The sequence below is a fragment of the Corallococcus sp. CA041A genome, assembly GCF_003612075.1.
Classification (GTDB): Bacteria; Myxococcota; Myxococcia; order Myxococcales; family Myxococcaceae; genus Corallococcus; species Corallococcus exiguus.
In genome coordinates this window covers 1-55,718 of sequence record NZ_RAWF01000019.1, presented here as the reverse complement: position 1 = coordinate 55,718, position 55,718 = coordinate 1, and the positions used below count along the sequence as shown (strand labels likewise).

At 70.1% G+C, this 55,718-nt stretch carries 41 protein-coding genes and 1 pseudogene; 20 read left to right on the top strand and 22 right to left on the bottom strand.

The features are described from left to right. Both D7V77_RS06070 and D7V77_RS06065 read right to left on the bottom strand, forming a co-directional pair. Positions 1-580, bottom strand: a pseudogene (locus D7V77_RS06070) (hypothetical protein); the annotation flags it as partial. Positions 581-792: 212 nt separating this feature from the next. After that, positions 793-2,109 carry a hypothetical protein gene (locus tag D7V77_RS06065; RefSeq protein ID WP_233596718.1) on the bottom strand — a complete coding sequence of 439 codons (1,317 nt, stop codon included), beginning with the start codon at positions 2,107-2,109 and terminating at the stop codon, positions 793-795. A 135-nt stretch (positions 2,110-2,244) separates the two neighbouring features. Here D7V77_RS06065 and D7V77_RS06060 point away from each other — a divergent pair, with 135 nt between their 5' ends. Further along, positions 2,245-3,291 (top strand): hypothetical protein, encoded by a 1,047-nt coding sequence (locus D7V77_RS06060; protein ID WP_120575315.1) that lies wholly within the window; start codon positions 2,245-2,247, stop codon positions 3,289-3,291. Positions 3,292-3,336: 45 nt separating this feature from the next. Here D7V77_RS06060 and D7V77_RS06055 read toward each other — a convergent pair whose 3' ends face one another. Continuing rightward, positions 3,337-8,076: a translocation/assembly module TamB gene (locus tag D7V77_RS06055; RefSeq protein ID WP_120575314.1), complete on the bottom strand. Its 4,740-nt coding sequence runs from the start codon at positions 8,074-8,076 to the stop codon at positions 3,337-3,339. Next, positions 8,073-10,244, bottom strand: coding sequence for an outer membrane protein assembly factor (locus D7V77_RS06050; protein WP_233596717.1), 2,172 nt, complete (start codon positions 10,242-10,244; stop codon positions 8,073-8,075). The genes D7V77_RS06055 and D7V77_RS06050 overlap by 4 nt, the downstream gene beginning before the upstream one ends. Positions 10,245-10,410: 166 nt before the next feature. Here D7V77_RS06050 and D7V77_RS06045 point away from each other — a divergent pair, with 166 nt between their 5' ends. Then, positions 10,411-10,725: a hypothetical protein gene (locus D7V77_RS06045; protein WP_120575313.1), complete on the top strand. Its 315-nt coding sequence runs from the start codon at positions 10,411-10,413 to the stop codon at positions 10,723-10,725. Between the two features lie 55 nt (positions 10,726-10,780). Here the strand turns inward: D7V77_RS06045 and D7V77_RS06040 are convergent, their stop codons facing one another. The 3 genes from D7V77_RS06040 to D7V77_RS06030 all read right to left on the bottom strand — a co-directional run bounded on the left by D7V77_RS06040 (position 10,781) and on the right by D7V77_RS06030 (position 15,292). Then, complete coding sequence (locus tag D7V77_RS06040; protein ID WP_120575312.1) at positions 10,781-12,334, bottom strand: 4-alpha-glucanotransferase; 1,554 nt, start codon at positions 12,332-12,334, stop codon at positions 10,781-10,783. A 216-nt stretch (positions 12,335-12,550) separates the two neighbouring features. Beyond that, positions 12,551-13,459, bottom strand: coding sequence for a hypothetical protein (locus tag D7V77_RS06035; protein WP_120575311.1), 909 nt, complete (start codon positions 13,457-13,459; stop codon positions 12,551-12,553). Positions 13,460-13,561: 102 nt separating this feature from the next. Next, positions 13,562-15,292, bottom strand: coding sequence for a hypothetical protein (locus D7V77_RS06030; RefSeq protein WP_120575310.1), 1,731 nt, complete (start codon positions 15,290-15,292; stop codon positions 13,562-13,564). Between the two features lie 313 nt (positions 15,293-15,605). On the opposite strand from D7V77_RS06030, the gene D7V77_RS06025 reads away from it, so the two are divergent. The 6 genes from D7V77_RS06025 (at position 15,606) to D7V77_RS06000 (ending at position 21,249) form a co-directional block, all read left to right on the top strand. Then, positions 15,606-16,190, top strand: a complete 585-nt coding sequence (locus D7V77_RS06025) for a DNA-3-methyladenine glycosylase (protein ID WP_120575319.1) — start codon at positions 15,606-15,608, stop codon at positions 16,188-16,190. 35 nt (positions 16,191-16,225) lie between these two features. Then, positions 16,226-16,855, top strand: coding sequence for an RNA polymerase sigma factor (locus tag D7V77_RS06020; RefSeq protein ID WP_120575309.1), 630 nt, complete (start codon positions 16,226-16,228; stop codon positions 16,853-16,855). 65 nt (positions 16,856-16,920) lie between these two features. After that, entirely contained in the window at positions 16,921-17,160 is a 240-nt protein-coding gene (locus D7V77_RS06015) for an anti-sigma factor (RefSeq protein ID WP_014399836.1), read from the top strand. Beyond that, positions 17,157-18,227, top strand: a complete 1,071-nt coding sequence (locus D7V77_RS06010; RefSeq protein WP_120575308.1) for a radical SAM protein — start codon at positions 17,157-17,159, stop codon at positions 18,225-18,227. Before D7V77_RS06015 ends, D7V77_RS06010 begins: the two co-directional genes overlap by 4 nt. 118 nt (positions 18,228-18,345) lie before the next feature. Continuing rightward, on the top strand, positions 18,346-18,969 hold the full coding sequence (locus tag D7V77_RS06005) for a DedA family protein (RefSeq protein WP_120575307.1): 624 nt from the start codon (positions 18,346-18,348) through the stop codon (positions 18,967-18,969). Positions 18,970-19,062: 93 nt separating this feature from the next. Beyond that, positions 19,063-21,249, top strand: a complete 2,187-nt coding sequence (locus D7V77_RS06000; RefSeq protein ID WP_120575306.1) for a hypothetical protein — start codon at positions 19,063-19,065, stop codon at positions 21,247-21,249. Here the strand turns inward: D7V77_RS06000 and D7V77_RS05995 are convergent. After that, positions 21,246-24,395 (bottom strand): ABC transporter substrate-binding protein, encoded by a 3,150-nt coding sequence (locus D7V77_RS05995; protein WP_120575305.1) that lies wholly within the window; start codon positions 24,393-24,395, stop codon positions 21,246-21,248. The two genes, D7V77_RS06000 and D7V77_RS05995, sit on opposite strands and share 4 nt — an antisense overlap. A gap of 65 nt (positions 24,396-24,460) precedes the next feature. On the opposite strand from D7V77_RS05995, the gene D7V77_RS05990 reads away from it, so the two are divergent. Continuing rightward, the gene (locus tag D7V77_RS05990) at positions 24,461-25,546 is read left to right on the top strand and encodes a lasso peptide biosynthesis protein (RefSeq protein WP_120575304.1); all 1,086 of its coding nucleotides are present in this window, start codon (positions 24,461-24,463) and stop codon (positions 25,544-25,546) included. Here the strand turns inward: D7V77_RS05990 and D7V77_RS05985 are convergent. Next, positions 25,530-26,555, bottom strand: a complete 1,026-nt coding sequence (locus D7V77_RS05985; RefSeq protein WP_120575303.1) for an arginine N-succinyltransferase — start codon at positions 26,553-26,555, stop codon at positions 25,530-25,532. The two genes, D7V77_RS05990 and D7V77_RS05985, sit on opposite strands and share 17 nt — an antisense overlap. 451 nt (positions 26,556-27,006) lie before the next feature. Between D7V77_RS05985 and D7V77_RS05980 the strand changes: the two genes are divergently transcribed. From D7V77_RS05980 to D7V77_RS05955, 6 genes are all read left to right on the top strand, one after another. After that, positions 27,007-27,918 carry a heparin lyase I family protein gene (locus D7V77_RS05980; protein ID WP_233596715.1) on the top strand — a complete coding sequence of 304 codons (912 nt, stop codon included), beginning with the start codon at positions 27,007-27,009 and terminating at the stop codon, positions 27,916-27,918. A gap of 92 nt (positions 27,919-28,010) precedes the next feature. Beyond that, positions 28,011-28,823, top strand: a complete 813-nt coding sequence (locus tag D7V77_RS05975; RefSeq protein ID WP_120575301.1) for a hypothetical protein — start codon at positions 28,011-28,013, stop codon at positions 28,821-28,823. After that, the gene (locus D7V77_RS05970) at positions 28,820-29,734 is read left to right on the top strand and encodes a type VI immunity family protein (protein ID WP_169847522.1); all 915 of its coding nucleotides are present in this window, start codon (positions 28,820-28,822) and stop codon (positions 29,732-29,734) included. The genes D7V77_RS05975 and D7V77_RS05970 overlap by 4 nt, the downstream gene beginning before the upstream one ends. Positions 29,735-29,762: 28 nt before the next feature. Further along, a complete protein-coding gene (locus tag D7V77_RS05965; protein ID WP_120575300.1) occupies positions 29,763-31,049 on the top strand; it encodes a TIGR04013 family B12-binding domain/radical SAM domain-containing protein in 1,287 nt (428 codons plus the stop codon). Between the two features lie 26 nt (positions 31,050-31,075). After that, positions 31,076-31,411 carry a hypothetical protein gene (locus D7V77_RS05960; RefSeq protein WP_120575299.1) on the top strand — a complete coding sequence of 112 codons (336 nt, stop codon included), beginning with the start codon at positions 31,076-31,078 and terminating at the stop codon, positions 31,409-31,411. 82 nt (positions 31,412-31,493) lie between these two features. Further along, complete coding sequence (locus D7V77_RS05955; RefSeq protein WP_120575298.1) at positions 31,494-31,739, top strand: hypothetical protein; 246 nt, start codon at positions 31,494-31,496, stop codon at positions 31,737-31,739. Positions 31,740-31,799: 60 nt separating this feature from the next. Here D7V77_RS05955 and D7V77_RS05950 read toward each other — a convergent pair whose 3' ends face one another. From D7V77_RS05950 to aceB, 3 genes are all read right to left on the bottom strand, one after another. Next, positions 31,800-32,213: a hypothetical protein gene (locus D7V77_RS05950; protein WP_120575297.1), complete on the bottom strand. Its 414-nt coding sequence runs from the start codon at positions 32,211-32,213 to the stop codon at positions 31,800-31,802. Positions 32,214-32,426: 213 nt separating this feature from the next. After that, positions 32,427-33,713 (bottom strand): isocitrate lyase, encoded by a 1,287-nt coding sequence (gene aceA / locus D7V77_RS05945; RefSeq protein WP_120575296.1) that lies wholly within the window; start codon positions 33,711-33,713, stop codon positions 32,427-32,429. A 63-nt stretch (positions 33,714-33,776) separates the two neighbouring features. Then, positions 33,777-35,399: a malate synthase A gene (gene aceB, locus D7V77_RS05940; protein ID WP_120575295.1), complete on the bottom strand. Its 1,623-nt coding sequence runs from the start codon at positions 35,397-35,399 to the stop codon at positions 33,777-33,779. A 275-nt stretch (positions 35,400-35,674) separates the two neighbouring features. Here aceB and D7V77_RS05935 point away from each other — a divergent pair, with 275 nt between their 5' ends. Then, positions 35,675-36,034 carry a PspC domain-containing protein gene (locus tag D7V77_RS05935; protein WP_120575294.1) on the top strand — a complete coding sequence of 120 codons (360 nt, stop codon included), beginning with the start codon at positions 35,675-35,677 and terminating at the stop codon, positions 36,032-36,034. 31 nt (positions 36,035-36,065) lie between these two features. Here D7V77_RS05935 and D7V77_RS05930 read toward each other — a convergent pair whose 3' ends face one another. Both D7V77_RS05930 and D7V77_RS05925 read right to left on the bottom strand, forming a co-directional pair. Beyond that, the gene (locus D7V77_RS05930; RefSeq protein WP_120575293.1) at positions 36,066-37,973 is read right to left on the bottom strand and encodes a methyl-accepting chemotaxis protein; all 1,908 of its coding nucleotides are present in this window, start codon (positions 37,971-37,973) and stop codon (positions 36,066-36,068) included. Positions 37,974-38,010: 37 nt separating this feature from the next. Further along, the gene (locus D7V77_RS05925; RefSeq protein WP_120575292.1) at positions 38,011-38,562 is read right to left on the bottom strand and encodes a PDC sensor domain-containing protein; all 552 of its coding nucleotides are present in this window, start codon (positions 38,560-38,562) and stop codon (positions 38,011-38,013) included. Positions 38,563-38,819: 257 nt separating this feature from the next. On the opposite strand from D7V77_RS05925, the gene D7V77_RS05920 reads away from it, so the two are divergent. Next, the gene (locus D7V77_RS05920; RefSeq protein WP_233596714.1) at positions 38,820-39,362 is read left to right on the top strand and encodes a Uma2 family endonuclease; all 543 of its coding nucleotides are present in this window, start codon (positions 38,820-38,822) and stop codon (positions 39,360-39,362) included. Positions 39,363-39,366: 4 nt separating this feature from the next. On the opposite strand, the gene D7V77_RS05915 is transcribed toward D7V77_RS05920, so the two are convergent. Beyond that, positions 39,367-39,846 carry an MOSC domain-containing protein gene (locus D7V77_RS05915; protein ID WP_233596713.1) on the bottom strand — a complete coding sequence of 160 codons (480 nt, stop codon included), beginning with the start codon at positions 39,844-39,846 and terminating at the stop codon, positions 39,367-39,369. Positions 39,847-39,944: 98 nt separating this feature from the next. On the opposite strand from D7V77_RS05915, the gene fumC reads away from it, so the two are divergent. Then, positions 39,945-41,342, top strand: coding sequence for a class II fumarate hydratase (gene fumC / locus D7V77_RS05910; RefSeq protein ID WP_120575290.1), 1,398 nt, complete (start codon positions 39,945-39,947; stop codon positions 41,340-41,342). A gap of 10 nt (positions 41,343-41,352) precedes the next feature. On the opposite strand, the gene D7V77_RS05905 is transcribed toward fumC, so the two are convergent. Beyond that, the gene (locus D7V77_RS05905) at positions 41,353-44,088 is read right to left on the bottom strand and encodes a hypothetical protein (protein WP_120575289.1); all 2,736 of its coding nucleotides are present in this window, start codon (positions 44,086-44,088) and stop codon (positions 41,353-41,355) included. A 250-nt stretch (positions 44,089-44,338) separates the two neighbouring features. Continuing rightward, entirely contained in the window at positions 44,339-47,206 is a 2,868-nt protein-coding gene (locus D7V77_RS05900; RefSeq protein ID WP_158624342.1) for an ELWxxDGT repeat protein, read from the bottom strand. A gap of 184 nt (positions 47,207-47,390) precedes the next feature. Here D7V77_RS05900 and clpP point away from each other — a divergent pair, with 184 nt between their 5' ends. Continuing rightward, the gene (gene clpP / locus D7V77_RS05890; protein WP_014399808.1) at positions 47,391-47,990 is read left to right on the top strand and encodes an ATP-dependent Clp endopeptidase proteolytic subunit ClpP; all 600 of its coding nucleotides are present in this window, start codon (positions 47,391-47,393) and stop codon (positions 47,988-47,990) included. Between the two features lie 213 nt (positions 47,991-48,203). After that, positions 48,204-48,524, top strand: a complete 321-nt coding sequence (locus tag D7V77_RS05885) for a hypothetical protein (protein ID WP_233596712.1) — start codon at positions 48,204-48,206, stop codon at positions 48,522-48,524. Positions 48,525-48,527: 3 nt separating this feature from the next. Here the strand turns inward: D7V77_RS05885 and D7V77_RS05880 are convergent, their stop codons facing one another. The 5 genes from D7V77_RS05880 to D7V77_RS05860 all read right to left on the bottom strand — a co-directional run bounded on the left by D7V77_RS05880 (position 48,528) and on the right by D7V77_RS05860 (position 55,628). Then, positions 48,528-50,438 (bottom strand): bifunctional UDP-sugar hydrolase/5'-nucleotidase, encoded by a 1,911-nt coding sequence (locus D7V77_RS05880; RefSeq protein WP_120575285.1) that lies wholly within the window; start codon positions 50,436-50,438, stop codon positions 48,528-48,530. Between the two features lie 144 nt (positions 50,439-50,582). Beyond that, complete coding sequence (locus D7V77_RS05875) at positions 50,583-51,032, bottom strand: DUF3293 domain-containing protein (RefSeq protein ID WP_120575284.1); 450 nt, start codon at positions 51,030-51,032, stop codon at positions 50,583-50,585. Continuing rightward, positions 51,025-52,566: an MBL fold metallo-hydrolase gene (locus D7V77_RS05870; protein ID WP_304485866.1), complete on the bottom strand. Its 1,542-nt coding sequence runs from the start codon at positions 52,564-52,566 to the stop codon at positions 51,025-51,027. The genes D7V77_RS05875 and D7V77_RS05870 overlap by 8 nt, the downstream gene beginning before the upstream one ends. A 135-nt stretch (positions 52,567-52,701) precedes the next feature. Further along, positions 52,702-53,217, bottom strand: coding sequence for an ester cyclase (locus D7V77_RS05865; protein WP_120575283.1), 516 nt, complete (start codon positions 53,215-53,217; stop codon positions 52,702-52,704). Beyond that, on the bottom strand, positions 53,214-55,628 hold the full coding sequence (locus D7V77_RS05860; RefSeq protein WP_120575282.1) for an acyl-CoA dehydrogenase: 2,415 nt from the start codon (positions 55,626-55,628) through the stop codon (positions 53,214-53,216). Before D7V77_RS05860 ends, D7V77_RS05865 begins: the two co-directional genes overlap by 4 nt. Between the last annotated feature and the right edge of the window lie 90 nt (positions 55,629-55,718).

Sequence of the window (55,718 nt, the reverse complement as noted above, 5' to 3'; positions counted from 1 at the left end):
CCCACGGCCCCGCGAGCCCCGCCACGCGCTGGACCACCGGCAGCGCGCGGGCGAGCAGCGGACCCGCGCGGCGCAGCGCCGCGGCCCCCAGCTGGCCCGCCCGTCGCACTCCCCGGGCGATGCCGCGCGCGGCGCTGCGGATGCGCCGGGTGATGCGGCCGAGGAAGGCCTCGGCGTCATCCGCGTCCATGGACTCCAGCACGAAGGGGTTGAGCGTCCGCGCGAGCGTCACCGCGGCGGGGCCGGACACGAGGCGGTTGCTGGTGGCCGGCATGAACAGACCGCTGGCCGGGCTCGCCTCGAACCCGTCGAAGCCGTCCTCCTCCAGGAAGGCGTCCTCCGCTTCGGCCGCGGCGAACAGCTCCTCGAAGCCGTCATCCTCGAAGCCCGAGGGCTCGAAACCTGACGGCTCGAAGCCCGACGGCTCGAAGGGGTCCGCCTCGAAGCCCTCCGCCTCGAAGCCCTCCAGGTCGCTGAACTCGTCCGCCAGGTCCTCCAACTCCTGGAGGGCATCCGGTCCATCCCAGGCGTCCATGGCGTCGAGGGACTCCACATCGGACATGTACTCAGCGCTGGTCATCGCTTCCCCCTCGCAGGTGAGACCTCCACCCTTCACGGGCCGCAAGTTGGAGAAGGGACGCGGAGAGTGACAGTCACTCGTTTGAGCTAGTGCTGTCGGAATCCCGCGCGCGATGACCCTGGGAGAATCTGGACGCCGTCGAAGCCCGGCAGGGCGACGGAGGTCCGGGTGCGCCCGGCATGGAGGCCGGGCGCACGGTTCAACTCACCGGCTCAGTTCTTCACGCACGCGGCCTGGCCACCCGCGTCCTTGTACGTCTTCACGCGCTTCACCAGGTTGCCGCCGTCCGTCTCCGGCGTGGTCTGCTCGTTGTTGCCCGCGCCGAACAACATGCCCACGCCGCCCGCGGCGGCCACTTCGCCCGGGTGGGTGAGGAAGTAGTCCACGCGGTTGTCGCGCCACTGCTTGCCGCTGTTGGGCAGGGACATGTTGCCCACCGGCAGCTGCCACCAGATGTGCGGCTTGCCCAGCCGCGTGGAGACGGCCTTCGCCCAGGTGAAGGCCTGGTGGAAGTGCGGCAGCTTGCGGTTCTCCGGATCCCACCAGGCCGCGCTGCCCGTCGTCTTCTCGTACCAGCCCGCGTCGCGGTCGGACGCCTCCACCGTGACGAAGTCCGTGTCGCCCGCGCCCACGGACAGGAGGAAGTCCGCGACCTTGTTCGCCTCGCCCGCCACGTCGAACGACGCATCCGTATTCTGGGACACGTCCGTCTTCGTCGCCCACGCGCTCGCGTGCAGGCCCACCTTCGCGTTGGGCGCGTACTTGCGCACCATGGCGATCATGCACTTGCCCAGGCCCGCCCCGTTGTTCTCCTGGCTGCCGCAGTCCGTGGGGTTCGCCGCCTTCACCGCGGCCGGCGTGGACTGCGCCTTGCCGTCCTTGGGGAAGAACTGGAGATAGGCCCACATGTCCGGCTCGATTTGCAGCAGCGCCTTCTCCTGGCCCACCTGCTTCAGCAGGAAGCGCCAGTCCGCGAGGTAGCGCCCCAGGAACGCCGAATCGTTGAGCGCCTTCAGCTGCTGCTCGCCCTCCGTGTAGCCGCTGGCCTGGAAGGCCTCGTAGTAGGTGATGAAGGGAATCTGCCCGTTCGTCTGCGCGGCCTTGATGAAGTCGCGCACGTAGGCACCGGGCGGCTCCTGGTCGTACTGCCAGCAGCCCCACCACCCGCAGCCGCCACCGCTGTTGGAGCATGACGCGCCGTCGGACGTGCACCCGGACGCGCACGAGTTGCACGCGTCCTTCGAATCGAACAGGCCCGCCGCGATGTAGAGGTAGCGCACGTCGAAGGGCGCGGCCTTCGCGGTGTCGTCCTCCATCTGCGCGCCCACCAGCACCGTGCTCTTGCCCAGCGTGGTGAGGAACTTCGCGCCCAGGCACTCCGAGCCGTCGCCCGGCGTCACCCCGGGCCCATCCGTGCCCGGCCCGGGCTCACCACCCGGCTCACTCGAATCCGAACAGCCCGCCACGGCCAGCAGGCCCGCGGCGAGGAACGGCCAACACTTCCGACGAAACAGGGCAGGGGTCCGCATGATGTCCAGAACTCTACTCCGCCCCCGTCCTCCCATGCCCCTCACCGCTGGGAGCTTTTCCTAGCCTTGCATGGAAGTCTTGAGTCACGCTCGCCCCACCGGCCCACAGCCGGCCTTCCCCCTGAGGTGTGCGTGATGAAGCTCCGTTTGTGCGTGCTGCTGGTACCCGCGCTGCTGGCGGCCGGCTGCGGTCCCCTGGAGGAAACCCCCGAGCCGGTCATCGACGAGCTGACCGGGCAGGTGCTCCAGGAGGCGACGACGAAGTACGACATGCACCGCCTGCTGGAGGACTCGGACGTCACGGGTGGGGCGGGCATCACGCCGGCGCAGGTGCAGGCGTTCCTCCAGCAGCAGGGCTCGTACCTGGCGGGCTACACGGACCCGGCCTACGGCAAGACGGCGGCGACGCTCATCGTGGAGCGCTCACGCGCGAGCAACATCAGCCCGCTCTACATGCTGGCGCGCATCCAGGGCGAGTCCAGCCTCATCCAGAGCGGCACGTCCACCAACCTGAGCAAGGCCACGGGCTGTGGCTGTCCGGACGGCAGCGGCTGTGACGCGCAATACGTGGGCTTCGGCAAGCAGGTGGAGTGCGGTGCGAAGAAGATGCGCGGCTACCTCACCGACCTGGAGGCGGGCCGGGCCACCATCTCCGGCTGGAAGACGGGCGTGACGAAGTCCACGTCGGACCCGTGCTCGGTGAAGCCGGTGAACCACGCCACCGCGGCGCTCTACACGTACACGCCCTGGGTGGGCGCGTACGCCATCCAGTGCGGCCGCACCACGGTGGGCGGCTCGTCGCTGATGGCGTCCATCTACAACCGCTACAAGACGGCGTACGCGTGGACGCTCACCTCCGCGGAGGGCTGCTTCTCCGGCACGGTGGACGCCACGGTGCCGGAGGGCTCGTGCGTGCAGAGCTCGTCGGACGCGCTGTGGCGTCAGTGCTCGCAGGGCGTCTTCATTGGAGGCACCACCGCGAAGCCGTCCAACTGCAACGTGTCCTTCCCGTACTGCGCCTCCACGCGTCTGGGCCGCGGCGTGCCCCTTCGCACCTGCGTGCAGGTGAGCAGCACCCTCTGGCAGCAGTGCGGAGCGGAGGGGACGTGGCGGGACGCGCCGGGCGCGGGCTCCACGGGCGTGGGGCCCGTGGGCACGTGCTACGCGGCGTACTCGCTGTAGGGCGGTACACCGCCGCCCGGACGGGACGCCCTTGCGTCCGGGCAGTCAGTATTCCTTGGTCCAGATGAGGTCCAGGCCGCCGGAGCGCGCGTCGCCGTACATGCCTTCCAGGCTCCAGCGCGGGCTGAAGAGGTACTGGAAGCGCACGGCGTTGGCGTTCTCGCCCTTCTGGAGGTTGGCGCCCACGCGGCCGGTGTAGCCCACGTAGATTTTGTCCGTCACGTACGTGCCCACCTCCAGCTTGGTGCCGGCGATGCCGCTGTCACCCGCTTCGATGGAGAGCACGTCCAGGGGCAGCTTCGCGGCGATGGCCTTGCGCGCCTCGTTGGCGACGAACGAACCCACCACCGACGCGGCTTGCGCGCTCGCGTTCATGGACGCGCCGGAGCCGCGCTCCAGCGTGCGCCGGCCGGTGGCGAGCAGCGTGTAGATTTCAGACTCCGGCAGGGCCGGGTCGCTCGTCGTCTTCAGCGTCACTTCCTTGCCCTGGCCTCGCACGGTGACGAAGACGGTGACGTTCGCGTTGTCGTTGCGGTGCTCGGCGGTGACGTTGATGTACGGCATCATCACGGGGCCGGTGAAGCGCACCTGGCTGTCGCGCTGCACGTCGAAGCGGCGGCCCAGCACGTCCACGCGGCCCAGCAGCACCATCACCTCGCCGAACATGCGCGCCTCGTTGGCGTATTCGACGCGGAAGCCCTCGGACAGGCCCAACTGGACGTTGAGGTCCGTGCCGCGCACCCACAGGTTGCGAGGCGCGTTGATGTTCACCCAGAACTGACGCTGCGGGGGTCCCTCGTCCTCGCCTTCCTCCGCCAGGGCCTCCGCTTCCGCCTGTGACGTGGGGCCGCCCGCGCCGCCGCTGCCCAGCGTCGACTCCGGGTTGCCGGGCATGCCGGGCGAGTCCGGCGCGTTGCGCGGATTCTCCGCCTTCGGCGACGTGGCCACCTGCGTGGGTGCCTTCTCCTTCTTCTTGCGCTTGTCCACCGGCACGCCGTTGCGGACCATCACCACGTCCACGGGGCGCTCCAGGGGTTGCAGGTCCTTGCGCTTGGCCTCCGGCAGTTCGACGTGCGCCTCCGGGATGGACAGGTCGCTGATGTTCACCAGCCGCTCGGTGAGGCTGCCCTTCATGGACAGGTTCAGCGTCACGAGGGCCATGAGCTGGTCCTCCACCACGATGGGCAGGTTCTTGGTGTGGCCCTTGCCCTCCAGCACGAACTCGCCGCTCTTGCCCTGGCGGTTCGCGGTGGCCGTCAGCTCCAGCGTGCCGTTGCCGGACTTCGCGGTGAGCTTCTTGAGGTCGATGCGCTCCTGCGACGCGTTCAGCGCGAGCTGGATGTCGTGGTACTCGCCGAAGCCCTGCAGCCCCAGCCGGCCGTCCTTCCACTGCAGGTCGCCCTTGAAGGTCGGCGCGCCCACGGTGCCGCCCAGGTTCGCGTCCGCCTGCATGATGCCGCCCAGCGAGCGCACATACGGGGAGATGCCGGAGAGGAACGTCGGGTCGAAGCGGCGCGCGCGCAGCGACACCTCCACCGGCGCCCGCTCCGCCTTCTTCGCCGGCCCCTGCGCGGACTGGAACGCGGGCAGGGACAGGTCCAGGTCCATGGTGCCGCCCAGCAGCAGCGACCCGCCGCCGGGCGCGGTGAGCATCGCGTCGAAGAGGGACTTCGCCTGGGAGTAGGAGTAGTGCAGCCGAGCCTGGCCCAGCGCCGTCTGCGCGACGCCCAGACCCTGCATGCCCGCGTTCAGCTCCAGCTCCGGGGCCTCCGGCGTGCCACGCGCCACCAGCTCCATGGACAGCACGCCCTGCGGCCCGCGGTTGCCCTGCGCCGGCTCCACCGCCATGCCGGGAATCTCATTCAGGGGCACGGGCCCCACGCGTCCCTTCATGCGGAAGGGCACGCGGCTGACCACCTCGCGGTCCTGGAGCGCGGCCAGCGGCGCCATCACGCGCGCCTCCAGCGTGGCCAGCGGCCCATTGGGGCGCTGCACGTCCAGCGTCAGCTTCACGTCTTCGGTGCCCGCCAGCGCCAGCGCGGTGCCGTTGAGGGGCGGCAGGCCGTTGGCGGTGACGCCCTTGGCCTGCATCTCCACGCGGCCCTGCGGCGCGAGCGCGGAGCCACTCACGTCCGCCTTCAGCGTCACCGTGCCGCCCGGCTTGTCCACGCCCTCCGCGCCTTGGAGCAGCGTCAAGGGCAGCTCCGCCACCAGCGCCTCCAGGTGCAGCGGCGCCTCCAGCGCCTGCGCGGGCGTGGGCGGGTTCGCGATGACGCCGCCCAGCGTGAAGGGCGTCTTCACCAGGACGTAGGCCCGCGGCGCCACGCCCTTCACGTCCATCCGCGCGCTCAGCGTGGCGTCGTTCGCGTCGGAGTTCGCGTGCAGCTCGAAGCCCAGCGCCTTCGCGAAGAGGGCCTCCGGCCGGCCGGGGTAGCGCAGGTCCGCGCCCACCACCTTCAGGTCCAGGCGAGGGTCCTTCGCGGAGCCGTCCACCACCAGCGTGCCGGTGACCTGACCGGAAGGGCCGGGTGGCTGGTTCGCCAGCTTCAGCACCTCCGCGACGTCCAGCTTCTCCAGGTTCACCGTCAGGGACAGCGGCTCGTTGCGCCGGCGCAGCACACCCTGCACGGGCACGTCGAACTTCGAGGACACGCGCGCCGCGTTCAGCTCCGCGCCCAGCGTGCCGGTGGCGCGGTCCTTCACGTATCGCGCCTTCACCTGGAGCCCCAGGCCCTCGTAGCCGCGCGCCTTGCCGTCCGTCAGCGTGAGGTCCACGTCCGCGTCCGGCCGCGCCATCCGGCCCTTCGCCGCGACATGTCCGGACAGCGTGCCGCCCAGGCCCAGGTCCTCCGGCACCGCGATGCGCGGCAGCTTCGACAAGTCGAAGGCGCCCAGGTCGATGCGCGCGTCCACGCGCTCGCCGTCCTTCACCGCGGCGATCTTCAAGGTCTGCGGCCCCGACGCGAGAGCCAGCGGCGGTGCCAGCGCGATGCGCCCGCCACCGAAGGCCAGGTGCGTGGGCTGCTGGAGCGTCCACGTGGCCTCTGGCCAGGACAGCGAGAAGGCGCGCATGGCCAGCCCCTCGTTGTCCTCGTCCACCGTGCCCTCCACGCCCAGCGCGAGCTTCGCGTCGCCGTCCACGCGCACGCTGGCCTTCATCTCGCGGTTCTCGCCGGTGGTGAGCGCCAGGGACAGGTCGCGGAACGTCTTGCCCGCGGTCTTCAGCTCGCTCACCAGCACGGTGGCGTCGGTGGTGAGCGGACGGGTGACGTCCGGCACGCTCGCCTTCAGCGACAGGTCCTGGATGGCGATGTCGCCGTAGTTCAGCGCCACGAAGTTGCCGTCCGCCTTCACCCCCGGCGAGCGCGGCGGCCCCTTCACCTGGAGCTCCAGCGAACCGCTGCCGGACATGGGCGGCACGGTGCCGCCGGGCAGCAGCTTGTCGAGAGCCTGAGACAGGAGCTTCAGGTTGCCCGCGGACAGGCTGCCGCGAGCCTCCAGCGCCTTCGAGGTGCCTTCGCCAGACGCGACGAACGCCGCTCCCGGCATCATCACGCGCAGGTTGGCCACGTTGTAGCGGCCGTCCTTGGCGCTGGCCTTCATCTCGATGGGGCCCACCGACTGGCCCCGGAACTCGGACGGGGTCACCGTGAGGGCCACGTCGCCGTCCAGCGTCTCCACGCTGTCGCCACCGCCGTGCGCGATGAGGTCCGCGGCGATGTTGGTGGGGATGCCGTTCTCCATCAGCTCCGCCAGGTTGACCCCGCGCGCCTTCACGGTGGTCTCCGAGGTGCGGAACGTCTTGAGGTTCACGTCGCCCGTGAGGTCCAGCGTGGCCTTGCCCGCGGACGCGCCCAGCTGGGCCTTCGCGAGGTCGCCGTCCATGGACGCGGTGCCCTTCGCTTCAATGGGCACCACCAGCGGATACGCGGGCACGAAGGCCTTCACCGGCTCGGGCGGCACGGCCAGCCGGCGCAGCTCCACGGCCGCGGCTGTCTCACCAGTCTGCTTCGCACCCAGGTCCGCCTCGATGCCCGCGAGCCCCAGCTGCGCGTCCACCTGGCGCACCACGTCCTTGCCCTGTCCCTTCAACACCAGTCGCACCGGGCCCTTGAGCGGAAGGGTGAGGCCGCCGGTGGCTTGCAGGTCCGCCGCGAAGTCCATGTCCGCCAGCGCGTAGTGGCCTTCGCCCTTCGCGCCGAGCTCCTCCAGGCGAACCTGTCGCTCGCCGCCGTCGGGCAGCTCCTGCCGGAAGTCCACGTAGCCGTGGCTCAGCTCGAAGTCCTTGAGGTGGATGCGCAGGGCGCTCTTGCTCTCAGTGGGCGGCTCCTCGGGCTTGGGCTCCCGGGGCTCCAGCGCGCGCATCAGGTTGAGGCCGCGCTCGTCCTGCACCAGGTACAGGCGGGGCGTCTCGATGCGGACCTTGGTCAGGTCCACCTTCTGGCCCAGCAGCGGCGACAGGTTCAGCCGCGCCTCCACGCGGGCGATCTCCGCCGCCAGGTCACCTTCCGGCGTGTAGAGCTTGATGCCGGTGAGGACCGCGCCGTTGAGGTCCAGGTCGAACCCGCCCAGCTCCAGCCGGCCGGCGAACTGCTTGTTCGCCAGGTCCACGCCAAAGCGGGCGATGCGGGCGGAACCCCCGGGACTGGTGGCGTACACGAGCACGCCCGCCACCAGCAGGACGATGAGTCCCAGGAAGCCGAGCAGGCCCCACAGCAGCCGCCGTCCCCAGCGCTTGCGCCGGTGGGGCGGGGCGGTGGAGGCGGGGGTCGTGGGTTCGCTCAAAACGCCTCTCCGATGGAGATATGGACCGCGCAGAGCCCTTCCGGGGCACCCGCGTACGCTGCCTCGGCGGACGTCGAGGTCTTGTCGAACTTGCGTCCGAAGCCCAGGCATCCACCAGAGGACGGATAGATGTATCCGGGATCGCTGACGGGCAATCCCCGCCCGATGTTCAAGCGCCTGGCGATGTCCAGTCGGATGGGGCCCACCACTGTCAGGTAGCGCAGGCCGGCGCCCAGCGCGTGGTAGTGCTCGGGACCGAACAGCTTGGGGGCGTTCTTGCCGAACAGCGCCTCCGTGCCCACGAGGCCGGAGTCATAGAAGATGGCGAGCATCAGGCTGTCCGTGAGCATGTAGCGCAGCTCCACGGCGCTCTCGAAGAGGCTGTTGCCGCCCACGGGCACCGTGTCCCAGGAATCCAGGATGGGGTTGCCGTTCGCGTCCAACAGGACGTTGCCGTCGTCGTCCTTCTTGTAGGTGGGCGCCAGCGGCGTCATGGGGGACAGCCGCTGGCCGTTGAAGCCGCGCATCGCGGTGGCGCCGCCGGAGAAGAAGCGGGTGACGATGGAGCTCTGGCCGCCGCCCGCCGGGTCCAGCGTGCCCGCGCGCAGCTTCACCGCGAGCGTCAGGTCCTTCTTGTCTCCAAGGGAGTGGTAGTAGCGCAGGTCCGGCAACAGCCGGACGTAGTCGTACTGCCCGAAGAAGGGGCCGCCGCCCTTCTGGATGGAGAAGCCCAGGTAGTAGCCGTCGCGCGGCTCGGTGCGGTCGTCGCGCCGGTCCCAGGCGAACGCTACCTCCAGGAAGCTCAGCGCCTGGTCGCACCGCCCCGCCGTGTTCGGGCAGCCCAGGATGATGGGCGGGACGCTCTCGTCCAGGCTCACCTGCCCCGTCAGCCGGTAGAGCTGCAGGTTGTATGAGGGGAAGACGGAGAAGGACGGGTGGGGCGTCCAGATGACGCCCGTCTTGAGGTAGCCGCCGTAGAACGAATAGGCCTGCTGGAGGCCCTTCTCCGCGGTGACGGAGGCCTGCAGGGCCACGTCGCGGAAGAGGAAGCGCGGCTGCTCGAACTCCGTGGTGAAGCTGAAGATGGGGGCCTCAGCGGAGCCTTCGTCGTTGCGCAGGCTCGCCAGCACGTTGGGGATGAACGCGTAGCCCAGGCGTCCGCGCAGGGTGAGCCTTCGCAGGCCGCCGCGGAAGTTGCGGTTGGTCCACTCGCCCAGGACGCGGCCTTCCTGCCGCGCGGCATCCACGCCGATACCGCCGCCCAGCCGCAGCGAGTGGAAGGGCGACTCGCGCACGTCCACCACCACCGGCACCGTGGCGTTCTGCCGGTCCGGCGCGCCCCGGTTCACCTTCACCGCGCCGAAGACGCCCATGCGGAAGACGCGAGCCTGCGCCTCCGCCAGCGCCGCTTCACTGAAGTAGGCGCCCTTGATGACCGCGCCCTGCGCCTGCTCGATGATGCGGCGGGGCGGTACCTGCGGGTTCGCGTCCGTGGCGATGAAGATGTTGCCGAAGCGGTAGCGCAGGCCCGGGGCGATCTGCAGGTCCACCACGGCCTTCTGCGTGGCCACGTCCACGCGCACCTCGCCGCCCACCTCGGCCTCCGCATACCCCAGGTTCTTGAGCCGCTGCAGCACCAGGTCCTTGGTGGCCGCCCACGTCTCCTCGCGGAACACGTCTCCGGTCTTCACCGGCAGCTCCTCCAGGATGCGCTCCCGCTCGCGCAGCGAGGGCTGGTCCTTCCCCTGGAGCAGGGGCTCCAGGCCGTGCGTTTCGATGCGGTCGATGAGGGTGGGCGCGCCCTCGTTGACCACCACCTTGAGGCGCACGGCCTTGTCGCCGTCCGGGATGACCTCGTTGGACTCCACCTGCGCCTGGTAGAAGCCCTCCGCCTGGTAGAAGCGCTCGATGCGGCGCAGGTCCGCCTGCCACGCGTTGGTGTCGAAGTAGTGCACCTTGCCGAAGGGCCAGAACGCGTACCAGGGCGTGGAGGACGTGAGGATGCGGTCCTTGATGTCCCCGTCGTCCACCTTCTTCGTCCCCTCGATGTCCAGGGACTTCACCTTCGGGCCGGTGGGCTGATTGGAGGTGGTGGCGCACGCCGTCAGCAGCACGGTCAGCGCGAGGGGCACGGCGGAGCGGAATCGGAGGAGTCGGACGTCGGCCACGTCACGTTTCTTACTGGAAGGCCAGCCCCTGACGCGTTTCGCAATGTTTCTTTGTGCGGCGAATGTCGCATTCCGCGACCTCGGGGACGGGGTCAGTGTCCGCCAGCCCCCGCGCCCCGCCGTGGCGCGTGCAACCGGGCCCGGGGTGCGTCAGATTCGGGTCCCTATGGTCCGGCGAATCGCACTCTTGCTGTCGGCCACGCTGGTGCTGGTCACCGGCTGCGGCGTGAGCGAAGACGAAGTGGTCCAACTCAAGGAGGGAGAGAACCTCGCCGACACGCCCTACTGTGGCTCGGTCGGATGCGCGGATCCGCTCCGCTTCTGCGCGGAGCTGTTCCTGGAGTTCGGCCGCTCGCCGCCCCTGTGCGTCGTGGACAACATCTGCGACCGGTTGGAGTGCGCGAAGGCGGGCCGCCGCTGCGCCGTGTTCGACGGCTTCCCCGGCCAGGTGAAGTGCATCGAGGACAACGGCCAGCAGTAGGCGGCCGTCGTCCTCGAACCCCGGGGCAGCGGTCCCCGGGGGCGGATGCTTCAGGCTACCGGCGCGACGAGGCGGTGAGCCACGCCAGGCGCTCCGCGGCGTCCTTCGTCTGCGGCTCCGTGAGCAGCGCGTCCGTGTCCTGCGCGATGCGGTAGGCCCAGTTGGCGTCGCCCATGGTGCCGGGCAGGTTGATGCGGTCGCGGGTGCCCAGCACGTCCTGCCACGGCAGCACGCACAGGTCCGAGCCCGCGTTGAGCGCGGCGGCCAGCGTGGCGCGGTGGATGTCCGGGGTGAACTCGCGCGTCACCGCCACGCCCTGGAACTCAGGCCACGCGCGCGCGGCGTTCTGGCGCTCGTCGTCGCGCGCCTGCTCCCACCACTCCGCCTGCGGCTCCGTGTCGTGCGTGCCGGTGGTGACCAGCGACACGACGGGGAACTGGTGCGGGTCGCGGTAGGTGTTGTCGTCGCGCTCCCAGCGCAGCACCCGGTAGCCGGGCAGCTTCAGGTCCGCGAGGATTTGACGCACGAACGGGGGAATCACGCCCAGGTCCTCGGCGACGATGCCCGCGCCCTCCGACAGCAGCCGGAAGTGCTTCTCACCCTGGCGGCGCCAGGTGGGCTCGTCCCCGGGGACGAAGTAGCCGGTGGGGTTCTTCTCGTCGCGGATCCACTGGCGGAAGTAGCCCACCGCGTGGTCCACGCGGCGCAGGTCGTAGTAGCTGGCCGCCTTGGCCGCGCGCTTCTTCAGCCACGCGTAGTCGTCCTTCTCCATCGCGGCGAAGTCGAAGTAGGGCAGGCCCCAGTCCTGGCCCGTGGCGGAGAAGTCGTCCGGAGGCACGCCCAGGCGCGCGTCGCGGCGCAGGATGTCCGGGTGGGCCCAGCAGTCGGAGCTGTCCTGCCCGATGATGAAGGGCTCATCCCCGCACAGCAGCACGTCCTTCGCCTTCGCCTGCGCGCGGACCTGGTTCCACTGCGCCTCCGCCAGCCACTGGAGCCAGGCGTGGTAGCGCACGCGGCGCTCCATGCCTTCCTTCTGGATGGCGAGCAGCGCGTCCGGCTGGCGCGTGCTCAGGCCTTCGGGCCACTGCCACCAGGGACGGCGGTCTTCCTTCTCGCTGATGGCGGTGAAGAGGGCGTAGCTCTCCAGCCACTCGCCCTGCGCCTCGCGCCACTTCTGGAACTCCTGGGCGCGCGGCGTGCGCGGGGCCCACTCGTGCTTCTCGAAGTGGTCGAAGGCGCGCGCGAACGCGGCGTCCTTCAGCGGGAACACCAGGTCGTAGCGCACGCGCGCCGCGGCGCGGGCCTCCGCCAGCTGCTGCTTCTGCGCGTCGCTGAGCGCGCCCTCTGCGCCGGTGGCCTGGAACTCCGGCACCTGGTCCAGGTCGATGAACAGCGGGTTGAGACCGAACGCGGACCGCGTGGCGTACGGGCTGGGGTCGCCGGGCGCGGTGGGGAGCAGCGGCAGCACCATCAGCATGCGCTGACGCGCGGCCTTCATCCAGGAGAAGAGGCCGTCCATGGCACCGAAGTCACCGATGCCGAAGTCCGTTCGCGAACGCAGGGAGAAGAGGGGCAGCAGGAGACCGGAGAGCCGGCCAGGAGTGGACATGGTGCGGCACAATCTGCCCCAGCCCCGGGCCGGTGTGAACTGCCGTCGCCCGGGTGTTCACCCGTGCCTGCTTGTCTGGCTCGCGGAGGTTGTCTGGTGAAAGTTGGACGGGGCGCGGCGCCTTTCGGAAGGGGGGCGAAGTCCAGGCCGACCTCGGCGGCGTCCCCCCCCTGCCGTGAGCCCCGCCCCGGACTCGCTGGGGCGTGACCGGGTGTGTCATGTCCCCACGTCGCGCTGGCTGGCCGTGTCGGCCCCCAACTGGCGCGCAATCATGGAGACGATGCGCGCGGCGTCCTCGAAGCGGGAGCGCGTCACGCCGACGACGGTCTGGGGCCACATGCACTCCACGCGGCCGTGGGTGCACCGCACGACGAACGCCGTTCGTTGGAGCAGCAGCGCGCGGACCTCCGCGGGGAGCTGCGTCCGCACCCATCCCGAGGGGTCCTCGACTTGGAAGAGCGCCTCGAACGTTCGCGGGCCGGGCTCCCAGACCGGGTCCCAGCGAAAGGAGAACGGTTCCGCCATCTCGCGCGGCGACAGGCGGAACTCCACTTCCGTCGCGACCCGGGCCTGGACCCGCCAGTAGGCCAGGAGATGAATCATCCCAGGCCCCCGGTCATCGAACTCGCCGGATGAGGCCTGGAAGCTCTTGAAGTAGATGGTGAGCTCGACGCCATCCCTGGTGACGCACACTCGCTCGTGGCGCTCGGGCGCGCGCCCCTGTTCCGGATTTCGGAGCGAGTCCATCAGGCCTTGCGGCGTCGCTGGCACGACAGCCCCCGAGAAGGCGCGGGCGAGCGTGGGCAGAACCTGGTCCTCCGCGATGCGGTCTTCGTCCGGGATGGCGGCGTCGATGGCGGCGCGCAATCGCTTCGAACGACGGACCCGTTTGCGATCCCAGACGATGCCGTACCCGCCGACCCCGAGCGCGACGCAGCCCAGGGCGAGCTCCCCGGCGCTCACGTTCCCTTCGAGCAGGCCGATGAGGGGGACGAGGCCGTACAGGAACGGGAAGTACCCGGCGAAGAGCCCGAACACACCCTCCGGGCCAACGAACAGCGGCGCCTCCTTCGGCGTGCAGGCGGGAGGGACACCGTTGGGCGTGGAGTCGGTCTCTTCGGTCATGGAGGGGGCTCCTCTGCTCGTCTCCTGGGGGCTCTGTCCACCTCGCGGTACTGCTCGAAGCACCACCCCGCCAGGGACTCAGGACGGGGTGGCGCGAACGCCTCAGAGCTGTGCGCCGAGCAGGTTCACCCGGCGCTTGCGGCTGCCGTCGGCGAACACCTCCACCGGCCAGCCGCTGCCTGCGCTCTCGCCGTTGGTGTACTTCCAGAACCGCATCAGGTTGCCCGGCTTGATGCCCCCGGCCGCGAAGCGCGGCACGGTGAGCGGCGCGGGAGCCCCGGTCACCGTCTGATCACTCACCTTCTTGCAGGCCCTCCGGTACCGCACGTTGCCTCCGGGCGTGACGTACCAGATCTCCTTCGTGTCGAAGCACTCGTACACCGGCTCCTTGCGCGTCTCCTTCTTGAACGTGATGAGCACCTGGTTTCCCTTGGGCGTCACCTTCGCCACGACGCCGCTGGGCAGCCGGGTCGGGTCCATCGGCGAGTCCTCGGTGTGCACGCTCATCCCCAGGCTCGGGAGCTGCACGGCGGGGCTCGCCAGGTCCGTGAGGCCGCTCGTGCCGCGGCTCTCGTTGGCGCCATTGACCATGCCCTGGACCGAGGCGGAGATGGGACCGCGCTGCACCAGGGTCCGACTCAGGTAGTACTCGAAGACCCGCTCCATCACGGGCGCCTCCTTGTCGTTGAGGCCACACAGGGTGAGGCCGTACGCGAGCGAGGAGCCGAGATAGCCCCCCATCGTCATCTCCTGCACGGAGGTGGAGGGGTTCGCCTTGGCGTGGTCTCGCGCCCACCCCTGGAAGGCCGGGAACAATTGACTGGCGCAGCCGGTCATCCCTCCGGGCGTGTCCGTCCGCTTCGCCTCCAGGGCCAGCACCGACTCGAAGACGGCCTTGTTCGCGGCGGCCTCCTTGGCCCACTGCGCGCGGGCGGCCTCGGGGCCCTTGAAGAACATGGCGGCCACCGCCTTGTCCTTCTTCGCGGCGTCCTCGATGAAGCGCTGGCGCTCCGCGAACTCCGCCATGGCGCCGCGGAAGGTCAGCACCGCCCGCATCTCCGCCTCCTCGGGCAGGTCCATGGCCGCGAGCTGCCGCCGGAACGCCGCGTCATCCAGGGTGACGCCGGACGCGTTGACCCAGTTGCGGTAGTAGCGCAGGTCCTTTCGCGTGGACTCGCCCAGGGCGCGGAAGTTGGTCATCTGGGACTTCACGAAGACGGCCTTCGCGAGCTCGCTGTCGAAGCCACCCTCGTAGTCAACCACCCAGACCGCGGGCTCCTCGCGGCGATGCTGCGAGCCGAGCACCGAGCGATTCTCCTGCGTGTTCCAGTCGCCGCAGCCCACGCCGATGCGCTCGAGCGAGCGAATCAGGCGCAGGTTCTCGGGGCCGGTCGTGATGGGGGCCAGCTTCTGGCAGACGGGGTTGTCATTCATGCTGGGCGCCTGGTAGCGCCCGCCCTGTCCATACGTCTTCGCGGCCAGCTTCATCAGCCGCTCGTTGTCGGCGAGCGTGAGGCCATGCTGGTTGCTCAGGCTCTGCCGCACCGCCTGGACCCACGCGCGGCGCCCTTCGTCGCCAGGGCTCTCGCAGCTGTAGAGCACCAGGTCGCGCATCTCCCCCAGCGTCATCCCGTTGAAGTACCCCGACGCCAGCTCGAGGGAGTCGGGCGTGGAGGAGAGCTTCTCCGTCACGCCGTCGCACCAGGTCGGCGCGCCGGAGGGCACGGCCTCCGCTGGAGCGGCGGGTTCGACCTTGGGGGCCGGCGTCGCCGCGAGCGCGTCGCCGAAGCCTAGCGAGAGGAGGGTCGCGAGGAGGAGGTTCGCCTGTTTCATGGTTGCGGGGAGTCCTTTGCGGTGGGGGGGCGGTATCCCCAGGGAGCAGGAAGCGGCCGGGGACGCCCGATGGGTCGGGTGGCTTGGCGCGCTTCCAGGACTGGCTCGCCCCTCTCCAAGGCCCGATGCCCGCGAGGGGGATGGCTCCCCGTTTCGCTGAGCGTGTCGGTGGATTCGTACTTCAGGGATGGTTTGAAACGCAACAGTCGGGCCTGGATCCGCACAGGGCCGGCGGAAGGAAACCAGCCCCTTCGGAGGGTTGTGCATGAGGCCTTCCGCCATCATCCTCCGCGCCCGGACAAGCCCCTCGCCCATGAGCCCCCTTCCTCTGTCCTTCTACGCGCGGCCCACCCTGGAGGTAGCGCGCGACCTGCTGGGCACCCTGCTGGTGGTGGACGGCGTCCGGGGCCGGCGCGTGGGCCGCATCGTGGAGGTGGAGGCCTACCTGGGCGAGCACGACCTGGCGTGTCATTCGTCCAAGGGCCGCACGCCGCGCACGGAGGTGATGTTCGGGCCGGCGGGGCGCTCGTACGTCTACCTCATCTATGGAATGCACCACTGCTTCAACGTGGTGACGGACGCGCCCGGGGTGGCCGCGGCGGTGCTGGTGCGGGGTGTGGAGCCGGTGGAGGGCATCCCGCCCGGCGAGCGGACGGACGGGCCGGGAAAGCTGTGCCGGGTGATGGGGCTGAACCTGAACCACAACGGCCTCACGCTGGACTCGGAGGGGCTGTACCTGTCGCTGGGGACCCCGGTTCCGGACGCGCGGGTGGAGCGGGGGCCTCGTATTGGCGTGGAGTACGCCGGGGCGTGGGCCGCTGAACCCTTCCGGCTGTGGGACCGGGACAGTGGACACGTCAGCCGCTTCGTCTCCCGGCGGCCTCGCCGTCGGCCTTGACGCGGAACCTTTCGACTGGTTGGGTGGGAAACGTCATGTCCCACGAGGCTCCCCAGGAAGAAGACCGGCAGGAAGAAGACCGGCGGCTCCTGATGCGGGCCCAGGACGGTGACGTGTCCGCCTTCGAGGCCCTGGTGGGCCTGCACCAGGACCGGGTGTACGGCCTGGCGCTGCGGATGACGCGCTCGGAAGCGGACGCGGCGGAAATCACCCAGGACACCTTCCTGTCCGCCTACCAACACCTGAAGGACTTCCGGGGCGAGGCGGCCTTCGGGTCCTGGGTGCACCGCATCGCGGCCAACCACGCCCTCATGCGCCTGCGTCACCGGCGGGTGGCCCAGGCGGCCGAGTCCGAGCTCCAGACCCCTGAGTTCACGGAGCGGGGGACCCTGGCGGACTACCCCGTCTCGGACTGGAGCCGGGACGCCGAGGAGAAGGCGCTGGACGCGGAGCTGGGGCAGGCCATCCAGCAGGCGGCCGACCGGTTGCCGGAGGGCTACCGGGAAGTCTTCCTCTTGAAAGACGTGGATGGCCTCAGCTACGAACAGATCGCAGAGGTGACGGGGGATTCCATCCCCGCCATCAAGAGCCGCCTGCACCGGGCACGGCTCGCGCTGCGAGAAGCCATCGACCTGTTCTACAACCGGGACAATCGCGGGGTGTGAAACCCCCAGGGCGCCTCGGCATCTTCGAACAGGAACGAGGGGAGCCGCAGCCAGCCGAGGTTCGGATGTATACCTGCAAAGATTCCATCAACCTCCTGCTTGAGTTCCTTGAGGGCGAAATGCCCGAGGAGGAGGCGCGGCACCTGCAGGAGCACCTGTCGGGCTGTAAGCCCTGCGAGGAATTCCTCAGCACCTATCGGGCGACTCCCGGCCTGTGCAAGCGCGCCATGGCGCTGAAGATGCCTCGGGAAGTGTCAGCGAAGCTGACCGAGTTCCTGCGCTCGAAGATCAAGTCCTGCTCGTGAACCTGAAACAACTGTCGCTGCCGGAGCTGGAAGCAGCGCTCGCGCCGGCCCAGCCGTCCGCGACCGCGGTGCGCAAGGTGTTCGCGGGCGTCTTCGCCCACGCCCGTCCCACGGTGGATGCCGTCGCGCTGGCGCCCCAGGTGCCGCGCAGGGTCGCGGACCTGCTCCGCGCCCAGGCGGAGATGCCGTCCCTCAAGGTTGTCGAGCGGCGGCAGGCGGAAGACGGCTTCGTGAAGTACCTCTTCGAGTCGCCGCTGGGCGGCCGCATCGAGGCGGTGCGCATCCCCATCTTCGAGGAGAAGTACGTCGTCTGTGTGTCCAGCCAGGTGGGCTGTGCGCTGGCGTGCGACTTCTGCATGACGGGCAAGCTGGGCTTCCAGCGGAATCTCCAGACCTGGGAGATCCTGGATCAGGTGATGCAGGTGCGCGCGGAGGCGGACCGGCGCGTGGGCGGCGTGGTGTTCATGGGGATGGGCGAGCCGCTGCTGAACTACAAGGAGACCATCCGCGCGGCGCAGATCCTGTCGCACCCGGCGGGGTTCTCCATCTCCGGCACGGCCATCACGTTCTCCACGGCGGGGCACGTGCCCGCGATTCGCCGCTACACGAAGGAAGGGCACCCGTTCCGCCTGGCGTTCAGCGTGACGAGCGCCATCCCGGAGAAGCGCGCGAAGGTGCTCCCCATCGAGAAGACGCACCCGCTGCCGGAGTTGATTCAAGCCATCCGCGAGTACAGCGAGGCGCGGCGCGAGCGGGCGATGATTGCCTACGTGGCCATCCAGGGCTTCAACCTGGAGCGCGAGGACGCGGAGGCGCTGAAGGCGGCGTTCGAGGGCATCCCCATCAAGGTGGACCTCATCGACGTGACGGATCCGACGGGCAAGTACCTGCCGCCCACGGCGGAGGAGTTGAGCGCGTTCCGGGACCACCTGCAGATTCTGAAGGCGCCCATCGCGCGGCGCTATTCGGGTGGCAAGGAGATTGGCGCGGCGTGCGGCACGCTGGCGGCGAGCCAGTACGGCGGCACGGTGCTGCCGACGCCCGCGGCTTCGCCCCGGCAGGCCTGACGTCCGCTTCCGCGCATGTTCACCGCCGCGCGGCTGGTGGAGACCACGGGTTCCGCCGGGAGGGGAGACGACTTAAGTCTCGCGCGGAGGGCTTCCGGGTCTGGAGGGCACCGCACGGATGTGGATCGAGCACGTCGACAAGCTGATTGGGGCGCTGGGGCCGTTCGGGTTCCTGGTGCTCGGCGTGGCGGCGATGCTGGAGTACGTGGTGCCGCCGTTCCCCGGGGACACCATCGTGCTCATGGGCGGCGTCTACGCCGTGCGCGGGGTGAAGCCCTGGTGGCTGGTGCTCGCGGTGGTGACGGCGGGCAGCGTGGTGGGCGCGTTCATCAACTACGCGGTGGGCCAGTGGCTGGCGAAGCGCTTCGAGGAGCAGCCGGGGCGCTCCTTCTTCGGGCTCACGCACGCGCGGCTGGAGCAGGTGCAGGCGCGGATGCGGCACGCGGGGCCGTGGCTGCTGCTGGTGAACCGGTTCCTGCCGGGCATCCGGGGCGTCATCTTCATCGCGGCGGGAGCGGCGCGCATGCCGCGCTTCAACGCGCTGGTGCTGGGCTCCATCTCCGCGCTGGCGCACAGCGGACTCATCCTGGCGCTGGGCATGGCGGTGGGCGGCAACCTGGAGCGGCTGACGGTGCTGGTGTCGCGCTACCAGTACGCGGTCATCGGGCTGCTCGTGGTGGCGGCGCTGGCGTTCGGTGTGCGGGCGCTGACGCGACGGCGTGAGTCGGCCGTGGAACCGTAGCGAGCCCGGTCGGGCATGAAAATGTGCGGGGACGACCCGCCAGGGTGGGGCGCACGTTGCGCGGGCCCGGGGTGGCGCGGTTGAGTCGGGGGCATGTCCCGCATCCGTGCTCGCTGGTGGCTGCTCCTGTTGCTCGCCCTGGTGGGAGGCTGCCGCTGTGGCGACGACCCCAACGTGGGCGGTGCGAGCGCCAGCTTCCGGCCGCAGGTCGAGGTCGTGGACTTCGGCCGGGTGCTGGAGGGCACGCAGGTGCGCCGTTCACTGACGCTGGTGGCCACCGGCCGCGCGGGCGTCACGGTGGACGCGGTGACGGACGCGCCCTTCTTCGTCGTCGTGTCCCAGATTGTCGTGGCGGGCAGCGGCACGGGCACGGTGGACATCCTGTTCTCCGCGGGCAGCACGCCGGTGGAGGGGGAGCTGGTGCTCACCGCGGGGCGCACCACGGCGAAGGTGAAGCTCACCGGCGTGGGCGTGCGTCCGCTGGCGTGCATCCCGCGGAGCGAGTGCCATGACTCGCGCTTCGACCTGGACTCCGGCCTGTGCATCGAGTCCCCGCAGGCGGACGGAGCGTCATGCATCCCCAGCAGCCGCTGTCAGGAGAACGGCCGCTGCCAGGCGGGCGTCTGCGTGGGGCAGCCGCGCACGTGCAATGACGACAACCCGTGCACGGTGGACAGTTGTTCGCCAACGCAGGGCTGCGTGACGGCGAACGTCGCGTGCCCGGTGCCGAGCAACCCCTGCAAGGTGGGCGTGTGCGACCGCAACTCGGGCTGCAAGGAGGTGGACGTGGCGGACTTCAGCCCCTGCGGCGCGGTGAGCTGCAAGGCGGCGCGGGTCTGCCTTGGCGGCACATGCCGGTCGGTGACGCCGCCGGACGGCTTCGTCTGCGCGCCGGCCACGCCATGCCAGGATGAAGGCAAATGCAGCGCGGGCGAGTGCATGCGCCCGGACGCGGGAGACCTGGAGTCCATCTTCAGCGCGGAGCTGGGCGGGATGCCCGTCGCGGAGGACGGCGGACCGGTGCTGCTGGTGGACGATGGGACGGTCTACGCGTCGGTGTGCGGTGAGGACGCGGGCTGCTGGCTTGCCGCGTACACGGAGAGCGGACTGCTGCGCTACGAGTCGCCCTATGAGGACGGGGGTGCGAGGACGCTGCTCGCGGCGTCGGACGCGGGCGTGGTGGTGCTCGCGCCGGAAGCGCTGGAGGCATACGCGCCGCGAGGCGTGGGCGAGCTGCGCTGGCGCACGTCGCTGGCGTTCGCCGATGCGGCGCTGGATGGAGGAACCCCGGAGGTCGTGCCCGGCACAACGGGAGCGGGAAGGGTGGCGCTCACGAAGGAAGGAGACGTGCTGACGTACGTCACGTGGAGTGACGACGCGGGCACGGCTCCACTGCGCTCCCGGCTGGTGTTGCTGAGCGTGGACGCGGGCATGCCGCTGGCGATGGGGCCGGAGGAGGACGGAGGCGGAGCGGCGAGGCTCGCCGTGGACGACGCGCGCGGCGCATACCTCTACACGCCGTGGGATGGACGACTGGCCTTCACGGACCAGGCACCGGCTGCTCCGGTCACGGACGGCGGGACACCCATGGCGTTCGGTGATGCGCTCGAGGACGGAGGCATCGCATCACTGAGCCTCGAACCGCTCGATGCAAGTGTCCCAGGTGGAGCGTCGTCACTGGCGCTCGCATCGGGACGGTTGCTCGTGGGGACGCAGGCCTTCGTGGACACGGATGGAGGTGTGCTCACCGCGCTGGATTGGGACGCGGGCACACGCACGCTGTCGCCCCTGGCCGAGCCCGTGCTCATGTCCCCCGGAGGCGCGACCGGGCATGCGTTCGCGTTCGCGTGCGACCACACGGACGGAACTCCCTGCACCGGCGCGGAGCTGCGCACGGTGCTGCGCTCCTTCAGCTCCGACGACGGCCAGTTCCTCTCGGAGGTGGACGTGTTGCCCTCGCCGCTGCTGCCTGGTGCATTCCACGAAGCCGCGCTGCTGGATCAGAACACCGTGGGCGTGCTCGCGGACGCGGAGCTGCCGAACGGTCAGCGCCAGGCGTGGCTCGAATGGATCGCCTTCGGCGACAAGCTCAATCAGTGCTCGCTGCCAGGCCGCGTGGAGGTGGCGGGCGCGGTGTTCGCCGGAGACCTGCTGCACGTGGCCCTGCGCCGTGACGGCGTCTGGATGCTGGAGTCCTATCCTCTCGGCGGACGCGCCGAATCCCGAGGCTGGCCCCAGCGCAATGGCAGCCCCGCAGGCACACGCCGCGCCGTGCCCTAACCGCCCGCGGCCGGGTCCACCCAGAGGTCCTCGAAGCGCACCTGCGGCGGTGTCTGGTGCAGCCGCAGGTTCTGCACGGAGGCCACCGCCACCGCGTGCGTGCGGTCGTGGTACAGCGGGATGAGCGGGCAGTCCTCGCGCGCCAGCATCTCCGCGCGCTTGTAGAGCTGCGAGCGCAGCTCCGGGTCGATGGACACGCGCGCCTCCGCCGTGAGCCGGTCCAGCTCCGGGTTGCGGTAGCCCAGCGGGTACACCGTCTGCGCGCTGGAGTTGAGCAGGAAGTGCAGGAAGGCGTCGGGGTCCGGGAAGTCCGCCAGCCACAGCGTGCGGAACGCCGGGACCTTCCCCTCGCGCAGGCGCGCCAGGTACTCCTCCGGCGGCATCTGCTCGTGGCGCAGCTCCAGCAGCCCCGCCTGGATCAGCGGACGGAAGAGCACCGCGTCCTCGGCGGACGTGTCGCGGCCCACCGCGTGGTGCAGGGTGAGCTGCAACCGCCGCACGCCCGCTTCGCGCAGGAGGCGCTCCGCCAGCGTCAGGTCCGGCACCGGCGTGGGCCCCAGCTCCTGTGCCCCGTCCAGCAGCTCCGGCGGCGTGAAGGTGCGGGCCGCGCGCGCGCCCGGGTGGAACTGCTCCACCACGCTCGGGATGTCCATGCCCGCGCGCAGCGCCCGCCGCACGCGCACGTCGTTGTACGGCGCCTCGTTCAGGTTGAGGCCCAGGAACGCCGTGGAGGGCGTGGTGCTGGTCACCACCTGATGCGCGTCCAGCCCATGCGCCTCCGTGTGCTCCACGTGCAGGAACGACACGAGGTCCACCTGCCCGTCCAACAACTGCCGCACCGCCTGCGGACGCGTCTCCGTGAGGACGAACTCCAACCGGTCCAGCAGCGGAAGCCCGCCGCGCCAGTAGGTGGCGTTGCGCTCCAGCACCATCCGGTCCGCCTGCATGCCCACGACGCGGAACGGCCCCGTGCCCACCAGCTTCCCCGTCGGGTCCAGCTTCGCCACCGCCGTGGCGGTCAGCGCCATGAGCTGGAGGAAGAACGCCTTGGGCTCGCGCAGGCGAATCTCCAGCGTGCCTTCGTCCAGGACCTCGATGCCCGTCACCTCGCGAGCCATTCCGCTGGCGTACTCGCGCGCGCCCTCCACGTCCTCCAGCAGGCTGCGGTCTGGCGAGCGCAGCGCCGGATCCATCAGCCGCTCCAGGTGGCGCTTCACGTCCTGCGCGGTGAGCAGGGCGCCGTCGTGGAAGGTGACGCCCCGGCGCAGGTAGAAGCGGTAGCGGCGAGCGGAAGGATCCGCGTCCCAGCGCTCGGCCAGGTCGGGCACCAGCATGCCGTCCTCCAGCCGCACCAGGCAGGAGAAGAGGCACGCCGTCAGCTCCGCCATCTGGTTCTCCACGGCGAACAGCGGATCCACCGTCTGCCGCGCGCGCAGCGAGCCCGACTGATGCAGGCCCACCCTCAGCGTGCCGCCCACGCGGGCCCGGGGCAGCTGGAAGCGGAACACCTCCGCCTCCAGGCTCGCCGTCTCGTGGCCCAGCTGGTCCACCGTGCGGTCCAACCCGTCGCCAATGCGGATGACCCGGCGCGCGTCCTCGCGCACCTGCGCGACTTCTTCACGGATGGACGCGTCGCCCCGGGTGAGCACCTGGTGCGCGGCGCGAAGTTCCTCGATGGCCGCGCTCAGGCGCATCACCGCTTCGGACAGGTCGCGGCCGGTGCGCGCCTGGGCCTCGGCCTTCTGGCCGGCGCTCTGGCCCACGCGCGACATCTCCTGAATCTGGCGCACCAGGTCCCGCGCGTTGCCGGACTGCTCAATGGCCATGCGCGTGATGTCCTCCACGCGCCGGGCCACGCGCTTGCTGGCCTCCACGACGGTGGCGCCCTGCGCCTCCAGCCGCTGCGTCTCCATCACCGTGGCCTCCACGGCGGCGAAGGTGCGCTGGGTGATGGAGCGGATCTCGCTCAGGGCCTCGGAGGCGCGGTCGCCCAGGGCCACGCCCGCGGTGGCCTGCTCGCGGCCCTCCTGCACCAGCGCCACGGCGGTCTCCACCGCGTCGCGGATGCCGGTGACCATGGTGCCAATCTCGCGCGTGGAGCGGGTGGTGCGCTCGGCGAGGCTGCGGATTTCGTTGGCCACCACGCCGAAGGGACGGCCGTGCTCGCCCGCCTGCGCGGCGATGATGGCGGCGTTGAGGGCCAGGAGGTTCGTCTGGTCGGCGATCTCCTGGATGACGTCCACGATGCGGCCAATCTCCAGCGACCGCGTGCCGAGCATCTCCATCAGCTCGGCCGCCTTGCGCACCGTCTCCTCCACCCGGTACATGCCCTGCACGCTGTCGCCCACCAGCGCCTCGCCGCGCTGGGCGGTGGCGGTGACGGCGATGGCCATGCTGTTGGTCTCCGTGGCGCGGCGGCGCACGGCGTCGATGCCGCCCTCCACCAGCGCGACGAAGTCCTCCGCCTCCGAAGCGAAGCGGCCCAGCTCGTCGCCCGACGCGGCGATGTGGGTCAGCCGCTCCGTCATCGCCTGGGTGAGGCCGCTGGTGCGCTGGCTGAAGTCGTTGACGGTCTCCAGTCCGTCCACCACCTGGTGCAGCCGCTCGGTCATCTCCAGCAGGGCGCCCGTCGTCTCGTGCGCGAAGGTTTCAATGTGCTGCACGCGCTTGATGGCCACCTGGAGGCTGGTGCCGTTGCCGCCCACGGCGGTGAGGGTGCGCTCCACGGCGCCGCCCTGACGGCGCGCGGCCTCCAGCAGCATGCGGGCCTGCTCGCTCACGCCGTTGCCGGTGCGGTGCAGGTTGCTCGTCACGCGCTGCACCTGGGACATGGCCCGGCGCAGGGACAGGATGAGGCGGCGCAGGTCCTCCTGGCCCTCGAAGCCGGTGTGGATGGGCGTGGTGAGGTCGCCCTCCGCCAGCCGGGACATCAGGTCGCGCCGCTCGCGCCGCCGCATGGCCGCGAAGCGGAACCACGACAGGTAGCTGCCGATGAGCCAGAGGAACGGCACGCCGAGCAGCAGCACCGCCCACCCAGCCGTGTCATCCGGCTTGCCCGTCACCCAGAACAACACGAAGCCCAGGATGAGTGCGGAGACCAGGGCTGCCACCAGCCCGAACGAGAAGAGGTATCGTTTGGCGCCCATGGACGGGGTGGACGCTAACCCGCCTTCTCGCGCCGGTCCCAATTTCGACGCATGCTTCATGAGACATGAAGGCCCTCATCGCCATCGCCATGCTGGCGCTCCCCGTAAACCCCGCCAGCGCGGGCCCCGAGGCCGGAAACCCGGCGCCGGTCCGCACGGAGGTGTCGCGGGCCCGGTTCATCTTCGCGTGGCGCGGCGTGCCGGTGGGTACGGTCACCCTGACGCTGGTGCCGGGGAGCTTCACGTACGACAGCGAGCACCTGCACCTGCGCTCGGGCCGTGCGGGCGTGCTGGGGCGCTCGGCCGTCATCCACGTGGACGGCAGGGGGCACATCACGGATACCGACCGGGAGCGCAGCGTGATGCCCCAGGCGCTCTGGGTATGGCGGGGCCCTCCGCCCGAAGGGTGCGTGGAGGCCCGTGAGGAGCTGTCCTCCCCCACGCGCATCGGTCCTCACTGCGTCACGTCCCGCGGCCCAACGCGCGCCGAGGGCACGATGCTGGGGGTTGCCTTCCGGGCCACCTATGACCGGGAGGGCTGGCTCCAGGTGCTGGAGTTGGGGGACTCGCGCTTCACCCGGGCCACCCCCGGGGAACGGCTGAAGCCGCCACCGGAGCTCTTCTCGGACGGCCTGCCGGTGGAGGGAGACGCCCCGGGGCCCCTGGCGCTCGTCCCGGCTCGGAGGGACGGGCCACGCGCGCCGGCCGTCCCCCGGCGCCTTGAGGGCATGACGGAGTGGACGTCCGCGGCGGCGCGGGCCCTGTCCGCGAAGGTGCACGCCGCCTTCCCGGACAAGGGGCCCTCGGAGGCGGACTGGAACCGGGGCGGGGAGGGCGAGGCCGGAGGCTGCCTGGCCCACGCCCTGCGCTACGCGTCCCTGGCGCGCGAGAAGGGCCAGCGGGTGGGGCTGGTGCACGGGCTGTTGGTGGTGGACGGCGGCCCCGCCCGGCCGCACGCCTGGGTGCGGGTGGCGCTGCGGGGCGGCGGGACGCTGGAGTTGGACCCCACGTCCCTGGACCCCGTGCGCCCGGACACGCACCTGGCGCTGGCGCTGGTGCCGCCAGAGGGCCCCGCCCTGGAGGCCGGGGAGCGCTGGCTGTCGCTTCTGCGCGGAGACTTCCGCGTGGTGCGCGCTACTCGAACGGAATGACGGACAGCTTCGCGCCGGGCTTCACTTCCAGGATCTCCTTGGCGCGAGCGGGCAGGTGGATGACGGTGTTGTCCAGCCGGGCCTGGCAGCGCACGGAGCGGAAGCGGTTGCGGCCGGATTCGCGCTCGACGGCGACCAGCACGTCGTCTCCCACCAATTCGAAGTCCTCTTCCGCCAGCTTCATCGTGCGGTAGCGGCGCACCAGGGAGATGTCCTCCGTATTCGCTTCGAAGTGCGGTCCGCCGTCGAACGGGTCGATGCGCTCCACGTACCGGAAGCCCACCCGCTCCAGCATCCGCTGCACGCCGCGCGTGGCCGGGCCCACTTCGCCCAGCACCTTCTGCACGCGGTCCGGGAAGAGCGACGCGTAGATGTCCGACGCGGGGAACAGCTCCTTGATGAACTCCTTGTTCTGGCGGCTCAGCCGGTCGGCCTCCAGGTAGGTGAGCCCGGTGAACTTCTTCCCGCAGGCCTCCCACAGGAGGCTGCGCCCGTCCGGGAGCAGCGGCGGCAGGAGCTCCGCCAGCACGCGCGGCCGGAACAGCCGCCGGTGCATGGAGATGAAGAGGAAGCGCACGAAGGACAGCTGCTTGCCGGGCTTGTCCGGCGTCGCGCGGTAGGGCGGGTCCACCACCAGGCCGCCAATCTCCGTGGGGCCCTCGTAGTTGTACGCGATGGACAGCACCTTGTGCCGCAGGTGCCGCTCCAGCGAGGCCGAGTAGTGCTCGCGCTCGCTCACCTCATAGTAGATGTGTGGCGCGTCGTACGTGCCGTGCTGGGCGATGATCATCGACGTGCCGATGATGAGGCTGTTGCGCACGTCCTCCAGCACGAAGAGGTACTCGCGCTCGAACGGGTCCTTCACCTTGCCGGCGAAGCTCTTCACCGACTTGTCGATGATGGCCTCGAGCGTCTCTTCGTTGTTCGGCAGGTTGACCGTGTTCAGCACCGCGGCAAGACGCTTCAGGCCGGGCAAATCGGTTTTCTGGACGTCTCGCAGTACGAGCATGGGGCACACGGATGAGCGCCCCGGGAAGGGAGCGCCGGAAGGGCCCGTGACCTTACACCACGCCCCCGTCCCGTCAGCCCCCTGGATGCTCCCCTGTCAATGACGCGTTGCGTTCAGGACATCGCTCCGCCGTCCGCTCGGTGGGTACGGGCGGCCCGCCCCCGACGTGAAACATGTCTCAATCCAGGAGAGGGCCTGCCTGGTTGCATGCTGTGTTGTCAGGCGTCTGGGAATGGTTTGGCGAGGGAATGAAGACAGGGAATGATTGCTGCCAACCTTTGTCGAAGTTTGACATCAAAGCACCCAGTCTTCCCCCTCCCCCAAGGATTCAGCATTGAAAGCACTGCACCTCTGGCTCGTGGTTGTTCTGCTCCCGAGCCTCGCTGCGGCGGAAATCGTCTGGCGGGGCGATTTCGAGACGGGAAACCGTTCCCAATACAGCAAGGAACAGATGGTGAGTTCGGACCGGCTCCAGGTGGTGACGAGCCCGGTGTCGGAGGGCAAGTACGCGCTCAAGGCCACGGTGAAGCAGGGCGATGATCCCATCAACTCCAGCGGCAACCGCAACGAGCTCGTCTATCTGAGCAACGAGAAGGTGGGCTCGGAGTACTGGTATCGCTGGAAGGTGATGTTCGCGAACGACTTCCCCAGCGTGGACGCGTGGCAGCTCTTCACGCAGTGGCACCACGACGGGTGCTGCGGGTCGCCGCCGGTGGAGTTCTTCGTGAAGGGCGAGGTCATCCGCCTGACGCTGAACGACAGCGGCACGGTGTGGAGCACGGCGCTCAAGCGCGGCGCGTGGCAGGAGTTCATCTTCCACGTGAAGTGGTCCCCGGACGCGTCCGTGGGCTACGTGGAGCTGTGGCACAACGGCGTCCAGGTGCTGAAGAAGACCCAGGCCAAGACGATGTTCTCTGGCCAGAACAACTACCTGAAGCTGGGCCTGTACCGGGACGACACCATCAAGCCGGTGGGCGTCGTCTACCACGACGGCATGATCCAGGCGACGACCCGTGCGGACGTGTTCCCGGTGGTGCAGCCGGATCCGGACCCCGTGGTGGACGCGGGCACGCCGGTGGACGCGGGCTCGCCGCAGGACCCGGGCCCGGTGTTCGACGCGGGTAGCCCGGTGGATCCGGATCCGGTGGTGGACGCGGGTTCGCCGCAGGACCCGGACCCCGTGGTGGACGCGGGCACTCCGGTGGACGCGGGCACGGGCACGGGCGTGAAGCCGTCTCCGCTGGACGAGGGCGAGGGCGACGCCAACTTCCACGGCGGCTGCTCCGCGAGCGGTGGTTCGTTGGCCGCGTTCTCGCTGCTGGGCCTGCTGGGCCTGATGCGGGCTCGCCGTCGCCGGAGCTGAATCGCGGGTCGATGAAGGTCCCTCCCGCTCCGGTGCGTCCGGGGCGGGAGGTGGGTTGAAGGAGCCCGCGCTTCCATGCGAGGAGGCGCGGAATGACTCCTCCCCGATGGATGTGGTGGCTGTGCTGCCTCCTGCTGTGGACCGCGTGCGCGGGCCCGGCGGTGCGCAGGCCCCGGAGCTACTCCCAGACAGCGGTGGACTCCGCCACGGCAGGATGTCTGCGCAATCCGGCGTGTGCATCGCAGGTGGGACAGGACGCCATCCTGCCGTGGCTGACCCGCGCGGCGGCCCGGGCAGGTCAGGCCGCGGCGGTGATGCGCCTGTGGGAAGCGGCGGAGGTGGCCCGCGTGGAGCGCGTGCTGGTGGAGTGCGCGAAGCGGGCGAACTTCGACGTGAACGAACGGATGTTGGGGCCCGGAGGGCGGACGACTCGCGCGATCTGTGAGGAGAGGGTGGTGGACGCGAACGGCCGTGAGATGACGCGCGCCGTGCAATTGGGGAATGCGAAGCACGAGGCGGCTCTGGCGTGCGTGCAGCAGGAACTGGGCGGCACGGACGCGGGACGGTTCAGCCTGGAGCCGCGCTACCTGCGCGATACGAAGACGGGCCGGACGCGTTGGTTGGATCCGGAGGAGGTGGCGCGCTGGCTGGCCGCAGGACAGTTCTTCCTGCTGACGGGGACCATCGCGCCGGATGTGGTGCTGCACGCCTTGGGGAACCCGCTGAATGTCCAAGCCGTCTACGACTTCAAGTTCCCGTGCCCGGTAGGCAACTTTCCTAGATGGGATCCCTATCCTGACGGGCACCCCTTCGCTTCAAAGGATCAGGGCGAGATCTATCAGCAGATACTCAAGAGTGAGGGGGCACCCCAGCTGGTGTCTCCCAACTTTGGAGTTACGCCATGAGCGGGCGAGTCCCAAGGATTCGTGAAGACATCGACATCGACGGCCAGTGGGTGGCCCTTGTGCGGGAGGGGCTCAGCATCGCGTTCTACATGCGGCAGCCCCACGAGTTGATGGCCCCGGCCGTGTTGCGAGCACTGGAGCGTTACCGTCAGGCCATCAGCCCGCGCCAGCCTGGCTGGTACGTGGACTCCTCGGGGGACTGGCAGCCGGTGGACGCCGCAGGCGAGGCTGTCGTCCGGCAGCGGCTGCTGGCAACCTCTGCACTGGTCGAGCTGATCGAGCGCCCCGACTCCGTGACCGGCGTCGCTTTCAAATACCAGGGGCGGAGCAAAGCGGTGGCTGGCTTCGAGAATGAGGAGCGGGAGAGTACCTGCGCTCTGGAGTTCAGGCTGCCCATCGAGTTCCTGGACGAACGCGGGCCGGAGTGGATCCGCTCATTCGCCATCGACCTGGGGAGTGAGCTGCCATGGAGCTCAGGGCACGCTGGGCTCTCGCTTGAAGTGGGCGCCTGGCCCCGGACCCTTACGCCGCGCCTGCGTGAAGTGACCCGGCGTCACCCCGGCTTCGACCTGAACCGGTTGGGCAGCCTGTCCCTGTACCTGGGCACGAAGCTCCGCCCCCCCGCGTGGCTCAACTTCCTGGGCCCGCCCGTGCTCAACGAGCTGGGCGGAGCGGAAGCACTTCGGTCCCGGTTGCACTCACCTTCAACCAAGGTCGAATCCCTGTCCCCGGACCGCGCCGTGGTGTCCCTGGGCCCCGTCCCCGAAGCTGGGGACCTGGAGGCCGGTGACACACTGCCCGCGTACCGCGAGCTGGCACGCGTGCTGGAGCCCTGGCTCTACGTGCACCAGGGCGAATGGGGCCTCTTCCCCGAAGCCGAGGTCCGGCAGTGGGAGCGCCGCTTCCTCTGACCGCGCTGTGGCATCATCCGCGGTCGTCATGTCGCAGACGCCTCGCAAGGTCTCGCTCGTCCTGAGCTACCAGTACCCCGGCAAGTACGCCTTCACCGTGCTCGCCGGCGCCGTGGAGGCGGACCCCGCGCTCGCGGACGTGTCGATGCACTTCCCTCGCAACCGCGAGGACCTGCTGACCACCGTGCGCGAACGCGCGGACGCGGGCGACACCGTCGTCGCCGCGTGGTCCTTCTACTCCGCCAGCTTTGGCCCCTCCGTGGAGGAGCTGAACTGGGTGCGCGAACGGCTGGAGGGCCGCGACGTCCTCTGCATCGCGGGCGGGGTGCACGCCACCGCCGAAACGCTCCAGACACTCCAGGCCGGCTTCGACCTCGTCGCCGTGGGCGAGGGCGAACACATCCTGCGCGCCCTGCTGTCCCGCGTCCTCAAGGGCGAGGACCCACGCACCACGCACGGCACCGCGCACCTCAAGGACGGCAAGCTCGTGCAGCACGGCCACGGCGAGGGCGTGCGCCTGGACGACTTCCCTCCGTTCGCCGCGAAGAACGTGAAGTTCGGCGCCATCGAAATCACCCGCGGCTGCATCTACGCCTGCCGCTTCTGCCAGACGCCCTTCATGTCCAAGGCGCGCTTCCGGCACCGCACCGTGGCCAACATCGCCCAATGGGCCCGCGAGCTGCGCCGCGCGGGACGGCGCGACCTGCGCTTCATCACCCCCACGTCCCTGTCCTACGGCACCCCCAACGAGACCGTGAACCTGGCCGCAGTGGAGGAACTGCTCGCCGCCGTGACGGAGGCCATGGCCCCTGACGGGCGCATCTACTACGGCACCTTCCCCTCGGAGGTGCGCCCGGAGCACGTCACGCCGGAGTCCCTGGCGCTGCTCAAGCGCTACGTGGCCAACGACAACCTCATCATCGGCGGTCAGTCCGGCTCCGAGCGCATCCTCCAGGCCACCCGGCGCGGCCACGACGTGGAGACCGTGGTGCGCGCCGCGCGGCTCGCGGTGGAGGGCGGCTTCGTGCCCAACGTGGACTTCATCCTGGGCCTGCCCGGCGAGGAGCCCGCGGACGTGGACGCCACGCTGGACCTCATGCAGCGGTTGTCCGACCTGGGCGCCCGTGTGCACGGCCACACCTTCATGCCGCTGCCCGGCACGCCGTACCGCGACGCGGCCCCCGGCCGCATGGACGAGCGCACCCGGCAGCGGCTGGACTTCCTCGCGTCCCAGGGCCGCCTGTATGGCCACTGGAGGGCGCAGGGTGTGCTCGCGGAAGGCATCGCCGCTCGCAGACAGCCGCGCGCCCGCTAGCCGCGGGCGCTACACTGCTCTCCGCGATGGCTGAACAGACGCCCTATTGGCTCCTCATCTCCGTGCTCTTCAGCTCCCAGCCCCTCACCCCGGCGCTGGCCATGACGCTGCACGAGGCCGCCTTCGAGCTGTACACGCGCGGCGAGGGCTCGCGAGAGGTGGCCGGCGATCTGCTCTCCGGCCGCGTGAACAACCTGCGCAAGGACGTGTCCCTGGGCGGCATCGCCGGGCCCGCCTTCGAGGCCGAAATCGAGACCGAGCGCGGCTCCGGCGTCGTCCGCTTCGTCCTCACCCGCCAGGGCCTGGAGATGATGAAGGCCCAGCCGCCCTCCGCGCCCGCGAAGCCGAAGTACCTCAACTGAGGAAGGGGAGGCCTGTCCGCCCGGCCGCTCCCGGTACGGCGCTTCCGTCACCACCTTGAGGACTCAAGGGAGGAATGACGGCATGGACCCCAAGGACGAATACCTCAAGAAGAGCGCCGGCATCCCGCTGGACCCCAGCAAGCAGAAGGACCCGGAGGAGCACGGCGACCGGGTGCCCGCCGAAGGCCGCGCCGAGGAACTCAACGACGTCACCGGGCAGAACGGCGGGCAGCGCTCCGACGTGGATCAGCCCTGGAACGACACGAAGAACCGGCACGACGGCATCCGCGACCAGTACAGCGACGACAGCGACAAGAAAAAGCCCTGAGGTCTCCCCCAGGGCTCACGTGAAGCAGATGCTGTGAAGGACGGCCTTGGAACGCGGGGACTACTCGCGGTCCAGGGTCAGCTTCATTCCGCCCATGTGCAGGATGGACTGGGACATGGACACCGCGGACATGACGGCCAGGTCCTCGATGGCCTGCATCTCCTCGCTCTTGGGCTCCGCACCCGTCTGCGAGGCCGCAGCCTGCTGCTGCTGCTGGGTCTGATTGCCCGTGACGTTCACCGGCGTGGAGGTGGCGCCCGCGGTGTAGGCGTTCATCAGCCCGCCGTGCGGCGTGGCCCCCATCTGCGCCAGCGCCGTCGACACCACCGAACCGCCCGTCAGCTGCGCGCCCATCTTCGGCTGCGCGGCCGCACCCGACATCAGCGAGCCGAAGCGGCTGCCCGACACGGAGGAGGCGGTGTTCGTCGCGGTCGGCTGCACCCGAGGACCGGAGAGAGACGTGATGCGGTTCATGGCGGCTCCCGTCAAAAGGCCCCGGTCTGCGCGGCGCACCCGAAGGCGTGCCTGTGGGGCTTCAAGTTCGTTCCCTGCATTATCGCCCCAGCCCCGGGGAAGTTGCCTCTTTCGCCTCGCGAACGGCGAAGGCCGCGGAATCCCAGGGGATTTTCCCTGGGACGCCACGGCCTTCAGTGCCTTTTCAGGGCGTCCAAGCCTGATCCGCCAGGCCTAGAACTGGTGGGCCTCGGTGGACTCGTGCAGGGCCAGGGTGCTGGCGCTGCCGCCGGAAATCACCTCGGCGACCTGGTCGAAGTAGCCGGTGCCCACCTCGCGCTGGTGGCGCGTGGCGGTGTAGCCGTTCTTCTCCGCGCCGAACTCCGACTGCTGCATCTCGCTGTAGGCCGCCATGCCGCGGTCCTTGTACTGACGGGCCAGCTCGTACATGGAGAAGTTCAGCGCGTGGAAGCCCGCCAGGGTGACGAACTGGAACTTGTAGCCCATGGCGCCCAGCTCCCGCTGGAACTTCGCGATGGTGCTGTCGTCCAGGTTCTTCTTCCAGTTGAAGGACGGCGAGCAGTTGTACGCGAGCATCTTGTTGGGGAACTTCTTGTGGATGCCCTCGGCGAAGGCCTTGGCCTGCGCCAGGTCCGGGGTGCTGGTCTCGCACCACACCAGGTCCGCGTACGGCGCGTAGGCCAGGCCGCGCGCGATGGCGCACTCCAGGCCGCCCTTGATGCGGTAGAAGCCCTCGGCCGTGCGGCCCGCCGCCTTGTCGATGAAGGCGTGGTCGTACTCGTCCGCGTCGCTCATCAGGAGCTTGGCGCTGTCCGCGTCCGTGCGGGCGACGAGCAGCGTGGACACGCCCATCACGTCCGCCGCCAGGCGCGCCGCGGTCAGCGTGCGCACGAAGTGGCTGGTGGGCACCAGCACCTTGCCGCCCATGTGGCCGCACTTCTTCTCGCTGGCCAGCTGGTCCTCGAAGTGCACGCCCGCGGCGCCCGCTTCAATCATGCCCTTCATCAGCTCATAGGCGTTGAGCGGACCGCCGAAGCCGGCCTCCGCGTCCGCGATGATGGGCGCGAACCAGTTGCGGTCCTTGCGGCCTTCCGCGTGGTCGATCTGGTCCGCGCGGCGCAGGGCGTTGTTGATCTTCTTCACCACGGAGGGGACGGAGTCCACCGGGTAGAGGCTCTGGTCCGGGTACATCTGGCCCGCGGAGTTCGCGTCCGCGGCGACCTGCCAGCCGGACAGGTAGATGGCCTTGAGGCCCGCGCGCACCATCTGCACCGCCTGGTTGCCGGTGAGGGCGCCGAGCGCGTTGATGTACTCGTCCGTGTGGAGCAGCTCCCAGAGGCGGCGGGCGCCCATCTCCGCCAGCGTGTGGCTCACGCGGATGGAGCCGCGCAGCTTCTCCACGTCCTTGTCCGTGTAGGTGCGCTTGATTCCCTCGAAGCGCTGCGCGTGGAGCTTCGCGTGAGGGGAGGCATCGGAAGTGGTCTGCGTCGCGTCGTACATGCCAGGACTCCTCGGGCTACAGTGAAGGGTTGAAAAGACTTCGGTGCTGCGTCTGGAAAAGCGTCAGGACCGCGGGTCGAGGGCCTCGTAGGCCGGCAGCGTGAGGAAGTCCTCGAAGGCGGGCGCGGTGGACAGCTGCTCGAAGAGGGCGCGGGACTTCTCCATGTGCGCCTGGCCGTAGCGCTCGGTGGCGCCCTCGCGGTCCATGCGCGCCATCTCCTCCGCGAGCAGCTTGCCGAACAGCTCCGGCGTCACCTGGCGGCCGTCCTCCAGCGTGGCCTCGTGGTGGATCCACTGCCACACCTGGGCGCGGGAGATTTCCGCCGTGGCCGCGTCCTCCATCAGGTTGTAGAGCGGCACGCAGCCCAGGCCGCCCAGCCACGCGGCGGTGTACTGGATGCCCACGCGGATGTTGTGGCGCAGGCCTTCCTCCGTGCGCGTGCCGGAGGGCAGCTTGAGCAGGTCCGCTTCGGTGATGCGCACGTCCTCGCGCTTGTTGGCCACCTGGTTGGGGCCCTGCATCTGCGCGTCGAAGATCTCCTTCGCCAACGGGACGAGACCGGGGTGCGCGACCCAGGTGCCGTCGTGGCCGTTCTTCGCCTCACGCAGCTTGTCCGCGCGGACCTTGGCCATCACCGCGTCGTTGGCGGCGGCGTCTCCCTTGATGGGGATGAAGGCGGCCATGCCGCCCATGGCGTGCGCACCCCGGCGGTGACAGGTCTGGATGAGCAGCTGCGAGTAGGCGTTGAGGAAGCCCTTGTCCATGGTCACCTGCCCGCGGTCGGGCAGCACCACGGACGCGTCCGACTGGAGCGTCTTGATGAAGCTGAAGATGTAGTCCCAGCGGCCGCAGTTGAGGCCGGCCGAGTGCTCGCGCAGCTCGTAGAGGATTTCGTCCATCTCGAACGCGGCGGGCAGCGTCTCGATGAGGACCGTGGCCTTGATGGTGCCGCGCGGGATGTCCAGCTCGCTCTGGGCCAGGTGGAACACGTCGTTCCACAGCCGGGCCTCCAGGTGGCTCTGCATCTTGGGCAGGTAGAAGTAGGGGCCCGTGCCGCGCTTCAGCTGCTCGCGCGCGTTGTGGAAGAAGAACAGGCCGAAGTCGAAGAGCGAGCCGGAGATGGGCTTGCCGTCGATGCGCACGTGGCGCTCCGGCAGGTGCCAGCCGCGCGGGCGCACGAACAGCACGGCGTGCTTCTCATTCAGCGCGTAGTGCTTCCCGTTCTCCGCGGAGAAGGAGATGGACTTGCGCACGGCGTCGCGCAGGTTCAGCTGGCCGCGCACCACGTTGTCCCAGGTGGGGCTGTTGGCGTCCTCGAAGTCCGCCATGAAGACGCTGGCGCCGGAGTTGAGCGCGTTGATGATCATCTTGCGGTCCACCGGACCGGTGATTTCCACGCGCCGGTCCTGCAGGTCCGCGGGCACCGGGGACACGGTCCAGTCGCCCTTGCGGATGTCCGCCGTCTCCTGGAGGAAGTGCGGGCGCTCGCCCTTGCGCCAGTCCTGCGCCACCTTCTTGCGCCGCTCCAGCAGTGCTTCCCGTCGTTCACCGAAAGTGCGGACCAGCTTCGCCACGAAGGCCATGGCCTCCTGCGTCAGCACCTCCGCGTAATCCGGGTGCCAGGGGCCCTCCACGGTCACGCCGGGGCCGAAGGCCGGGGGATTCTGGGAGGTGCGCGCGTCCATGTCGGCTCCTGACGAGATGCGTTGTAAAAGCGGTCCAACGGGCTGAAAGATGTCCCTGCCATCTAGGGAAGGGAAGCCTTGGTGAATTAGAAGCTGCTTGCCTGTAAGGCTGTCAACATCGCCTGGATTAAATTTGTAAATCCACTGACGCAGCCGGCCAGAAACCCCCGGAATCACGACATCGGAGGGGCGGGTGCAATCACGGGCGGTGGGTTCCGTAGGTAGGTATGGGACCCCCATCGTGCCAAGCGGGGGCCTGACTGGGAGGTCACCTCATGGACGTCACGACACGCTGCAGGGCCTGTTCGAAGGAGCTGTCCGGCGAGGCGCAGCGCTGCCCGCACTGCCGTGCGCGCACGGTGCCCATGCACCGGGGCGAGGGGCGGGCGCTGCTGGGCGTCTGCGCGTCGCTGGCGCGCGAGCTGGGCGTGGACGTTTCGCTGGTGCGGGTGGCGTTCGTGCTGATGCTGTTCGCGTCCGCGGGGATGAGCGCCGCGCTCTACCTGCTGCTCTGGGCGTTCATCCCGGCGAAGGCGTTTGGCCGGGCCCCGCTGCAGGGGACGCTGGACTGGGTGTCCAAGGTCGCGAACACGCCGGTGGACGACGACACGCCCCGCTGGGAGAAGCGCGTCTGACGTGGCTGCCGTGCCCTGGCGCGTTTCGCTGCTAGACGCGCCAGACGCCGGCCACGGACTCCATGCGCTCGGCCACGCCGCGCAGGGCGTGCGTCATGCGCTGGGTGCCGTGCATGGCCTGGAGGGTGTCGTCCATCATCCGGGACAGGTCCGTGACGGCGGCGAAAATCTGCGCGATGCCGGCGTTCTGCTGGATGACGGCGGCGGCGATCTGCTGGGCCGCGGACGCGTTGTCCTGGATGATGTCCGTCAGCGCACGCAGGCTCTGACCGCTCTCGCGCACCTGGGCCAGGCCCGCCTCGGAGCGGCGCTGGCCCTCTTCTGACAGCGCCACGGTGTCGTGGATGCCGCCGCGGATGGCGTCCAGGATGTCGCGCACCCGGCCGGTGGCCTGGATGGACTGGTCCGCGAGGCTGCGGATTTCGCGCGCCACCACGCCAAAGCCCTTGCCGTGCTCGCCGGAGCGCGACGCTTCGATGGCCGCGTTGAGGGCGAGCATGTTGGACTGGTCCGCCAGGTCCTTCACCGTCTGGGTGATGCCGCCAATCTGGCGCGTGCGCTCGTTGAGGGAGGAGATGCCTTCCGCCAGGCGCGCGCCGTGGTCGCGCAGCTGTTCGAAGCCGTCCAGGCTGGCGCCGAGCGCCGTCTGTCCGGCGCCGCCGGCTTCACGCGCCCGCGCCACCAACGCGAGCACGGCCTGCGAGCGCTCCGCGGCCAGCTGCGAGGTCTGTTGAATCTCCTTCGCGGTGACCTGCGTCTCGTGGATGGCGGTGCCCTGCCGGGTGAGGTTGCGCTCCTGCTGCTCGGTGGCTTCAGTGAGCTCGCTCACCGTCTGCCCCAGGACGCGGGTGGCCTGCTGGAGGCTGGTGGTGGACTCGCGCAGGTGGTCCATCATCCGGGAGAAGGCGGAGGCCAGCTCGCCCACTTCGTCCTGGTGGCCGTGGGCTTCCACCTTCTGGGTGAGGTCGCCCTCGCGCACCACGCGGGACACCAGCGCGCTCAATGTGGCGATGGGCCGCGTCACCCCTCGCGCCAGGGCCCAGGCGGCCAGGACGGCCACCCCCAGGAGCGCGCTCCCCGCGAGCAGGCTGAGTTGCAGGAAGCGCCGCAGGGGCAGGAAGGCCTCGTCCGACTCCATCGCCGCCACGAAGCGCCAGTCCTGGCCGGCGGCGAAGCGCTGGGTGGTGCCGTTGTGGACCTCGGCCCGCACGGGGTTCATGAGGTTCGGCGTGCCTTCCGCGCGGGCGCTGAAGAGGCTGGCGCCGTTCGGGGCGAGGACCTCCAGGGTGAAGCTCTTCTGGCCCCGGTCCTGGGCCCGCTGGAGCGCGCCCTCGACCACCTTCTCCACCTGGCCCCAGTCATACGCGGCCAGCAGTACGCCCACCCTGGCTCCGGAGATGGGGCTGAGCACGGGCATGGCCAGGGGCATCACGGTGCGGTCGAGGAAGGGGTCCTTCTTCGTGAGGGCGCCCGTGAGGACGGCGGGGTCCAGCCGGTCCTCCAGCGCGGTCTGGAACCAGGGCGCGGCGCGCACCTCCTGTTCGCGGCCGGCGAAGGCCTGGAGCAGCTCCGGCCGGCTCACGGAGACGGCGCGCCCGTCGGGGGTGAACAGCACCAGTCCGGCGAAGCTGGTGTGCCGGCTGTTCAGCGAGGCGAGCACCGCGTCGCTCTTGGCGTAGGTGTCGAAGAGGAGCGCGCCGCGCACGATGGCGTCCTCGGTCCACGCGCGGGCGTTCGCTTCGCGCTCGTGCAGCGAGGCTTCGATGAGGTCCTGCAGGCCGTCCGCTTCCACCTGGAGGACGCCGTGCACCTGCTGCTCCAGGTTGCGCCGGATGGTGTGGACGCCAGCACCGACGGCGGGGACGAGAGCCGCGACGAGCAGCAGGCAGATCCACAGCGTGAGGCGGCCCCGCAACTTCAATCCGGACAGCAGTCGCATGCAGGAGAATCCAGGTTGGGAACGGGACCGGTCGGTGTCACAGGTCGAGCAGGGACAGGCCCACGGTGAGCGCGCCGATGACCTGGGCGCCATCGCGGACGGGGAGGGACACCTGGATGACGTAGGCCTGGGTGGACTCGTCGAAGAAGGGGGCTTCCTTCAGCGTGGGGCCGCCGCGGCCCTGGGCGTAGGTGAGGCGCCACTTGTCCTCGTCGCCCTGCCAGTAGTCGGACGTGCGCCGGCTGGCGCAGACGAGCGCGCCTTGATCATCCATGGCGAAGGCCTCCGCCATCGCCGGGCCCAGGCGCTCCCGCAGGCGGCGGAGCGCGCCCGTGCAGGGGCCGTCCAGCACGCGCTGCTTGTGGGGCGTGAGGCCCGGGGTCGCCATCCATTCCGAGTCCAGCTGCTGGATGGTGGCAAGCGGCGTGCGGTGAGCGTTCTGGGCGCGGAGGGCGCGCACCACTTCCGGGTCCTCCGCCAGACGCCGCAGGTGGGGCATCACGCCATCCACCTTCTGGAGCTGCGCGACGCCGTCCGGAGGCAGGTGCCCCCAGGCTGCCAGCGCCAAACCCAGCCAATGAATGGACATGCAGACATCCCCAGGAGCCGTGAGAACGATTGAGAAAAGTGTGTCACGGACTCAATGGCGCCGTCACCCCGGGTATGTGTGAATTTTTTAATTCAAACTAAGCTTGTTTTCATCGGGTTCAGGGCAGGCAGCACTGCACGGGCCTGTCTTCCTGCCTCCCCGTTCGGGTGTGGGTCGGCCCTGGCTTGAGGATGTCAGGGGTAGGGGGCATCCTTGCGCGCATGGGCGATGGAAACGGGAGTGGGAAGGGGAAGTCGGTGTCGTACGCCGTCCTGGAGGACGTGCCGCCGACGAAGGTGGGGGAGATCATCGAAGGCGAGCTGGTCGTCAGTCCCAGGCCGGCGTCTCCCCACGCGAGGGCGGCGACGAAGCTCGGAGGGTGGCTGGATGGGCCGTTCGACGAGGGCAGCAATGGGCCCGGTGGATGGGTCATCCTGTATGAACCGGAGCTGCGCTTCGCGGGAACGGGGGATGCGCTGGTGCCGGACCTCGCGGGATGGCGCCGCGAGCGGATGCCTCGCATTCCAAACACGCCTGTCTTCTCCCTGGCTCCTGATTGGATTGGCGAGGTGTTGTCACCGTCCACCTACCGGTGGGACCGGGGTCCGAAGATGCGCGTCTATGCACGCGCGGGCGTGGAGTGGCTGTGGTTCATCGACCCGCTGGCGATGGGGTTGGAGATCCACCGCCTCCAGGACGGGCAGTGGCGCCTGCACGGGGTGCATCTGGGCAGTGGAACCGTGAATGCCGTTCCCTTCGACGCGGTGCCCTTGAATCTGGGCCGACTCTGGAGCCGGTGATGGCTCAGGGCAGCTTCGGCCGGATGATGCGCGGGGCGTCCGGGTTCACGTCCAGCAAGCGCACGGTGTCGCCTTCATGCACGGTGCCTGCCTTCAGCACCCGAGCGAGCTGACCCCTGCGGCCCCAGCTGTCCTTCAGCAATCCGGGGCGCAGGGCGTCCAGCTTCCAGCAGGGCACGCAGGGTTCAGTCAGCTCCACCACGACATCTGCTCCCAGCGCCAGGCGCTGTCCCGGAGGCAGCGCGTCCAGGGGTAGCCCTTCCACCAGCACGTTCTCCTTGAGCGCGCCTTCGGGCACGTCCAGCGCCGCGCGCTGCGCTTCGTCCAGGAGCAGGAGCTGACGCTTGTGGCCCACCGCCCTGCGCTGGTGGCGGTCGCCCTCGAAGCCGTGCTGCTCCACGGCCCGCGCCTCCGGGACGCGGCGCATGGGCGTGCCTCGCTCCTGGGCCAGGAAGAGGGCTCGGATGGTGCCCGCGGTGCTCACGAAGTGACACTCATGCCAGGGTCGTCACTCTGCCCTGCCGTGACGGTCCGGCGGTGTTAATCGCGCGGGACATCGTTCCTTTCCGCGGAGGCCGCACCGTGAGCACGAAGAATGTTCGCATCGAGAAGGACACCTTTGGTCCCATCGAAGTCCCTGCCGACCGGCTCTGGGGCGCGCAGACCCAGCGCAGCCGCCAGAACTTCGCCATCTCTTCCGAGCGCATGCCGACGGCGCTCGTGCACGCGCTGGTGCTGGTGAAGAAGGCCGCCGCGCTCGTGAACCAGGAGAACGGCTCCCTCTCCAAGGAGAAGGCCCAGTCCATCGTGAAGGCCGCGGATGAAGTGCTCGCCGGCCAGCACGACGAGGAGTTCCCCCTGCTGGTGTGGCAGACGGGCAGCGGCACCCAGACGAACATGAACTGCAACGAGGTGCTGGCCAACCGCGCCTCGGAGCTCTTGGGCGGCGAGCGCGGCGAAGGCCGCAAGGTCCACGCCAACGACGACGTCAACAAGGGCCAGAGCTCCAACGACGTGTTCCCCACCGCGATGAACGTGGCCGCCGTGGAGGCCGTGGTGAAGCACGTGCTGCCGGAGCTGGTTGCCCTGCGCGACGTGCTCGCCCAGAAGTCCCAGGCCTTCCAGTCCATCGTGAAGATTGGCCGCACGCACCTGCAGGACGCGACCCCGCTCACCCTGGGCCAGGAGTTCAGCGGCTACGTGGCGCAGCTGGACCGCGCGAAGGGCCACATCGAGTCCGCGCTGCCGCACATGCTGGAGCTGGCCCTGGGCGGCACCGCCGTGGGCACCGGCCTCAACGCGCCCCCGGGCTACGCCGAGCGCGTGGCGGCGGAAATCGCGAAGCTCACCGGCCACGCCTTCGTCACCGCGCCCAACAAGTTCGAGGCGCTGGCCGCCAACGACGCGCTGGTGCAGGGACACGGCGCGCTCAAGGGCCTGGCGGCGGTGCTGTTCAAGGTGGCCAATGACATCCGCTGGCTGTCTTCGGGGCCACGCTCGGGCATTGGTGAAATCAACATCCCGGAGAACGAGCCGGGCAGCTCCATCATGCCGGGCAAGGTGAACCCCACGCAGAGCGAGGCGCTCACCATGCTGTCCGCCCAGGTGATGGGCAACGACGTGGCCATCTCCCTGGGCGGCGCGTCCGGCAACTTCGAGCTCAACGTCTTCAAGCCGCTCATCATCCAGAACTTCCTGCAGAGCTGCCGCCTGCTCGCGGACGGCATGCGCAGCTTCCGTCTGAACTGCGCGGTGGGCATCGAGCCCAACCTCCCGCGCCTCCAGGAGAACCTCCAGCGCAGCCTGATGCTCGTCACCGCGCTCAACCCGCACATCGGCTACGACAACGCGGCGAAGATCGCCAAGACGGCCCACAAGCAGGGCAAGACGCTGAAGGAGGTGGCGGTGGAGCTGGGGCTCGTCACCGCCGAGCAGTTCGACCAGTGGGTCCGGCCGGAGAAGATGACCGGGAACCTCTAGTCCCTTCGCCTTACGGCATGGGCAGGGCCCACAGCTCCCGGCCTTCGGTGGGCGTCCAGGCCGGGAAGTAGACGCGGTCACCGGAGGGCACCATGGGCCAACCGGGTGCGGAGGACTGGAGCCCCGGCGCGATGTCCGCGGCGCGCACCGTGCCCCCGGGCGTGCCGTCCGTCCTCCAAAGCTCCAGGCCGGAGGTGCCGTCCGACGCGGCGAAGAGGAAGGGGCCTCCGGGCCTGCTCCGCACGAGCGGGCCCGGCGTGGCCACCGCGCTCATCCCCGCCCGCGCCTGCATCAGCAGCGTGGGGGCGCCTCCCGGCTCCGCGCGCCACAGGGCGTAGCCGTTCGTGGGGGTCGCGGCCCAGAAGAGCAGGTGGCCGTCCTGCACCGTCAGGTGGTTGGGCCACAGGGGCGTGCCTTCCGGCCCGAACGTGCCCGTCATCGCGTTCATGACCTGTCCGTCCGTCCGGCACAGCTGGGGCACGCCCTGGCCGAAGCCGCAGGGGAAGTAGAACGCGTCCCCCAGGGCCACGCCGGGATCCGTCGGCGTCGGACGGGCGCCGGGCATGGCGCCCACGGGCACCGTGCCCTCGGGCGTGCCGTCGCTCTTCCAGAGCACCAGCGTCTCGCTGCCCTGCCCGGTCCAGAAGAAGAGGCGGTCACCCATGGCGGCACCTCCGAAGATGAGCGAAGTGAACTCCGGGGCCGTGAGCCGCACGGTGCCCGCTTCGGTGCCGTCGCTGGTCCACAGTTCCGCGCGACTCATGCTCGTGCTCACCGAGAAGAAGAGCCGCGAGCCCACGGGCATGAAGTTCGTCGCGAAGTAGGGCGCGAGGCCGGCCTTCAGCCGCACGGTGCCCGCCTCGGTGCCGTCCGTCTTCCACAGCTCGTCCGGGCTGCCACCGTCCTTCCCGGCGACCATGAAGTACGCCTGGCGTCCCACCTTGACGGGGTGGGAGGTGAACAGCAGCGGATCCGTCGCCGTGACCCAGCGGCCCAGCGAGGTCACGAGCCGCGTGGCGTTCCCGGACGCCGGGTCGTAGCTCCAGAGGGAGTAGGGCACCTGGAGCTCCGGAGACATGGCTGCGAACAGGAGCTGCCCGTTCACGACGGTGAGCATCTCCGGTGACAGCGGCACGTGGTTGAACTCGCCCGCGACGGGAGTCTTCGCCTGGACCGTTCCCGCCGCCGTGCCATCGCTCTTCCACAGCCGCCAGGTGTCCATCCGGGTGGGGTCGCGCTGGGTGAAGTACAGCGTGCCTCCCAGGTCCACCGCTTCCGTGGCTCCCTCCCAGGAATCCGCGGGCAGGGGAGATGGCGGCACGACCTGGGTCGCGGGGCCTGTCATGCCATTGTGCGTCCAGAGCCCGTCCTCCAGGCTGCTGAGATAGAGGACGCCTCGCGCCGGTATCTCCAGGCTCATGGGCACGGAGAGCGGCCCCGACACGGCCGTCGCCCCGGCGGTGGTCGCTCCCACGCGCCACAGCCGGAGCGACGTGTCCGCCTGCGTGGTGGCGAGGAAGAACAGGGCGTCCACGGTGGCGACCATCCGTTCCCCGGTGGGCTGCGGCGTCTGCTGTGCGCCGTCGTCCCAGACGTTCACGCGCGTCGTGTTCTCCTCGGCCCCGAGGGTGCGGAACAGGCGCGTCCCGACCTCCGTGCGCGCGGTGAAGTAGACGTAGAAGCCCTGGCGCGTGAACGTGGTGGGGTGGGAGCCCGCGGTGCCGGGGATCAGGTCGGCGATGAGGGCGGTGCCCTGCGTCGTGCCATCCGTCCGCCAGGGCTCGCTGCCGGTCAGCGGATCCTCTCCGCTGAAGAACGCCATGCCGTCCCGCACGAAGAAGCTGTCCTGGTCGCGGTCCGGGGCGATGTCCGCGAACGGGACGGTGCCCTCCTCCGTTCCGTCCGAGTGCCAGAGGACCCTCCTGCCAAGGCCTCCCAGGGCCTGCGCCCAGAAGATCACCTGGCCGCCCAGCGTCGTGAGCCGCCGGGGAGTCTCTACGTTCCCATAGGGGGGCAGGAGCGCCAGCCGCCGCGTCCCCTCCATCGTTCCGTCCGCCCTCACCAGCTGCCAACCCCCAACGGAGGTCCGGGCGGTGACCAGCACCGCGTTGCCCAACGTCGCGGCGCTCGAGTCCTTCAGGGAGAGGCGGGCGTCGGGTGGTAGCGCCACCTTCCGGCTGCCCCCGGGCGTGCCGTCGCTGAACCAGAGCGACGCCGCGTCCTCGCCGGAGTCCGTGAAGTCCGGCGCGGACAGGTAGACGCCGCCGCTCGCGGTGACGAGGAAGCCCGGGCGGTGGGGCAGCGCCAGCAACAGGGTGGTGCTCTCAGAGGTTCCCCGGGTGCGGAACAGCGCGAAGGTGTCCGCGCCTCGGGGAATCACGGTGTCGGAGGCGTAGGTCGTCCGGGCCACGAAGTAGACGCTGCCGTCGTCCGCACGCGTGAAGGTGTCCGGCTCGGAGCCCGGGAGCCCGGGCAGCAGGTCCACCATCATCGCGGTCCCCTGCGCGGAGCCGTCCGTCGTCCAGAGCTCGCGGCCGTGGACGCCGTCGTCCTGGGTGAACAGGAGGGTGGTGCCCAGGTCCATCAGGTCGCGGGGCGCGCTCGTCCTCTTTCCAGGACGGTCGCCCGTCTGTCCATCCCAGACGGGGTACGCGTCCCGCGGGCCTTCCGGCGTGCTCTTCCCGCCGCAGGCCATCCCCAGGGCCAGTACTCCCGCCAGCAACAGCTTCACGGACTTCAACGTCATGCATCCCCCTCTGTGCTGGGCCTGGAGTGTCCGGTCCAGCGTGGCGGGGGCAATCCCTATCAAATCCGCCGGAGCGTTTGACAGACACACTCCGGCGAATCGGTAGGCTTTCTCCGACTCCTCCGGGCTCGCGCAAACGTGAGGCAGCGCACGGTGGCGGCTTCGTGCGCGACGCAGGAGGCCCCCGGCCTGGCGCGGATGGCACGCCGGGCCGGGGGCCTCGCTTCACTTCCACGTCCGGGGTCGGGGCCTATCGCGAAGCCGGAGCCTCGGGGGCCTGGCGCGGCAGGGCCCACAGCTCGCGCCCGGACTCGGGCGTCCACGCGGAGAAGAAGAGGTGGTCACCCGCGACCGTCAGGTGCGCGGGCGCCGAGGACCGGGTCCCGGGGACCCTGTCCACCAGCCGCTTCGTGCCCCGGGCCGTGCCGTCCGTCCTCCACAGCTCCAGGCCGGCGTCGCTGTCCGACGCGGTGAAGAGGAGCGGTCCGCCCGGGCGCAGCGACACCAGGGGACTGGGGGACGTGACGCGAACGGCGGCGTCGGGCGGTGGGGCGCTCTCCACCGGCGTCGTGCCCGCCGTCGTGCCGTCACTCTTCCACAGCGCATAGCCGTTCGAGCCATCCGATGCCCAGAACAGCAGCTGGCCGTTCTGGGCGATGAGGGACGTAGGCCCCCCGGTGGTGGGGCCCTTGCTGAACTCGCGCACGACCCCGGAGCTCTGCCCGTCCGTCTTCCAGAGCTTCGGGACATTCGCGCCAAGCGACAGGAACAGCGTGTCGCCCAGCACCGCGGATTCGGAGCCGGGGACGCTGCTGAAGGGCAGCTCCGCCACGAAGCGCGTCGTCTCCGGCGTTCCCTCCGTGACCCACACCTGGTGGGTCCAGGGGTCCCCCATCAGGTGAAAGTAGACGCGCGAGCCCGCGGGCCAGATGTTCCGGATGGAATCCCAGCCGATGGTGTTCACGAAGGAGTGGACGCGCACCGTGCCCTCGCGCGTCCCGTCCGACTTCCACAGCGTGTCGTTCATCGGCGTCCAGACGTCCTGGACCGTCGTGAAGTAGAGCGTGTCCCCCACCGCCCGGAGCACGGGCGGGATGTCGCTGTAGATGCCCCGTCCGATGCGGTCCACCACGCGCAGGGTGCCTTCCACCGTGCCGTCCGTGCGCCACAGCTCCTGCAGGTCCGGGTGCTGCCCACGCACGAACCAGACGTGCTTCCCCGTGGAGACGAGCCGGGGGCCGTTGCCCCCCAGGTCTCCCACCCGCCGCGACTCACTGCCCGCGCGGTCCAACCACCAGAGCGAGGTGTGGTCGCGCCCGTCGAGGAACAGCAGGCCGCCGTTGAGCGGCGTCAGGTGCGTGGGCTCGTGCTCGGAGGTGTGCTCCACCCGCTGCGTTCCCCCGGCCGTCCCGTCCGAGCGCCACAGCGCCCGTCCGGACGGACCGGCGCCCTGGGGGACGGGCACGGTGAAGAAGAGCGTGCCGTCCACGTCCACGACCTCGGAGCTCGCGTCGAAGGAGCCCGCCTGGCTGGCGGTCAGCGGCGCCAGGGTGTCCGTCGTGCCGGGCGTCCCCCGCGTCGCGTGGAGCACGCCCTCCGCGGACGTGAAGAACATCCGGTCCCCGCCCCAGCCGGCCAGCCAGGGCAGGCCCCGCGGATCCGCGGCGCTCACCGGGAGCGTGCCACCGGCGGTGCCATCCGTGCGCCACACCTGGTTTCCCCCGGCGGTGCTGAAGGCGGAGAAGAAGACACCCGAGGGCGTGGCCTGGGGCTTCGCCTCGGCGTCCAGCCGCGCGCCCGGGGGCGTCACGCGCACGGTGCCCTCCGGGGTGCCGTCCGTCTTGAAGAGCACGGTGTCCGTCCCCTCGAGCGCGGTGAACCAGGCGCTGCCCGCGAACGTGGCGGTGAAGACGGGGTGGCTGTCGGCGGCGCCGGGCCGCAGGTCCGCGATGCGGACGGTGCCCTCGGGGGTGCCGTCCGTCTTCCACGGCTCCTGGCCCGCTTCGGCGTCCCAGCCCCGGAAGTAGACCGTGTCCCCGATGACGGTGAGGGGCTCCATCGGCTGCTCCTCCGTGGAGCTGCTCCAGCGCACGGACTTCAGGGAGACCGTCCCCTCCTGCGTCCCGTCCGTGCTCCACAGGGTGAAGGGGCCCGTCTCACTGCCGCGTGCCCAGAAGACGTAGCGGCTGCCCACCCGCGTGATGAGCGTGGGCTCCCAGGGGGCGCTCATGCCCATCACCTGGTGCGTGCCCTGGGCCGTGCCGTCCGTCCTCCACAGCTGGGCGCCTCCGTCGAACTGCCGGACGATGAAGTCGAGCGTGGCGCCCTCCCAGACCGGGGCAATCGCGGTGACCCGGTCCGAGAAGCCGTACTCCCCCAGCTGCCAGGTCCCCTGGGGCGTGCCGTCCGAGCGCCACAGGCTGTACCAATCACTCCACCACGCGGAGCCGGCCTCGGCCTTCGCCTTGAAGATGAAGACGCCATCGCCCACGGCGACGTTCTGTGCGTGGCTGCCCAGCAGGGTCACCCGCCGGGTGCCCGCGGCGGTGCCGTCCGAGCTCCACAGCGCGTACAGGCCCGGCAGCATCCGGGCGGTGAAGTAGAGCCGGTCTCCCATGCGCACGAGGGACTCGGGGTTGGAGCCTTCGGCGCCGGGCAGCAGGTCGGTCACCATCGCCGTGCCCTCCCGCGTCCCGTCCGTGCTCCAGAGCTCCTTGCCGTGGACGCCGTCGTCCACGCTGAAGAACCAGCGGTTCCCCAGCGGGACGTACCCTTCCGTCCGCGCGGCGGGGAGCGCGGCCAGGAGCCCGGGCGTGACGTCCTTCACCAGGAACGGCGAGGCGATGACCTCCTCGACGGGGCCGGGCTCCTCTTCGACGGGGCCGGGCTCCTCTTCGACGGGGCCGGGCTCCTCCTTCACCGGCGGCGGCTGCTGCACCACCGGGCCGGGCTCCTCCTTCACCGGCGGATCGCCGGGCTGCGGGAGGGGCTCGTTCGGGCCCTCCTCGGCGGGGAGCGGCTCGGCTCCGGACGCGGGAGCCGGAGACCCGCAACCCGTGCTCGTGCCCAGTGAGAAGAGAAAGACGGCCAACGTGCTCAACGACTGCTTCCAACGCATGACATCCCCCAACAGAGACGCCGGACGCACGGACGGTGGGTGCGTGTCGGCGAGGGATGTGTTGGGGCGCTGCCCGCCGGCAACAAGGGCGGCCGCTTCACTTCGGGTCAAAGCGTGGGACAGCGCACGCTCCCGCAAGAAGGGGGGAGCGCGCGGGAAGGGGGACGATTAGGGTACGGGGGCCATGAACGTCCCCTTCGTCATTGAGACCACGCACCGCGGCGAGCGGGCGTACGACCTCTACAGCCGTCTGCTCAAGGACCGCATCATCCTCCTGGGCACGCCCATCAACGACGATGTGGCCAACCTCATCGTCGCCCAGCTGCTGTTCCTGGAGTCCGAGGACCCGGACAAGGGCATCAACCTCTACATCAACTCGCCCGGTGGCTCCGTCACGGCGGCGCTCGCGATGTATGACACGATGCAGTACGTCAAGTGCCCCGTGTCCACCATCTGCGTGGGCCAGGCGGCCTCCGCGGGCGCGCTGCTCCTGCTGGCGGGCTCCAAGGGCAAGCGCTACGCCCTGCCCAACAGCCGCATCATGATCCACCAGCCGCTGGGTGGCGCGCAGGGTCAGGCGACGGACATCGACATCCAGGCGAAGGAGATCCTCCGTCTGCGCACGTACCTCAATGGCCTGTTCGTGAAGCACACGGGCCACACCATCGAGCGCATCGAGAAGGACACCGAGCGCGACTACTTCATGAGCGCCGAGGAGGCCCGGCAGTACGGCCTCATCGACGAGGTCGTGGAGCGCGCCTCGGGCGTGCCGGCGCCCAAGTAGCTTTCATTCCAGCGGGAGCCGGAGGAGCAGGCCCCGTGCCGCTGCTCCGGGCAGGCATTCGATGGGTGGCGGCTTCGCAAGCCGTCCCTCGGTGCAGCTTGACGGGGGGGTGCCCAATGTTGGGGCATGCTGCCCCGCCTCCTTGCCGCTGCTCTGCTGCCTGCCTTCCTGGCGGGTGTGGGTTGTGCCACCGGTCCCACGGGCCGCCTTCCCGTGCCCCCCAGCTCCCAGCCGGTCCAGGAGGAGTTGGGGGAGCGCAATGTCGTCGACGCGGGCGCGGAGTACGCCCGGCAGAGCGGCATGGTGCTGGCGGAAGCGGGCGAGGCGGTGCGGATCCGCCCCAACTACTGGCGGGTCCGCTTCGCGCTCCCGGAGGAGGGCTCCGGGAAGTTCCTGGAGGTGGACTTCGACGAGCTGGCGCAGCGCGTGACGGGGTCGAGGCTCATCGACATCAACCCCTCCTTGCTGCCCCTCCCCAGGACCTCCCTGCCCAGCGAATCGAGCCCCGCGACGGGCGGCTCGGGCCCCCAGTGATGGCTACGGCAGCCGCGTGACGCGGTCGAGCGCCGGGGCCGGGAGCGGCGCGGCCTCCGAGCTCTTCGCGGTGAGGTAGGCCTCCAGCGCGTCCGAGTCCACCGCGCCGCCCAGCGGGTTCGTGCCCTCCGCGAGGACGGTGAAGCCGTCGCCGCCGGGGGCGAGGAAGCTGTTCACGGTGACGCGGTAGCTGGCGGCCGGGTCGATGGCCACGCCGTTGAGCTGGATGCTGGCGGGGTCGATTTTGGCGCCCGCGGGCGCGGACGCGCTGAACGCATACGTGAAGCCCGCGGAGGGGTGGAGGATGCGGGGGCTGGCGAGCTGGAACTGCTGCTCCATCAAGCGCTCAATCTGCGCGCCGGTCAGCGTCAGGGTGACCAGGCTGTTGCCGAAGGGCTGCACGGTGAAGGCCTCGCCGTAGGTGACGGCGCCCTTGTCGTTGGGGTCGGCGGGGTCGCGCAGCAGGTCCGCGCGCACGCCCCCCGGGTTCATGAAGGCAATCTGGGCGCCGCCCACGGTCGCGCCCTGGGTGGCCTCCAGCTGCGCGTCCGCGATGACGAAGCCCATGGTGGACTGGCCGGTGGGGTCCAGCTGGATGTTGCCGCGAATGAGCGTCTGGTCGATGTAGCCGATGACGCGGTTCTCCAGCGGCGTGGTGAGGCCCTTGTAGCGGGTGATGAGCTCCGCGACCTCCGGGTCGGGCGTCACCGTGCGGGTGACGATGACGTTCTGCGCCTGGGCCTTCACGACCTGGCCCGTGGCCGCGTCCAGCGTCAGGTCGATGTCCGTGACGAGCCGGCCCACCGACGCGGCGCTGGTGACGAGCTTGCCGCTCAGCGTGCAGTTGTAGGCCTGGTGGGTGTGGCCGCTGACGATGACGCTCACGGCCGGGTCCAGCTTCGACGCGATCTCCACGATGGGGCCGGTGATGCCCTTGCACTCGTTGTAGAGCGAGTCGACGCCGGGCGTGCCGCCCTCGTGCACGATGACGACCATGGCGTTCACGCCCTGCGCCTTGAGCTCCGGGACGAGCGCGTTGACCGTCTCCACCTCGTCCTTGAACTCCAGGCCGCGGATGCCCGTGGGGGTGACGATGTTCGGCGTGCCCTCCAGGGTCATGCCGATGAAGGCCACCTTCACGCCCTCGAAGGTGCGCACGTCGTAACGCGGGAGGAGCGTGCTGGTGGGGCCGGTGGCGACGTTGGCCGCGAGGATCTTGAACTTCGCGCCGGTGAAGCCGGTGCCGTCCTGGCAGCCGTCCACCGGGTGGCAGCCTCCGGACTGCATGCGCAAGAGCTCCGTGCCGCCCTCGTCGAACTCGTGGTTGCCCACGGCGCTGATGTCCAGGCCGATGTCGTTCATGGCCTCGATGGTGGGCTCGTCGTGGAAGAGCGCGGAGAGCAGCGGCGTGGCGCCGATGAGGTCACCCGCGGACACCACGATGGAGTTCGGGTTCTTCGCGCGCAGGTCCGCGATGTAGCGGCCGAGGTACACGGCGCCGCCCGCGTTCACTCGGGTGGTGGTGTCCACGCCGCCATCCGCCAGCAGGGCCTGGTGAATCTGTCCGCCGGTGCCGGCCGCGGGCTCCAGCTGCCCGTGGAAGTCGTTGAAGGCGATGATCTTCACGGCGACGGTGGTGCCGCCGTCGTCGGTGCCCGCGTCGGTGTCGCCGGTGCCCGCGTCGGTGTTGTTGGCCGGGGGCGGGAAGGTGACGGCCTGGCAGACGTGGTCCACGCAGGTCCAGCCCTGGCCTTCCGGCGCGGGGTTCTGCTCCTGGCAGTCGAAGGCGTTGGTGCACTCGTTATTGCCGCAGCCGCCGTGGAAGGCGAGCAGCAGGCCGGTGACGAAAGCGCCGGCGAGGAGGAAGACGCTGGGACGCGCGACATCACGCGTGCGGGGGACAGAAGGCTGCATATCGAGACGGCTCCTGGGACAGGGAGGCGGTGGGCCCGGCGAGGCGCGGGGACCCTGGCATCGTCTCGTGGCGTGGAGGTGAGGGACGGGTCCCGAATGCGTGTCGTCCCGTCGGATGTGACCTGCCCGACACCTGTCGCGGGCTCAGGAGTGCGCGGGCTCCCGGCACATCACCAGCTCCGCGGCGCCGCCCACCGCGCCCCAGAGCACGGCCTCCTGGTCGAACAGGCGGCCGAAGCGCAGGGCTTCGTCGCGGGACAGGCCGGGGACGAAGAGGCTCTCCTCGAACCAGCGGCGGTCCTCCGCCACGCCCACGGCGGACACGCTCGGGTGGCCCCGGGCTTCGAGCAGTGCGAGCAGCCGTTGCTGGAGGCGCGCGTTGGTGCGGAGCGGACGCGCGTGCGCGCGCGGGTTCCACGCGGTGAGGAAGGCCCAGGTGGGGAAGCGGTGCGCGGTGAGCGCGGCGTCGAGCTCCGGATGCAAGGCATCCACGCGCAGCACGTGCTTGCGGTCTCCGACGAGCGGATGCGGGCGCACGACGTAGCCCGTGGCCTTGAAGGCCCCGTGCAGCGCGGCCCGCCGTACATCACTCATGCGGAATCGCGACCGCGGCTCCCGTGCCCTGTGGACTGGGGACAGGAGTGACCACCGTCGCTGGGACTGCGGGCTGCGTCCCCGCGCCTTGCGGAGCCGGCGACGGTGGAGCCGAGCTCGGCGGAGCGGCTGGCGGAGTCGCGGCGGTCGGACTCGCGCCCTGCGGAGCCGCGGGCGGCGCGGGAGGATTCACGCTCGGCGCTGCTGGTGTCTTCGGGGTCGCCTGCTTCGCGGCTTGCGGACTCACGGCCGCGGGCACCGGGAGCAACGGCAGCGCCGGGTGTCCTTCCCGCAGCTTGGGCGGAATCTGGCTGGCCACGATGGGGGCCTCCTCCGCCGTCTTCCACGGACGGTCGGGCCACCAGCGCTCCACGGGCGGCGGCGTCAGCGCGAGGAAGTCCTGCCCGGGCCGGGGCGTGGTGATGCCCACGCCGTCGTGCTTCGCGGCCGCGAGCGAGCGCTCCACCGGCTCCGTCCAGCCGTGGTACGCCAGCGTCACCAGCCCCCAGTGCACCGGCAGCATCAACCGGCCCTGCACCAGCCGGTGGGCCAGCACCGCCTGCTCCGGCCCCAGGTGCCAGTCCGGCCAGCCCGCGCCGTACTGGCCCGTTTCAATCATCGTCAAATCGAACGGCCCCAGCTTCGCGCCAATCTCCTCCATGGCGGGGAACAGGCCCGTGTCGCCGGAGTAGTAGACGCGGTGCTTGGAGCCCACCAGCGCCCAGCCCGCCCACAGCGTCTTGTTCTGCTGGAGGAACCGGCCCGACGCATGCCGCGCGGGCGTGCACACGATGTCCAGCCCCTTCACCTTCGTGCGCTCCCACCAGTCCAGCTCCACAATGCGGTTGGCCGGCACGCCCCAGTATTCCAGGTGCGCGCCCACGCCCAGCGGCACCACGAACGTGGTGTCCCAGTCCTTCATCGCGTCGATGGTGGCGAAGTCCAGGTGATCATAGTGATCGTGGGAGATGACCACCGCGTCGATGGGCGGCAGTTCGTTCAGCGCGATGGGCGCGGGGAACCAGCGCTTCGGGCCAATCCACCCCAGCGGTGACGTGCGCTCGCCCCACACGGGGTCGGTGAGCACGCGGTGCCCGTCCACCTCCACCAGCGTGGACGAGTGCCCCAGCCAGGTGACGCGCAGTCCGTCCTCGGGCGGCGTGGCGAAGCGCTTCGGGTCGATGCGGTCCACCACCACCGGCATCCGGGGCGAGCTATCCGGGCTCGAGTGGAACAGGTCCGACAGCGTCCGCTCCCAGTTGTTCAGGATGGGCTGCGGGTTCTCGAAGCTTCCGTCCAGCCACTGCGGCGAGCGCTTCATCCGCTCCAGCCGCGCTCCTTCCGGCACCTCGCCGAACGAACGCCAGCCGTCGATGACGACGACCAGCAGGAACGCACCCAGCAGGAGCAGGCCCCATCCGAACAGGCGCAACAACCTGCCGCCCCAGGACGGCCGCTGGCCGTGGGAGGGAAAGGCCGTGCGGAAGGCCTTCTGTCGGGCCTTGTCCGCGGCCCGCATGGGTCCCGCGTTCATCCTCATCCCCGGACCCTGATGGGTCCGGTGCGTAGGTGTCAATGGGGAGACATCCCGCTACGCCCCGGTTTTTCCTGACTCCAGCGGCGTCGAGCCCGACCCGTGGCCGTTTGGCGTGTCCCGGGTCGGGACGCTTCAGGATTCGGGCGGCACGACCTTGAACCCGCGCTGGAGCAGCGGATCCAGCCGGTCCGTGAGGTCCCACGACTCCACCAGCCGGCCCTCACGCAGCCGGTACAGCGAGTCCCCGTGGAACGTGAGCGGGCGGGACTTGCCATCCGCGGTGGGCGGGCCCTGGGTGTCCGTGCCCGTCGCGCGCCAGCGCACCATCACCCAGTCGTCCTCCGCCATCACGTGGAGCAGTTCGAACCTCAGGTCCGGGAAGAGGGTGAACCCGGCTTCCGCCTGGGTGCGCACCACCTCCGGGCCGCGGAGGTCCTGGGGGGCGCCCTCGGAGCGGTCCACGTAGTCGGCCGCGATGTACTCCGGGAGACGCTCCAGGCGCTTCTGGTTGTAGATCTCCTCGGTGAACAGGCGGGCACGTTCCTTGTTGGATTCGCCCATCTGACGGGCCCGCTCCGCTGGGGACACCGTCGCGCAACCGGTGAGCCCCACGAGCCCCAACACCACCCACGACGCACAGGTCCTCATGACGCGCGGGAATCTGCCGGGCCCGCACGGGCGCTGTCAGCCGCCGTGTCGTCGAACCGTTCACCGCCGGGCGCCAGCCGCCCCAGGCCGATGGGCGCCGCCAGGCAGGTGTCGGGAATCCCGAACGCGTCCACGAGCCCCACGGCATCCGGCCGCAGCTCCTCGCACAGCTTCACGCGCTCCTTGCGGATGGCCTGGGCCTTGGGGGCCGTGAGCCAGCCGTGCTCCAGGAACCAGCCGCTGGCGGACTCCAGGCAGGACAGGCCGAAGAGGTCCGCCATGCGCCCCAGCACCGGCTTGAGCGCTTCGTCCTTCACGTCCGCCACGCCGCGCAGGAACTGCTCCAGCACGATGCGCTCCACGCTCGCGTGCGCCAGGGCCAGCAGGTGCGCCTGCACCTGGTTGAAGGCCTCGAAGGCCTCCACGCCCGCGGTGAGCCGCTTGCGGATGCGCTTGGACACCGACGCGAGCAGGGCCTCCTCGCGGAAGCGCAGGGCGCGCAGCTGGAAGTCGCTGTCGCGCAGGTGGTCCGTGTCCGTGCGCCGGCCGGCGATGGGGTTGCGGTCCGTGAACACCGTGGCGGCCTGGTCCACGATGAGGCGGAGCACCGCGAAGACGCGGTCGTCCTCGAAGCGCTGGCGGTAGCCCGTGAGCAGGCCCTTGGCGACCAGCTGCATGAGCACGGTGTTGTCGCCCTCGAAGGTCGTGAACACGTCCGTGTCCGCCTTGAGCGACGCGAACCGGTTCGCGGTGAGGTAGCCCTGGCCACCGCATGCCTCGCGGCACTCCTGGATGGTGGCGGTGGCGTTCCACGACGCGTAGGCCTTGAGGCCCGCGGCGAGCGCCTCGATTTCGCGCGCGTCGTCCTCCGTGCGGTGGACGTAGCGGTCCACCAGGTACTCCAGCGCGAAGTCCACCGCGTACGCCTTGGCGACGAGCGGCAGCAGCCGCAGCTGGTGCACCTGGTGGTCCAGCAGGCGGACTTCAGGAGCGCCCTGGGGGCCGAACTGGCGGCGCAGGTCGCCGTAGCGCACGGCGATGGTCAGCGCGCTCTTGGCCGCGGACAGGGACGCGCACGCCACGCTCACGCGGCCCGCCACCAGCGCGCCCAGCATGGTGAAGAAGCGCTTGGAGTCGCCGGTGATGGAGGAGGTGTACTCGCCGGCCTCGGTCACCTGTCCGTAGCGGTCGAGCAGGTTGTCGCGCGGCACGCGCACGTGGTCGAACCACAGCCGGCCGTTGTCCACGCCGTTGAGGCCCATCTTCTCGCCGCAGTCCTCGATGCGGATGTTCGGCAGGATCTTGCCGTGCTCATCGCGCAGCGGGACGAGCAGCGCGTGCACGCCCAGCCGCTCGCCATCCACCTCCAGCTGCGCGAACACGGTGGCGATGCGCGCGTGGCGGGCGGCGTTGCCAATCCATTCCTTGCGCGCGGTCTCCGACGGCGTGTGGATGACGAACTCGCTCGTGGCCGCGTCGTAGCGGGCCACCGTCTCGCAGTCGCGCACGTTGGAGCCGTGGCCCAGTTCGCTCATCGCGAAGCAGCCGGGCAGCTCCAGCGAGGCGACCCGGGGCAGGTACTGCTGATGGTGCCGCTTGGTGCCCAGGAACAGGATGCTGGAGCCGAACAGGCCGAAGTGCACACCCGCCTTGATGACGAGGCTCAGGTCGAAGAAGGCCATCGTCTCGAACGCGGCGATGAACGCGCCCAGGTCGCCGCCGCCCTCGCGGCCCTTGGGGAAGGCGAGCTGTCCCAGGCCGTCATTGGCCAGGTGCTTGAGCCAGTCGAAGACCTGGTCGCGGTAGGCGGTGGTGCCGAGCCCTTCCTTGTAGCGGAAGTCCGCGTCCTCCAGCCAACCGCGCACCTGCTGGCGCACGTTCGCGTAGGTGCGGTCCAGCACGGCCGTCATCGCCGCCGGGTCGAAGGACGACGTGTGCGAGCGGGGCTCCGCGTGCGGGACGCGCGACGCCCTGGGCACCAGCGAGCGCACCGCCTCCTTGCCGTCCACGCCCAGGGTGGCCTCGATGGAGGCCAGGGCCTTGGCCAGCTCCGCGGGCGGGATGCTCAGGGGCGCTTCACCCGCGAGCGCCTGGGCCAGCTGCACGCCCAGCTCCGCCAGGTTCTGCTGCTGGCTGGTGGCCAGCTTCTCCGCGGTGGCGCGGATGTGTTCGCGCACGAGGGCCAGCTCGCGGGGCGGGGGCGGACGCAGCGGATCCACCCACAGGGCCAGGACGGAGCTGGACTTGAGGTCCAACCAGGGCTGGGCGCGGGCGGCGGAGCCCAGGGCGCGGAGTTCGTCGCCCGTCAGCTCGCCGTCCGTCCAGGCGACGTACAGCATGGGGACCAGCGGGGCGAGGCTGGACAGGGACAGCAGCTCCCGGGCGGAGGGGCGGGATGGGGCGTCGAGCATGCGGACTCTCCAGGCGAGGGAACGGAACCTGGGCAGTGTCGCCACGCTGAAAGGCTCCGGCAACGACGGAATGGGGTCCTGTTCACCGGC

Bases quoted from the DNA above. Each gene is read 5' to 3' on its own strand.
- D7V77_RS06065 (WP_233596718.1), bottom strand. From the start codon at position 2,109: ATGCGGACCCCTGCCCTGTTTCGTCGGAAGTGTTGGCCGTTCCTCGCC.
- D7V77_RS06060 (WP_120575315.1), top strand. From the start codon at position 2,245: ATGAAGCTCCGTTTGTGCGTGCTGCTGGTACCCGCGCTGCTGGCGGCC.
- D7V77_RS06045 (WP_120575313.1), top strand. From the start codon at position 10,411: ATGGTCCGGCGAATCGCACTCTTGCTGTCGGCCACGCTGGTGCTGGTC.
- D7V77_RS06040 (WP_120575312.1), bottom strand. From the start codon at position 12,334: ATGTCCACTCCTGGCCGGCTCTCCGGTCTCCTGCTGCCCCTCTTCTCC.
- D7V77_RS06035 (WP_120575311.1), bottom strand. From the start codon at position 13,459: ATGACCGAAGAGACCGACTCCACGCCCAACGGTGTCCCTCCCGCCTGC.
- D7V77_RS06030 (WP_120575310.1), bottom strand. From the start codon at position 15,292: ATGAAACAGGCGAACCTCCTCCTCGCGACCCTCCTCTCGCTAGGCTTC.
- D7V77_RS06025 (WP_120575319.1), top strand. From the start codon at position 15,606: ATGAGCCCCCTTCCTCTGTCCTTCTACGCGCGGCCCACCCTGGAGGTA.
- D7V77_RS06020 (WP_120575309.1), top strand. From the start codon at position 16,226: ATGTCCCACGAGGCTCCCCAGGAAGAAGACCGGCAGGAAGAAGACCGG.
- D7V77_RS06015 (WP_014399836.1), top strand. From the start codon at position 16,921: ATGTATACCTGCAAAGATTCCATCAACCTCCTGCTTGAGTTCCTTGAG.
- D7V77_RS06005 (WP_120575307.1), top strand. From the start codon at position 18,346: ATGTGGATCGAGCACGTCGACAAGCTGATTGGGGCGCTGGGGCCGTTC.
- D7V77_RS06000 (WP_120575306.1), top strand. From the start codon at position 19,063: ATGTCCCGCATCCGTGCTCGCTGGTGGCTGCTCCTGTTGCTCGCCCTG.
- D7V77_RS05995 (WP_120575305.1), bottom strand. From the start codon at position 24,395: ATGGGCGCCAAACGATACCTCTTCTCGTTCGGGCTGGTGGCAGCCCTG.
- D7V77_RS05990 (WP_120575304.1), top strand. From the start codon at position 24,461: ATGAAGGCCCTCATCGCCATCGCCATGCTGGCGCTCCCCGTAAACCCC.
- D7V77_RS05985 (WP_120575303.1), bottom strand. From the start codon at position 26,555: ATGCTCGTACTGCGAGACGTCCAGAAAACCGATTTGCCCGGCCTGAAG.
- D7V77_RS05980 (WP_233596715.1), top strand. From the start codon at position 27,007: ATGGTGAGTTCGGACCGGCTCCAGGTGGTGACGAGCCCGGTGTCGGAG.
- D7V77_RS05975 (WP_120575301.1), top strand. From the start codon at position 28,011: ATGACTCCTCCCCGATGGATGTGGTGGCTGTGCTGCCTCCTGCTGTGG.
- D7V77_RS05970 (WP_169847522.1), top strand. From the start codon at position 28,820: ATGAGCGGGCGAGTCCCAAGGATTCGTGAAGACATCGACATCGACGGC.
- D7V77_RS05965 (WP_120575300.1), top strand. From the start codon at position 29,763: ATGTCGCAGACGCCTCGCAAGGTCTCGCTCGTCCTGAGCTACCAGTAC.
- D7V77_RS05960 (WP_120575299.1), top strand. From the start codon at position 31,076: ATGGCTGAACAGACGCCCTATTGGCTCCTCATCTCCGTGCTCTTCAGC.
- D7V77_RS05955 (WP_120575298.1), top strand. From the start codon at position 31,494: ATGGACCCCAAGGACGAATACCTCAAGAAGAGCGCCGGCATCCCGCTG.
- D7V77_RS05950 (WP_120575297.1), bottom strand. From the start codon at position 32,213: ATGAACCGCATCACGTCTCTCTCCGGTCCTCGGGTGCAGCCGACCGCG.
- aceA (WP_120575296.1), bottom strand. From the start codon at position 33,713: ATGTACGACGCGACGCAGACCACTTCCGATGCCTCCCCTCACGCGAAG.
- aceB (WP_120575295.1), bottom strand. From the start codon at position 35,399: ATGGACGCGCGCACCTCCCAGAATCCCCCGGCCTTCGGCCCCGGCGTG.
- D7V77_RS05935 (WP_120575294.1), top strand. From the start codon at position 35,675: ATGGACGTCACGACACGCTGCAGGGCCTGTTCGAAGGAGCTGTCCGGC.
- D7V77_RS05930 (WP_120575293.1), bottom strand. From the start codon at position 37,973: ATGCGACTGCTGTCCGGATTGAAGTTGCGGGGCCGCCTCACGCTGTGG.
- D7V77_RS05925 (WP_120575292.1), bottom strand. From the start codon at position 38,562: ATGTCCATTCATTGGCTGGGTTTGGCGCTGGCAGCCTGGGGGCACCTG.
- D7V77_RS05905 (WP_120575289.1), bottom strand. From the start codon at position 44,088: ATGACGTTGAAGTCCGTGAAGCTGTTGCTGGCGGGAGTACTGGCCCTG.
- D7V77_RS05900 (WP_158624342.1), bottom strand. From the start codon at position 47,206: ATGCGTTGGAAGCAGTCGTTGAGCACGTTGGCCGTCTTTCTCTTCTCA.
- clpP (WP_014399808.1), top strand. From the start codon at position 47,391: ATGAACGTCCCCTTCGTCATTGAGACCACGCACCGCGGCGAGCGGGCG.
- D7V77_RS05880 (WP_120575285.1), bottom strand. From the start codon at position 50,438: ATGCAGCCTTCTGTCCCCCGCACGCGTGATGTCGCGCGTCCCAGCGTC.
- D7V77_RS05875 (WP_120575284.1), bottom strand. From the start codon at position 51,032: ATGAGTGATGTACGGCGGGCCGCGCTGCACGGGGCCTTCAAGGCCACG.
- D7V77_RS05870 (WP_304485866.1), bottom strand. From the start codon at position 52,566: ATGAACGCGGGACCCATGCGGGCCGCGGACAAGGCCCGACAGAAGGCC.
- D7V77_RS05865 (WP_120575283.1), bottom strand. From the start codon at position 53,217: ATGAGGACCTGTGCGTCGTGGGTGGTGTTGGGGCTCGTGGGGCTCACC.
- D7V77_RS05860 (WP_120575282.1), bottom strand. From the start codon at position 55,628: ATGCTCGACGCCCCATCCCGCCCCTCCGCCCGGGAGCTGCTGTCCCTG.